Raw genomic sequence first — 57671 nt, forward strand, 5'->3', positions numbered from 1 at the left:
CTCCGCCCCCATCTCCTTCACCGTCCTGCCGCCCAACCGCGCCCCCACGCTCGGACCGGTGGCCTCGACGCAGACGACCCTCAATGAGGGCTCCACCGCGAGCCTCTCGGTGACGGCCACGGATCCCGATGGCGACACGCTCACCTATTCCTGGACCCAGAGCCCGTTCTCGCCCCTGGGGACGTTCGCCGAGGGGAGCAGCTCCACCGCCTCGTGGACCGCGCCGTTCATCTCCAGCAACACGACCTTCGTGCTGAAGGTGACGGTCTCGGACGGGAAGGGGGGCTCGGCGCAGGGCACGGTGTCGGTCACCGTGGTGAACGTCCCCGCCCTCAACCAGGCGCCCATCGTGGACGCGGCCATCAGCGTGGACACCCAGGGGCTCGTCGCGGGCAAGGTGCTCCCCGTCTACATCTCCGCGAGGGATCCGGATGGGGATCCGCTCACCTATTCCTGGACGACGGAGCCGGGCGGAGCGGGGACCTTCACCCGCCCGAACCAGGCCTCCGCCGAGTGGCGCTCGGGGGAGCTCGACAAGCCCGCCGCCTATACCCTGAAGGTCACCGTGTCCGATGGCTCCCGTTCGGAGACACGTTCGGTGAACGTGGAGGTGGGCGTTCCCTTGTATGCCCGGGATATCGAGCCCATCTGGAGCGCGAAGTGCTCGGACTGCCACAACGAGCATGGCTCCGAGGGGCTGAACCTGCAGGCGGGCAAGTCGCATGCCTCGCTGATGGCGGCGGGGGTGGGGCAGTGTGCCGCGGGCCCCCGGGTCACGCCCGGCCGCCCCGACGAGTCCCTGCTGGTGACGCGCATCAGCGGCGATGCGTGCGGCCGCCGGATGCCCATGGGCGATTCCGACTATTTCGATCTCAACCCGGGAGAGCTCACGCAGATCCGCTCGTGGATCCTCGCGGGCGCGCTCGACAATTAGTGGCAGCATCGCGTGTGCCTACACGGTTGTCTCCCATGAAACTCCAGACGCGCATCAGCGAGAGCTTCTCCGTCCCCGGCTTCGAGCCAGTTCCCGCGTGGGACGCGAAACGCGGCGACGAGCAGGTGCTGCACTTCGAGTCCTCCGGAACAGAAGAATCCGGCGCGCTTCCTCGAGGCCCAGATCCGGGCGGCCCCCGAGCGGCCCGCGCCCTACCTGGCGCTGCACGAGCACTACCTTCAGCTCCGCGACCCGGCCCGGGCCTTCCTATGGCTCGGGCTGGGCAAGCTCAGGGCCGAGGGGCGCGCCCACCTCGCCAAGGAGAAGCTGGAGGCGGCATGCAGCCTGAATCCGAAGCTCCCGGGGCTCGCCGCCGCGCTGCGCGAAGTCGACGCGGCGCTCTCTCCACGGACTCCAAAGCGCCGCGCCTGAACGTACGCCCAGCAGGCATGGTGTTGCGCCAGAGCGGCTCAGGGCGTACCGGCGGCGAGCAGCTCCGTGGTCTGCGCGCGGCTCCAGGTTGCCACGGTATCGACGAGCGTGCGGAGCCACTCACCGGCATCCTCGGTACAAACGCGGGCTCACACGACTCTCCGTAACACGTGGCCGACTCGGTGCCTGTTGCTCCATCTGGAGGCGGCGGGAATCGAACCCGTGAACAAGGCGATGGAAAACCCTAAGCAGGACGCGCTGTTACCCGCTATTGCCTTGATTCTCCTGGGGTTCGTCATCCCGACCCGTCCCACCCCGTTCCCTCGTGTTCCGCCCCTTTCCCCGCTGGCGGGGCACACTGGGGGCACATGCGGCCCCACAGGGTCAACCCGCTCACCGACGCAAGCGGCCCGAGTTCCCCAGTCTCGCCAGCCAAGAGGTCCAGGCCCCTGCCATACACCTGAGGGGAGCGCGGCCTGGGCAGCGTGCCTACGGTTCTGGCGCTGTCTGTTTCCCGGAATGTATGATTTTGGGCCATGTGGCCGCGGCGCTGGAGGGTCCCGTCCACACATGAAAGGGGCTGTCATGTCTGGATGGATGGGAATCGTGGCTCGGCGAAGCAGGGAACTGTGCGTGGTCCTCGGGTTGTTGGGTCCATGTGCCATGGCACAACAGGGGGTCTCGTCCGCCCAGTTGAAACCCGGCAGCGCCGAGCACTCCCAGGCAGACAGTGGCGCTCGCCCGGACGAGCGCCGCACCGCCGCCATCCACGAGAAGGCGTGCGAGGGCGGGAGTGTCTCGGCGTGCCATGAGCTTGGCCTGCTCCACATGAAGGGACAGGGGGTCGCTCGAGACATGCGCCGTGCTGCGGTGCTGTTCGAGAAGGCGTGCGAGGGCGGAAATGCTCCGGCTTGCAGCGCGCTCGGCGATCAACTCGCGGATGGCCTTGGCGTACCCAAGGACGAGCGCCGCGCCGTCGTCCTCTACGAGAAGGCTTGTGAGGGCGGGTTCGCCATGGCTTGCAACGGTCTCGGCGTGCACTACGAGAAGGGCATTGGCGTGCCCAAGGACGAGGGCCGCGCTGTCGTCCTCTACGAGAAGGCTTGTGAGGGCGGGTTCGCCATGGCTTGCAACAACCTCGGTCTGTCCTATCTGGTTGGCCGTGGTGTGCCCAAGGACGAGGGCCGCGCCGTCGTCCTCCACGAGAAGGCTTGTGAGGGCGGCTCCTCCACGGGTTGCAGCAACCTTGGCCTGCAATACGCGCATGGCACCGGCGTGCCCAAGGACGAGCGCCGCGCCACCGTCCTGCTCGAGAAGGCGTGCGGGGGCGGGCATGTCCCGTCTTGCAGCTACCTCGGCGTCTTCCTCTCGGAGGGCCTTGGCGTACCCAAGGACGAGCGCCGCGCCGCCGTCCTCCACGAGAAGGCGTGCAAGGACGGGTTTGTCCCGGCTTGCAACGATCTCGGCCGCCTCCTCGCGGATGGCCGCGGCATGCCCAAGGACGAGCGCCGCGCCATCGCACTCTATGAGAAGGCGTGCGAGGACGGGTCTGTCATGGCATGCCACAATTTCGGCAATCACCTCGCGGATGGCCGCGGCGTGCCTAAGGACAAGCGCCGCGCCTTCGCACTCTTTGAGAAGGCCTGTAAGGGCGGGGTCACCCCGTCGTGCAAGTACCTCAAAGAGTGGGAGCAGGGGGGAGCCCAGGACAAGCCGCGCGAGGCGGCCTCGCCCACGACCGTCTTCGATGTGGTGCTCACCTCCGCCACGCGGCAGGCCATGCGGGTTGCCGCCAAGAAGGAAGGCGCGGTGTCAGAGCGCGAGGACGACGCCTATTGGTACGACCTCTACTCGGCCAAGGGTCTGATCGATGGCGCCGAGAAGCTCCGGGTGGGCTACGTCTCCGCCACGGGTCGGTTGGCGGTCTTCGAGTACGAGTTCCCCTCCTCCCTGGACACCGAGCAGGTCGGTCGGATCTCCTCCATGGTCCAGGCGAAGTACGGAGCACCGACCTCCAAGCAAGGGGACATCGGCCTCGGGAAGGTGGTGCATACTTGGTCGCGGCAGGATGGAGTGATCATCACCGTCTCCCGTGGCTGGCCCTCCACCACGACCTTCCTGACCTTCTCGGTTCCCGCCGCGAAGCACGCCATGGATGCTGAGTTCGAAGCGAACAAGAAGGCAGAGGCCGAGAAGCAGAGCAAGAAGAGCTCCAAGGCGTTCTGAGGCTCGCTTCGGCGACATGAAGACCACGGGGCGCCAGACCTTCGCCTGACGCCCTGTTTCAACGCCCGGCCATGGACTCGGACCACGGACCGGGGGCCGGGAACTCAGGAGCCGCAGTCCGTCGAGCAGTATCCATACTCGTGGGCCAAGCAGTCCCTATCCCCACAGTAGTCGTAGTCCTCCGCACAGCGCTCGTTCCAGTTGCAGAACCCGTCACCGCACGGCTGGCAGTCGGCGTTGCAGATGCCGTCCTCCCCCGCGTCGCACACGCCGTCGCCGCAAATGGTGCAACGGTCGTCGATGGTGCCATTGCAGTCGTTGTCCAGACCATCGCCGCAGACCTCGACCTGTGTCCCCGTGGTGTCGGAGCAGGCGCCATGGCACTGGACGATGCCCTCGTGGCAGCCGTCTCCGTCCACGCCGTCGCAGCTCTGGCCCGTCCCGGCGACACAGGCGCTCCAGGAACTGATGGGGCACGCTACCATTGAGATGACGGAGCGCTACGCGCACCTGTCCCCTGAGGTACGGGCGAGCGCCGTGCAGCAGCTCGACCTTCCTGTGCCCCAGCTCCAAGCTGCTCCGGCCAGAAGCGCCGAAGGGGCACACTGAGGGCACATGCGGAAACGAGGGCAAAGAAAAAGCCCAGCAACCCCTCGGGATTGCTGAGCTTCTGAGTGTGGAGGCGGCGGGAATCGAAGACGCCGCCGATGGCTTCCGGCCAGGTCGCTCTTCCGTTACACCGACGAAGGGCTGGAGGAGGAGCGTCGATGCTCCTCTTCCCGGTCTCCCGGATAGAGCACTTGTCTGCCGTGGAGCACCGCGAAGGGCGTGAGCTTGTGCGGCTCGGCGCGGGTGCGGCTGGTGATGTGCCGCGCCTCCACGCCCCGCGCGTACAGCGCGTCCGCCACCAGCGAGCGGTGGCACCTCCAGCGCACCGCCTCGGCGCACATGAGCGCAAGGGGGCCGTCTGGCGTCAGTTCTCGTAGCTCCTCGAGTCCCCGTGCGAACTCGTCCGTCTGCATGTAGTCCGCGTAGCCTCGGAAGCTGGTGTTGCGCCACGCCGTGTTGGGCGAGTCCTTGCTCGTGCGCCTCAGCCCTCCGAGCCTCGGCAGGTGCACGTACCGGATGTCCGCCTTCGCGAGCGTCCGCGGCAGCGTGTCCTGGTTGAACTGCGGATTCGTCCGCGAGCGCGGCACCGTGCGGATGTCCACCAGCGTCTGGATTCCGTGCGCCTGGAGCAGCTCCACCAGCTCCTCCGCCGAGCGCGTCGAGTGGCCCACCGTGTAGATGCTCGCTCTGGCCCAGCCTGGGGCCTTTCGTTTCGGCCGCTCCGTGCTCATCGCGGGCATTCCCCTGGGGGGAAGCCTGGGCACGGGGATGAACGGTGGGAAGCAGGCACCCTCACCCTGACCCTCTCCCGGAGGGAGAGGGGGCGTTCCACCGTGGGCTCTCAGGGGGCTTGCTTCAACGCGGCTCGATGCGCACTCGCGCTCCCCGGCCTGTCTCCAATTCCTTCGCCGCGCTGCCGTCCCTCACCGAGACCTCCAGCAATCCCGCGCTCCCCACCAGGGAGAGGGGTTTCCCCGCTGGCACTGCCTGGTAGTGCGCGTGCGGCGCGTCCTCGATGATCGTGCTCCCCACGTGCACCCGGAAGCGCGCCGGCAACACCGCCCCCGGCAGGTTCGTGATGAGGTTGCCGTAGGTGTCCACGTGCACCACCTCGCCCACCGGGCATCCGTCCTCCTCCCCCGGCTTCGGGAATGAGATCGGCCGCTCCAGGTCCTTCAGCTCCCGGCCGAGCTTCTCCAGTGGGACGCCCGCCGCCAGGTGCCCCACCACCGGCGCGAACACATCCCGCCCGTGAAATGTCCTCGACTGCCTCGGGCCCCAGTACGCGGACTCCGTCAGCTCCACCGCCGCCGCCAGTCCCCCGAGCTGCTCCAGCGCCGGCACCAGCAGTCCGTTGTCCGGCCCCACCAGCACGTCTCCCCGCCGCGTCCTCGCCGCCACGGCGCGCCGTGTCGAGCCCACTCCTGGATCCACCACCGCCAGGTGCAGCGAGCCCTCGGGAAAGGCCTCCACCGCGCTCCACAGCAGGAAGGCTCCGCCCCTCACGTCCTGTGCGGGCACCTCGTGCGTCAGGTCCACGAGGCTCGCCCCCGGACATACCCGGAGTAGTGCCGCCTTCATCTGGCCCACGTAGGTGTCCTTCACGCCGAAGTCCGTCAACAGGCTGATGAGTGGAGGCATCGCTCCCGGAGGATAGCCGCACCGCCCCGGTTCCGGGATTCAGTGGGGGGGGCATTCACTTCACCAGCCTCGTCCGCATAGAACATGGGGTTGTCCCCCCGGTCTCCCATGCGCGTCGTCATCCTTGGCTGTGGAGTCTCTGGCCTGTCCTGCGGTGTCCGGCTTCTCGAAGCCGGGCACGCGGTGGAGATTTGGGCGCGCGAGCTGCCTCCCCACACCACGTCCGATATCGCGGCGGCCGTCTGGTACCCGTACCTCGCCTTCCCCCAGGAGCGTGTCACCGCCTGGGGCGCCCGCACCCTCGAGGAGCTGTGCGTCCTCGCCGCGCACCCCGAGACCGGTGTGCGGCGCGTCCTCGGCACGGAGCTGCTGCTCTGGCCCGCTCCCGATCCGTGGTGGGCCTCCAGCGTGCCCGGCTTCCGCCACGCCACCGCGTCCGAGCTGCTCCCGGGCTTCGTCGACGGTTTCGTCTTCGAGGCCCCCGTCATCGACATGCGGCGCTACCTCCCGTACCTCCTGGCGCGCTTCCGCCGGCTCGGGGGCTCCATCGTCCAGCGCGAGGTGCGCTCGCTCGACGAGGCCTGGGCGGTGGCTCCGCTGGTCGTCAATTGCACCGGCCTCGGGTCGCGCACCCTCCTGGGTGACGCGTCGCTCTACCCGATCCGCGGCGAGGTGCTCCGCGTGGCGCCGCTCCCCCTCGAGCGCTTCCTCCTCGACGAGCAGGACGAGGCGCGGGGCATGACGTACCTCATTCCCCGCATCGACGACTGCATCCTCGGCGGCACCTCCGTGAAGGGGAGCGCTTCCCTGGCGCCGGACCCCTCGCAGGCCGAGGCCATCCTCGCGCGCGCGGCGCGGCTGCTGCCCGCGGGCACCCGCCTCCACGTGTTGCAGCACCTCGTGGGGCTGCGGCCCGGACGGCCCGCCGTGCGCCTCGAGCTGGAGCAGGTGGAGGGACGTCACGTCCTCCACAACTACGGACATGGTGGTGCGGGCGTGACACTCTCCTGGGGCTGCGCCGAGGAGGTGGCCGCGCTCGCGGGCCAGTTGACCGATGGCGTGCCCCATGTCGGACCGGCCCACCATCCTTCGAGCATTGGGAGGACCCATGGAAAGTGAGCAGAGCCAGGATCGGATGCAGGCCGTGCTGCGGTTGCCCGCGGCCCGCCGCTATGCGTACTTCCTCCAGCGCGTGGCCGAGTCCGGCGAGGTCTGGGGGCTCGATGGCGAGGGCTGGGCGCTCGCGCTCGACGACTCCGGGCGGGACGTGCTGCCGCTCTGGCCCACGCCCGAGTTCGCCGCCATGTGCGCCACCCGGCTGTGGTCCGGCTTCCAGCCTCGCGCCATCAAGCTCCAGGAGCTGCTGGAGAACGTGCTGCCCCAGCTCGAGGAGGAGGGCATGCCCGTGGGCATCTTCTTCACGCCGGAAGGGCAGGGGCACCCGGTGTCGGCGCGTGAGCTCATCGACGCGCTGAGCACCCCGAGCGGCTCGCTGGCCTGAAACTTCGCGACCCGGGCTGTAACCGGACGGCGTGGAGCGGGACTCGCGCTCCGCCATCGGTGCAACGTTGCACCTCCAGATACCTGCGCGTACCTGCAACGCCTTGAGGCGCACCGGGCGGGGCCTCTAGCTTGCGCGCCATGCCTGGAGATTCCGACAAGACGGTGTTCGCGAAGGGAATGGCCCCCCAGAACAAGGAGGGCGGTTCGAAGGCCTGGCTCCCGTGGCTGGTGACGGCGGTGGTGGCGCTGCTGGCCGGTGTGGCGGGCTACCTCGGTTACGGCGCGTATTCGATGCAGAAGGAGCGCGCGGAGGCGGCGGAGAAGTCGGCCGCGGAGGCCCGTGCGCGGACGGTGAGCACCGAGCAGGCGCGCAAGGCGCTGGAGGCGCAGCTGTCGCAGCAGCTCGCGGCGAAGGACCAGAAGCTCACGGCGCTCGAGGACGAGCGCACGCGCCTGTCCACCGAGCGCGAGCAGCTCCAGCTGGCGGTGCAGGAGAAGGACGCCGAGCTCGCCCGCCTCAAGGCCACCTATGAGGACATCGAGCAGAAGCTGAAGGCGGAGATCGCCGATGGGGAGATCCGCCTGTCGCAGGGCGAGGGCCGCATCCAGGTGGACCTGGTGGACAAGATCCTCTTCGACTCGGGCGAGGCGAGCCTGTCGCCGCGCGGCGGCGAGGTGCTGGCGCGGCTGGGCACGGTGCTGTCCAAGGTGGAGAACCGCTCCATCCTCGTGTCGGGCCACACGGATGACGCGCCGCCCTCGCAGCGGCTGGCGGCCACCTACCCGACGAACTGGGAGCTGTCGGTGGCGCGCGCGGTGAACGTGGTGCGCTTCCTCGGCGAGAAGGCCAGTGTTCCCCCGGGCAAGCTGGTGGCCGCGGGCCATGCGGACACGAAGCCCGTGGCCAGCAACGCCAACGCCAAGGGCCGCGCCCGCAACCGCCGCATCGAGATCCTCCTCATCCCGGATCTCCCCGCGGGCAAGCAGGGCGAGACGAAGACGGCCGCGGACGCGCGCTAGTCCGCGTCAGGGCGTGCTCGGACGGTGGGGCGGCTGCTTGTGCCTGGACAGGCGGAAGGAGACGACCGCGAAGGCCGCCGCCGCCACCACGGTCATCGCCACCCAGTACCAGAGCGCCGGGCTGTGGGTGACATACTGATCCACCTTCTGGCTGTCCCCCGGGGGACCCATCTGCGCGAGCGCCATCATCGGGGTGAGCAGCAACACGACCCAGGCCGGAATCATCTGTGAAGTCTTCATCGCCCCGGAAAGCTGAGCATCTGTCTGGAGGCGAACAAGCCGTGCGCCCGGTGCCGCCTGCCCGGTGCCCGAGAGTGCCAGCGGAGGCTTCGGGCCTCGCTGATTGCCGGGCCTCGCGGGGATTCCGTCTCTGCTCGTGAAGCGGTGGCGGGCCCCCCCTGTCCGTCCACCCCGATCGCTGGTGTACAAAGGCGCCGCTCGCCTGCTCCGGGTGTCTGGGAGCGGTGCGTGCGAACCCCCCGAGGTAACCCATGCGGTCTGAAATCCCCCCGAAGACCTGGAGCGGTCTGTGCTCCCGGATGCTGATGGCCCTGGGCGTGTGGTGGCTCGTGGGCTGTGGTGGCGGTGAGATGCCGGCGGACGTGAGCACGCGTCCCCAGGGGCTCGGCAGCACCCACAAGGTGCTCATCCTGGCGGCGTCGGTGACGGGGGGCTCCAACAGCGTGGAGGCGGTGGCCGCGCGGAGCCTGGGCTACACGGTGGACGTCGTCTCCGATGCCGCGTGGGCCGCGAAGGGCTCGGCGGACTTCGCGGGCTATCGCGCCATCATCCTGGGGGATGCCACGTGTGCTGGCAGCCTCGGGTTGATCTCCGCGGCCTCGAAGACCCGCGGCATCTGGGGCCCCGTGGTGGACGGCAACGTCATCATCGTGGGCACGGATCCCGTGTACCACTTCAAGGATCAGGTCACGAAGAACGCCGTCCAGTTCGCCACCGCGCAGGAGGGCAGGACGGGCGCCTATATCAACCTGAGCTGCTACTACCACGACACGGATCCTCGGACGCCGGTGCCGGTGCTGGAGCCCTTTGGCTCCTTCACCGTGACGGGGGTGGGTTGCTACGACGACGCCCACATGGTGGCCTCGCACCCGGCCCTGTCGGGCCTGACGGACACGCTGCTGTCCCGCTGGGCCTGCTCGGTGCACGAGGCCTTCGATTCCTTCCCGGCCGCCAACTTCACCCCGCTCGTCATCGCGAGGGACCCGGTGTACGGCGCGCGTCTGCCGGGCTCGCTGGACTTCGCGGATGGCTCGCACGGGGTGCCCTACATCCTGGCCCGCGGTGCCGTCCCCGTGCGCTGCGGCGATGGCGTGGTGCAGTACCCCGAGGAGTGTGACACCGGCCTCGGCAACGGCATGCCGGGCACGGCCTGCTCGTCCGTGTGCCGCCTGCACTGGTGCGGAGATGGCACGTTGGATCCGGGCGAGCAGTGCGATACCGGCGCGGCCAACGGCACCGGTGCGTGCAGCGCGTCCTGCCGGTCCGTGGCCGTCAACCGTGCACCGGTGGCGAAGTGCAAGGACGTGACGCTCCAGGCCGGCCCCACCTGCAGCGCCACCGTACCCTCCGTGAATGACGGCTCGTACGACCCAGATGGGGATTCGCTGCAGTGCACCCAGGGGCTCGTCGGCTCCCTGGGGCTGGGCTCGTACCTCGTGGGGTTGACCTGTCTGGACCCCGCGGGCCTGCTGTCGAGCTGCGCGGGGACGGTGACCGTCGTCGACGCCACGCCGCCGGCCGTGTCGCTGGTGGGGTATGCCTCGGAGACGCTCGAGTGCCGCACGCCCTACGTCGAGCCGGGTGCGGTGGCCATCGACTCGTGCTCCGGGGTCCTGTCCTCCGCGGTGACCGTGTCCGGCTCCATCAACACCCGCATGCCGGGCACGTACACCCTCACGTACTCGGCGAAGGATGGGGCCGGCAACGTGGGCAGCGCGACGCGGACGGTCACGGTCGTTCCGGGTGCCTCCGGCTCGTGCGAGGACCGGGGCGGCGGTTGGATTCCGACGGGCAGCATGGCCCTGCCACGGCTGCTGCACACCGCCACGCTGCTGGACGATGGCCGGGTGCTGGTGGCCGGTGGCTTCAACACCACGGCGGAGGTCTACAACCCGGAGGCCCGATCCTGGTCCGTCACGGGAAGCACGCTGGGCTCGCACCGGGGCCATACGGCCACGAAGCTGCGGGATGGCCGGGTGCTCATCGCGGGCGGCGGCGTGTGCCCCATCACCAACGCCACCGCCGAGCTGTACGTGCCCGCCCTGGGCAGGTGGACGCCCGCGGGAATTCTCAACACCCAGCGCTACCACCACGCCGCCGTCCTGCTGCCTGGCGGCAAGGTGCTCGTGGCCGGTGGCCGCGCGGGTGAGTACGACAGCGCCACGCTGGCCTCGGCCGAGCTGTATGACCCGGCCACCAACACCTGGTCCTCTACTGGAAGCCTGAACACGGCTCGGGCCTTCCACACCCTGACGCTGCTGCCCGGCGGCAAGGTGCTGGTGACGGGGGGCAGCGATGCCTCCGATGGACTCATCGCCTCCGCGGAGCTGTATGACCCGGCCACCGGGAAGTGGACGAGCGTGGGGACGATGGCCACGGGCCGCGCCTCGCACACCGCCACCCTGTTGCCGGGCGGCAAGGTGCTGGTCGCGGGCGGCTCGGGCACCGGCGTGGCGCCGAGCGCGTCCGCCGAGCTGTATGACCCCGCCACCGGCAACTGGTCAGCCACGGGCGGCATGGGCTCGCCGCGCCGGTTCCATACCGCCAACGTGCTTCCGGATGGCCGCGTGCTCATCGCCGGTGGCTACCACCCGGCCACGGGCATCCTGACCTCGTCCGAGCTGTATGACCCGGCCATGGGCAGGTGGAGCGTGACGGCCGCCATGAGCGTGGACCGCTACCAGCACACCGCGACCCTGCTCGGCAACGGCACGGTGCTCGTCGTGGGCGGCGTGAGCAACCACGACCAGTCGTCGGCGGAGTACTACGACCTGACGGCGCTCTGAGCTCGGAGGGGAGGCTCCGGCCGCGATGGGGAGCAACTGGTCCGATGGTCGGACCCGTTGGTACGCCGCGCGGCCGGTCAGAACAGGGAGCAGATCGCCTCGATGATGACGTAGAGCACGCCATCGCCCGCGACCTCTCCCACCGTTCCCAGCAAGGTCCCTGACTCTTCCGGACGGGACCCGGCGAGGACCTGGGACCCGCCTGGTGCGGAGAGCTGTCCCTGATGGGCGCTCCGCAGGGCCGTCAGCTCGTTCGCATCCAGCCACATGCCCGGACAGCGGGTGCAGATGTCCACCGTCTGTCCGTGGACCTCGAGCGGCACCATCCGGGAGGTACAGTCCGGACAGCGCAGCGAGGGCATCGGGCACACGTAGCAATGCTCCTGCTCGTCCGCCAGCAGGTGGACTCCCTGGGCACAGCGCCCCTCTCCGGCGGCCTCGGTGAGGCGCTTCGCCAGCCGGGCGAGGAGCGGCGCCAGGAAGTCACCTGCCTCCCGCGTCACATGGTGCCCCTTGCACCCCTGGCAGAACCCCAATGTCCCGTGCCGCGTCCGCATCCGGCGCAGGGTCGTATCTCGGCAACGCGGGCACCAGGCGTCTGGAGTCGGAGTGCTCACCCTCCCGAGTCTCGCACGGAAGGTGCGTGGGGTGCAGGAGCCAGGGGTGAAGGGGTCCGGGTTGTGGCCGGCCGCGTCCGCTGTTGTACTGAGCGCCCTCCATGAAGAAGCCCATTCCTTCCCCCGGAAACTCCCAGGGCCTGAGCCGCCGGACGTTCCTCGGTGGCGCCGCCGCCGCCAGCACGCTGGCCGCCCTGGATGTCCATGCACAGCCCTCTCCCGGCAACGCCGCGCCCGCGCCCGCTTCCGCGCCGCGCGCCGGCTCCTTCGAGCTCGAGGAGGCCACCGTCTCCGAGCTCCAGGCCGCCATGCAGTCGGGCCGGTACACCGCGCAGGGCCTCGCCGAGCGCTACCTCGCCCGCATCCAATCGCTGGACCGCGAGGGAGAGCTCCCGCTCAAGTCCGTCATCGAGCTGAATCCGGATGCGCTCGCCATCGCCACCGCGCTCGATGAGGAGCGCAAGGCGAAGGGGCCTCGCGGTCCGCTGCACGGCATTCCGGTCCTCATCAAGGACAACATCGGGACCGCCGACAAGATGCAGACCACCGCCGGCTCCCTCGCGCTCGTGGGCGCCGTCCCTTCCCGCGATGCCTTCGTGGTGGAGCGGCTGCGCGCCGCGGGTGCCGTCATCCTCGGCAAGACGAACCTCAGCGAGTGGGCCAACTTCCGCTCCACGCACTCCTCCAGCGGGTGGAGCGGGCGCGGCGGCCAGTGCCGCAATCCCTACGCCCTCGACCGCACGCCCTCGGGCTCCAGCTCGGGCTCCGGCGCCGCCACCGCCGCCAACTTCTGCGCCGTGTCCGTCGGCACCGAGACCGATGGCTCCATCGTCTCTCCGTCCGCGGCGAGCTCGCTCGTCGGGCTCAAGCCCACGCTCGGGCTCGTGAGCCGCTCGGGCATCATTCCGCTCTCGCACAGCCAGGACACCGCCGGCCCCATGGCCCGCTCCGTGGCGGATGCCGCCGCGCTTCTGGGCGTCCTCGCCGGTATCGACCCCACTGATGCGGTCACGGCTTCGAGCAAGGGCCACGCGCACGCGGACTACACGCGCTTCCTCGACCCCCATGGGCTGAAGGGGGCTCGCATCGGTGTGCCGCGCGAGCGTTTCTTCGGTTATCACCCCGCCACCGATGCGCTCGTCGCGCAGGCCCTCGAGCTCATGAAGGCCCAGGGTGCCGTCATCGTCGACGAGGCCCATATCCCCACCGCCTCGAAGACGGATGAGCCGGAGATGGAGGTGCTGCTCTACGAGTTCAAGGCCGACATCGAGGCCTACCTCGCCGGGCTCGGGGAGAGGACCCGGCTCAAGACGCTCGCGGACCTCATCCGCTTCAACGAGGAGCACCGCGACACCGAGCTCCCCTGGTTCGGCCAGGAGCTGTTCCTCCAGGCCCAGGAGAAGGGGCCCCTCACCGACAAGAAGTACCTCAAGGCCCTCGCCGCCTGCCGGAAGTTGTCGCGTGAGCAGGGCATCGATGCCGTCATGGCCAAGCACAAGCTCGATGCGCTCGTCGCTCCCACCCAGGCTCCTCCCGGGCTCATCGACCTGGTGAATGGCGACCACTGGCTCGGCAGCAGCTCCTCGCCCGCCGCTGTCGCGGGTTACCCGAGCATCACCGTCCCCGCTGGGTATGTGGCCGGACTGCCCGTGGGCCTGTCGTTCATCGGCCGCGCCTGGAGCGAGCCCGTGCTCCTGCGGCTCGCGTTCGCCTACGAGCAGGCCTCCAAGCATCGCCGCCCGCCGGCGTTCGCTCCGACGGCGGATCTGCGCCAGGTGGTCAAGGTGTAGGCGCTCGGGAGCACGGGCTCAACCTGGGGCCCTGATACCCTCACCCCGTCCCTCTCCCGAGGGGAGAGGGGTGGATGCGTGGGTGGGGGTGGATGCGTGGGTGACGGCCCTCACCCCCGCTTCACGGCGCCGTGGGTTGCGCCATGGCTCCCAGGGGCGGTGTCTTCGGCTCGTACCGCTTCAGCACCGCGTCCAGCTGCGCCAGCTCGTTCGCTCGCAGGATGGGTGTCCGCGCGTAGATCGCCCGCGCCGCCGCCGCCAGCTTCTGCACCCGCTCCAGCTGCTGCCCCGTGTTCCACAACGCCCGCGCCAGCGCGGATTGCACCAACGCCTGGTACTCCGGACGCCCCTTGTGGTTCCCGACGATCACCAGCGCCCGCTCCAGCAGCGGAATGGCCTCGCCCGTCCTGCCCAGCTTGCGCAGCGCCTCGCCCGTGCCCGCCAGCAGCAGCGCCCCCACCGGTGAATCCAGCTCCGTCGTCTTCTCGAAGAGCACCCGCACCTGCTCGAACAGCGCGAGTGCCTTCGCCGCCTGCCCCATCTCCAACAGGCTGTTGGCCACGTCCATCCGGATGAGCAACGTGTTGAAGTGATCGGCTCCCAGGAACCGCTCGCGCAGCTCCAACACCTGCTGGTGCAGCTTCAGGGCCTTGTCATGCTGGCCCCTCACCGTGTGCAGCGCCGCCAGTCCGTTCAACGCCTGCGTGTAGATGTGCTCCTGCTGCTGCGGATCCTTCTTCGTCAGCTCCAGCACCTGCTGGAATGTCTGCCGCGCCTGCCCCAGCCGCTCCAGCGCCATCTGCGCCTCGGCCACCCGCACCAGCGATTGCAGTGCGTCCGCGCTCTCCGGGCCCGTGAGCGTCCCGTACAGGCGCGCCGCTTCCTGGTAGTGCTCCAGCGCCTCGGCGTCCCGGCCCTGCTCGCTGTCCAGCTCGCCCGCCGACAGGTGGTAGTGCGCCCACTCCTCCGAGTTCGGCCGGAAGGCCCGCTTCACGATCTCCCGCACCCGGTCGAGGATGCGGCGCGCGTCCGCCAGCCGCCCCTGCATCACGTACGTGCTCGACAGGTTCATCATCGGCTGCACGAGGAACGGATGCAGCGGGCCCAGGTTCTGCTCTCCCACGGACACGAGCGACTCCAGGGCCCGCAGCGACTCGTCCATGCGGTCCAGGTTGCCCAGCGCCGCCAGCGAGTTGGTGGCGTAGCGCAGCGTCGTCGAGTGCGCCGGGCCCAGCGTCTGCTCCGCCAGCGCGAAGGCCTTGTCGAAGGACTCGTACGCCTCCGCGAAGTTGCCCTGCGCGTAGAAGGCCATGCCCCGGTTGTTGTGGTAGATGGCCCGCAGCTCCCCGTTCTCCCCCAGCCGGTCCAGCGAGGCCAGCGCGAAGGCCTGCCAGTGCTTCGCCTCTTCCTCCGGGCCCCGCTGGGCGTAGTAGCCCATCAGCCGCACCGCCGCCGCGGCGACGATGGTGTCGTGCCGGGAGGCGTGCGCCAGCCACAGCGCCTCGGTGAGCAGCGGGGGCACACCCTGGTTCTCCGCGGCGAGGATCTGCACCCACGCCTGCGTGAAGAGCGCCTCGGCGTGCACGGGCGAGTACCCCAGCGTGGGCGCCTTCTTCGCCACCTCCGTGGCCAGCTCCAGCGACTCCGGGAGCTTGCCGGCCGTGTTGAGCGCCTTGACGCGGGCCAGTTGCGCGCGGACCGTCTCCACCGCGCGGCGCGTATTCGCGTCCTCGGGCGGCTTCACCTCGGACATGAGCGCCTCCACGTCCGCGCAGCCCCACAGCCGCCGCAGCGAGCTGGTGGCGAAGATGGCCTTCTCCACCACCGTCTCGTCGGCGTCGGCGAAGACCTCGCTGAGCGCGGCCAGCTCCTGCCGCCGTCCCTCCAGGCACGCCATGCGCAAGGACATGACGTCCTCGGACTGCTCGCCCCGGATGCGGGTGGCCGCGCACGTGTCGTGGTGCATCTCCTGCCACTCGCGCGTGTACGCGTCGAGCGCCTCGCGCACGCGCACCCACGTGTCGCGCGCATAGTCCCGGCCCGTGGCGAAGAAGGCCTTCTCGATGGCCGCCTTGCGCGGCGCGTCCCAGATGCCCACCAGCTTCGCCGCGCCTCCCGTGCACAGCTGCGCCTGGCGCTGCTGCCAGGTCGTCCACGCCAGCACCGCCGAGCCCGTCACCAGCAGCCCCAACGCCGTGATGGCCAGCGCGCGGCGGCGCACCCGCGCCGGGTCCCTCTCCAGCACGGCCAGCAGCGCGTCCAGCGACGGGTAGCGCGCCTCCGGTGCCGTGTTCAACGCGCGCAGCAGGGCGCGGTTCACCCACGGCGGCACCTTGGAGTAGGGCGGCGGCGCGTGGATGCGCCCGGCCAGCACGTTCTCCCGGCGCTCGCCCGGGGACGTGCCCTCGAAGGGGCGCACGCCGTAGAGCGCCTCCCACAGCGACACGGCGAAGGAGAATTGATCACTCCGCGCGTCCGCCGTGGCGCCCCGGAACTGCTCCGGCGCCATGTAGGCCGGCGTGCCCAGCACCGCGCCCCGCTGCGTCAGGTTCAGCTCCAGCAGGCTGTGCGCCTTCACCGGGCTGGTGTCCGGAGCGGCGTCGGCGGCCTGCTCCGGAGGGGCGTTGTGCGGACGCGCCAGGCCGAAGTCCGTCACCCGGACGCGGCCGTCCTTGCCCACCAGCACGTTGGTGGGCTTGAAGTCCCGGTGCACCAGCCCCGCGGCGTGCGCGGCGGCCAGTCCCCGGCCCGCGGACAGGTAGGCCGTGAGCAGCTCCCGCCACGTCCTCGGCTTCTCCCGCTCCCACTGCAGCAGCGTCTGGCCGTCCACCAGCTCCATGGCCATGAAGACCTGGGACTCGTGCTGGTGCACGTCGTAGATGGCCACCACGTTGGGGTGTGACAGCCGGGCCATGGCCTGCGCCTCGCGCAACAGCCGCGCCCGTCCCGAGGACACCTCGGGGCCGCCGTCCACCTCTCCCGGCGGCAGCAGCTTCAGCGCCACCTTCCGGTCCAGCACCGAGTCGTAGGCGGCGTACACCATGCCCATGCCGCCTTCACCCAGCGGATCCAACACCACGTACCGGTCCAGGGGCGTGCCCCGGCCGAGCGTGGGGGCCTCGCCCGGGGCCCCACCAGGTGTCCCGTCAGGTACCCCAAGGGGTCGGGTACCCGCGGAAGACCCTGGTGCGTCCCTCGTGCCGATGTTCACCGTGCGCCGGTCGTCCATCACGACCGTGCGCCGGGGCTCCTCGGGCACGAGCGTGCGGCGCTCGTCGTTCACGAGCGTGCGGCGCTCTTTGTCATCGAAGGACGTCATGCGGCCTCGCTACCACGCAGCTCCCACGCAGAATGTCACGCCCGCGCGAGCCGCTCCAGCGACTCGCCCGTGACGCGGAACACCGTCCAGTCGTTCATCGGCACCGCGCCGAAGGACTTGTAGAACTCGATGGACGGGGTGTTCCAGTCCAGCACGGACCACTCGAAGCGCCCACAGCCCCGCTCCACCGCGAGCTTCGCCAGGTGCGACAACAGGCGCTTGCCGTGCCCCCGGCCGCGCTGCTCGGGCAGGACGAAGAGGTCTTCCAGGTAGAGGCCCGGCTTGGAGAGGAAGGTGGAGTAGTTGTGGAAGAAGAGGGCGAAGCCCACCACCTGCCCGCCATCCTCGGCCAGGACCACCTCGGCATAGGGCCGCTCGCCGAAGAGGTGCTGGTGCAGGTCCTCCTCGCGCAGGACGACCTCGTGGGAGAGCTTCTCGTACTCGGCCAGGGCCCGGATCAGCCGGGCGATGGAGGGGACATCCGCGGGGGTCGCTGAACGAATCATGGGGGGAATGCTAGCGCTCCAGGCACGCCGGGGGGGACCGCTTCGTAGTAGCGTCCGGCTCCGCATCCGCACACCGGGTACGGGAGGGGCAGCACCATGCGCAGGTTCGAGTTCGTGGAAGGCACCAGCGCGAAGTTCTGGATGGCCGAGGTCCAGGGCAACACCTTCATCGTGGTGTATGGCCGGCTGGGCACCGACGGGCAGCGCAAGGAGAAGGAGTTCGACGACGAGGCGGGCGCCCGGCGCGAGTACGAGCGCAAGGTGGCCGAGAAGCTGCGCGAGGGCTACCACGAGGTGTCCTCCGAGTCCGCGCCCGCGCCCAAGGGCGCCAAGGGCGCCGCCGCCGCCGCTCCGAAGCTCTCGCTGCCGCCCCGGGTGCGCGGGGGCAAGCCGTCCGCCGAGCAGGTGAAGGAGGCCGCCGAGGCGCTCACGGCGCTCGACACGCGGGTGGGAGGACGCAGCTGGAAGGTGTCGCTCCAGGCCCGCCGGGCGCGGCGCGCGCTCCGGGCCCTGGGAGGCGTGGATCCGGCCAGCCATGCCGCCCTCGGCGCGGTGTTCACGTCGTTGATGGGCAAGGTGGTGGCGCCCAGGGGCGAGCCGCGGCTGCCGCTGTGGGTGGCCCTGGAGCTGCTGGCCGAGCTGGATGCCGCGGCCTTCGTCCGGGCGCTGGAGCAGTGGAAGAAGGCTGCCTCGGGGACACCGGCCCAGGCGGCCATCGGCGTGCTGTCCCGTCAGGCCGAGGTGCTCGGCGAGCCCGAGCTGGCGCTGCGCCTGGGCTCGCTGCTGGAGGCGAGGCCCCGTGCCTCGGGCGAGGGCTGGGAGACGCGCTGGAGCGAGCTGCGCCCGCACGTGGAGGGGCACCTGGCCTCGGGTGGCAGCTCCCTGCCGGCCCTGCTGCGCGCGCTGGAGGCGGGGGGCGATGCACGGCTCGCCGAGCGCCTGTCGCGGCTGGGCGGGTAGGCGGTGGTGGTACCCTGGTGGGACCATGAACATGTCCCGCTGGTGTTGGTTGCCCGTGCTCGCGCTGTGCGCGGCCGGGTGTGCTTCGAGCAGGAGTGGTGCCCGGGCGTCCTCGGGCTCGGCCACGGAGCGGCGCGCGAATGAGCTGGAGGCGCGCAACGCGGAGCTCCGGGCCGAGCTGGAGCGCAAGAGGGCCGAGCTCCAGCAGTCCTACCAGGTGATGGCGCAGGCGGAGAGTGCCGCCGGCCTCAACAACCTGGCCTGTGCCGGGGTGGCTCCGGCCAGTGCGCAGGTGCCGGGGCTGCCCCAATCGGGTGCCGTCCACGCCCGCTTCCAGCTGCGTGGCCAGCCCTACAGCATGACGGCCACCTTCTCCGCGCCTCGCAAGGCGGGGGAGTGGCGCGTGTCCCAGGGCACCTGCAGGGTGGTGGGGCCATGAGGGCGCTGTCGCTGGGCCTCCTGGTGGTGTGGGCCGCCCTGGGCGCCGGTTGTGGCACGAGTGCCGCCGCGCGGCTGCGCTCGGCGGAGCAGGACAACCGGCTCCTCACCGAGGAGCAGCAGCAACTGGACAAGGCCCTCCAGTCCGTCTCGCGCTACACCGAGGGGCTGCGCTCGCCCGGCAAGGCGGGGCGCTCCTTCTCCATGTACTACTCGCCCGCGGCCCTGGAGCAGATGGCCGCGCAGCTGCTGCCCATGCGGATGCCCGCCCGCACCTTCGACCAGCGGCTCCTGGGCGAGGTCGTCATCGAGCGCATCTCCGACGTGCGCTTCGGCCCGCTCAACACGCTCACCTGCCGGGCCGAGCTGCGCGGCGACAACATCCGCTACAACGGCAGCGTCCCCAAGGCCTACCAGGCCGAGGTCCGCAAGTTCCAATCGGGCGTGGCCGCCGGTGTGGTGGCGGACCTCGTGGTGGAGCTGTCCATGGGCAGCGACAACGCGCTGATGGCCCGGGCCCATGCCTCGCGCACGAAGCTCAAGGCCCACTCCAGCAGCCAGTCGGAGGGCATGCTGCGCAATGCCCTGAACGAGCGGGTGCTGCGCCTGCCCTTCACCTTCGACCTCACCCTCCCGAGCGGCGGCGCGCCGCGCGGGATGGTGCTCACCGCCAACCACCTGGTGGTGACGTACGCGCCGTAGCGCGGGTGCTCAGTTCCCGCCCGCGGCCGTGCCCTGGGCGGGAGCCGGAGCGGGCGCCGGAGCCGCCGCGTCCGCGACGCTCGCCGGCTGCTTGTCCATCTCCTCCACCGGGTAGCCCGCGGCCGCCTCGAGGTAGCGCGGCGGCTTCACCTTGCGGCGCTCCTTCGCGCTCAGCCCCTCGGGAGACACCAGCGTGGGCTCGCCCCCGTTGGCCGCGGACTGCACGATGTGCCCGTCACAGAAGAACCACTCGGTGCGGCCATCGGCGTGCTTGCGCGCGTAGTACAGGTCGGTGCTGCCCACCTCGGGGTTCTTCGCGCACCACTCCTGGCGAGCCGCCTGCTCCCGCCGCGGCGCCTCCTCCTTCCACTTGCGCTGCACCTCCTCCAGGGCGAGCAACTGGCCGCCCTCGGCCAGCCGCGCCCGCGACTGCTCCAGCAGCTCCGTGCCGCGCTTCGTCATGTCCGGGAAGGCCCCGCTCTTCGCGAAGCCGCACTTCTGCACCGCCTGGAGGTTGTTCTGGTGCACCTTCATCACCTTCTCCAGCGAGCCCGCCGCTTCCTTCAGCAGCTCCACCGAGCGCGCGTAGTCCACCGACTGCGGGTTCTTCACCTGCTCCGTCTCGGACAGGAAGCGCGTCATCAGGCCGTTCACCGCGCTCAGCTCGTCCGTCAGCCAGCGGGGCTCCGCGTCACAGATGTTCGCCTTGGCGCCCGTGTAGTCGCGGTAGTCCGCACGCGCCACTCCGAGGCTGTACTTCTGGACCGGCGCTACGTTCCTCCCCGCACACGCGCCCAGCGCCAGGCTCATTCCTCCGACGATCCACAGCTTCCGGCTCACGAAATTCATGGCTCGCGACTCTAACGGACAGAGCTGTCCCGGTCGATCTCCTTGGAAGTCCAATAAATACCGGAAGCCGCTCCGTTCTCGGGAGTGTTGGCTGCCTGCCTGGAGTCCAATCAGGAGGGCATGTCCGGGTCCTCCGCTAGCATCCGCGCCCCCCCACGGCCGGCATCCCGCCGGTCTCCATCCCCACGGGAGAAGACTGAATGAATCGCCTCATCGTGCGGCTCGCCGCCCTGAGCCTGCTGTCGGCCTGCGCCCATACGGCCGCCCCCACCGAGACGCCCGCGCCCGCCGCGGCCACCGCGCCCGCCGCGGCCCCGGCGCCCACGCCCGAGGCTCGCGCGCTGGCGATGCAGGCGGACGCGCTGCTCCAGAGTGGCAAGAGCACCGAGTCGCTCCCACTCTACCGGCAGGCCTGGGAGCAGGGCGTGCGCACCGAGTACACGAGCTACAACGCGGCCTGTGCCGCGGCCCTCGCGGGCCAGAAGGACGAGGCCTTCACGTGGCTCGAGCGCGCCGTGGACGCCGGCTTCGCCGAGCCCGGGCCCCTGAAGCAGGACGAGGACCTGGCCTCGCTGCGCGAGGAGCCCGCCTTCGCCCGCATCGCCGAGAAGGCCGCCGCCAACGAGGCGAAGCTCATGCAGGCCCAGAATCCGCAGCTGCGCGACGAGCTGCTGCGCATGATGGAGGAGGACCAGGCCGCCCGGCGCGCGGCGGGCGCGGCGCGGTTCAAGGACACGGCGGCCAACGAGCGGATGAAGGCCATCGACATCAAGAACACCGCGCGGATGAAGGAGATCGTCGCGCAGGTGGGCTGGCCCACGAAGTCGTTGGTGAGTGAGCGGGGCGCGAAGGCGGCATGGCTGCTCGTGCAGCACGCGGACCTGGACGTGGCCTTCCAGCGGCAGTGCCTGCCGTTGCTGGAGAAGTCGGTGGCGGCGGGCGAGGGCGATGCGAAGGCCCTGGCCTACCTGACGGACCGGGTGCTGGTGGCCGAGGGCAAGCCGCAGCGCTACGGCACCCAGTTCCACGAGGTGGAGGGCAAGCTGGTGCCCCGCCCCATCGAGGACGAGGCGAACGTGGACGCGCGCCGCGCGGCCGTGGGCCTGGGCACCATGGCCGAGTACACCGAGCAGATGCGGCGCATGACCTCGGGCGGCAGGTAGCCCGGCCTCACCGGCCGAGGTCCGCCTCGCTCGAGAACCCCAGCTCCCGCACGGTGCAGGGCGCTCCCGGTGTCTCCACGAGGATGTCGGCTTCGGCCGGGAAGAGGTTGCGGCCGTGCAGGTAGCTGCACTCGATGAGCGCGTTCATGTCCCGGGTTCTGTGGTAGGTGAAGACGCGCGCGGGCATGCTGAATTCGCCGTTCGCGCCCGAGGCGCTCGCGACCGCTACATTGGGCTTGGGATCCCACGAGCGCACCGTCACCTGCCAGTGGTCCCCCGCGTCGCAGCAGTCGGCGAGCTTCACGTCGATGTGCCGGGTGCCCGGGCAGGTGACGGCGAAGCGCCTCACCTGGCTGGGGAAGTCCAGCATGCAGCTCAGGAAGAGCTGGTTGCCCACCAGCGCGGCCTTCGGCATGCTCCGTTTCGCCTGCCGCTCGGAGGAGGTGTGGACGTTGCCCTCGGGCCTGGCGCGGACCTCCCGGCCCTGGGGATCTTCCTCGGACGGGTCTTGCGCATACACCAGCGGCGCGAGACCGAAAAGGGCACCACACACCACGAGGGCGGACCGCTTCCAGTGCTGCTTCGGCATACGGAACATGATTCCTCTCCCGGACAAGGACAGCACTTCCGCTGGAGGATGCGCACGCCCCGGCCGAGGGCGTATCGCTCCCGAGGGTGTGTACGATTCAGGGGTACTCAGTCCTCATCGCCGAGGTCCATCCACCCGGTGACCGGACGGAAGCTCCGCGTCGCGAGGTCCACCGTGACGACGTAGGCGCCCCGAGCGCCCACGCGCCGGTTGGGCCCGTAGCTCAAGGGAGGCACGAGCCCCGTCTCGAAGGCATACAGCCCCTCCAGGTGGCCGAGCAGCTTCTTCCTGCTCACCTGTCTGCCGGAGCGGCGCAGTCCCTCGGTGAGCAGCGTGGCGGCGGTGTACGCGGAGACCTGGGCCATCCGGTAGCCCTCCGCGGTGGGCGTGCTCGCGCGCAGCCGGGCGAAGGCCTCGCGGGCGCGGGGCTGCTCGTCCGAGGGCAGGGTGGGGTAGGCGAGGAAGATGCGCCCCTGGAAGAGCGCGGGCGCTCGCACCGCCGCCCGGGAGGAGAGGTTTCCGGGCAGCAGCACGTAGGGCGCCCAGCCGAGGGTCCGCGCCTTCTCCAGCAGCGCGGCCAGCTCCGCGTCATTGCCGAGGAACAGCACCACCCGCGTTCCCTTCCGCTTCAGCTCCTCGGCCACCGCGGGATTGAATGCACCCCGGGCGTAGCGCCGCGGCTCCACCTGTTTCCAGCCTCGTGCCTGGAGCCGGGCCCGTGCCGCGCGCGCGGCCGTGGCGAGGCCCTCGTCGTCGGGGTGGAGGATGGCGGCCCGCGTGCCTTCCCGGTGCAGCTCCCTCGCGGCGTACTCGGCGAGGACGCGGGCCTGCTCTCCCGCGTCCGACAGGAGGAAGAAGACGTGACGCCCCGGTGCGCCGTCCTTCCGGGCGGACAGGGTGAAGGGCCCGATGAGGGGCAGCGCTTCCCGCTCCGCCAGCGCGGCCAGCTCCCGCTCCGCTCCCGGCAGGAAGCCGGACAGCAGCGCGAAGACGGGCTCCTGGCCGAGCATCCGTTGGGCGCTGCTCAGGCCCGTCTCCTGATCGCTGTCGTACCCGGCGACGACCAGCTCGAGCGCGCGGCCGTGGATGCCTCCCGAGGCGTTGAGCCCGGCGCAGTACGCCTCCAGCACGCCGCGCATGGCCTGTCCCAGCTCCGCGAGCCGCCCCCGCGTGGGCAGCACGACGCCCAGCCGCAGCGCCGAGTCCGTCACCCCGGGCGCGCGCTCGTGCTCCAGCCGCTTCAGCCACGCGAGCAGGCTGCTCATGTCCTCCCGGGACATCGAGTAGCGCGGCATCACCACGTCCAGCCGGTTGCCGCCCGGGTCGAAACCCTCGGAGACGGCGCGGGCCACGCTCCTGTCGTCGAGCACCGGGTGCTTCCTGCCGCCCGGGTGGACGTGGCCGTAGGGCTTGGTGAGCTCCGTCCAGGTGATGTCCGGGGGAAGGACGCCGCCCTCGGGACTGCCGGTGCCGTCCTCGCCGTGGCAGTTGACGCACGGCACCGCCGAGCCCGGCAGGCGGACGCCCGCGCCGAGCGTCGCGGAGATGCTCCCGCCCGAGGGGCTCTCGCCCTCGAAGTAGATTCTCCTGCCCGCCTGCTCCTGGGGCGTCAGCGCGCAGAGCAGCAGGGTGAGGGCCAGGCCCGTCATCGTTCCTCGGCGAGCTGCCGCACGCGCTCGGCGACGGCCGGGGAGGGCTCATCCGGGCGGATCTTCATCCAGTGCTTGCGCTTCTCGTTGCCGGCGATGAGCAGGGTGGAATGTCCCTCGACGTTCTCCACGTACTGGCCGAGCCGGGCGATCACCTGGTTCACGTCCTCCTTCTTCCCGGTGAGGAACGTCCAGCCCGGGTGGGCCGCCTGGTGCTTGCGGGCGAACTCCGCGAGCCGCTGCGGTGTGTCGTGCTCGGGGTCCACGCTGATGGAGATGAAGGACACGTCGCGCCCGAAGCGCTCGCCGAGCTGCTCGCGGATGTGATTGAGCCGGGCGGCGATCATCGGGCAGGCGGTGGTGCAGCGCGTGAAGAGGAAGGAGATGACGACGACGCGATCCTTCAGGACGTCGCTGTAGAACCGGACCTGCTTCCCCTCCTGCGTGACGAGCGCGGTGTCGGTGAACCAGGTGCGGGCCCGGCGGGCCGCGGCCAGTTCATCCACCTTCGCGAGGATCTGCTCCTCGCTGGGGAAGCCATTGAGCCTCACCCACGTGCCGGTGCGTGCGTCACCGATGAGCACCATGGGCGTGTGGTTGGCATACGACGGGGTGTAGGCCCCCAGGCCCTGGAGCACCTGTTTGACGTTCTCCGGGCTGCCGGTGAGCCAGGTCCACCCGGCCTTCGCCCGGAGGCGGGTCGCGTAGTCCTTCAAGCGCGCGGGCGTGTCGCGGGTGGGGTCCACGCTGAGGGAGACCAGTTGGACCTCCTTGCCCAGCCGCTCGCCCAGCCTGCCCTGCACCCGGCTGAAGATGGCCGACAGCACGGGGCACACCGTGGTGCAGGTGGTGAAGACGAAGTTCATGACCACGAGCCTGTCTCCGATGACCTCGCCACCGAGCCGGACCGGTGTGCCGTCCTGGTCGACGAGCCCGGCCTCCACGAGGCGGACGTCGGAGGCGGGGGGCTTCGCCGCGGACGCCTCGGTGGCGGTGCCTTGCTCGTGGTGGGGACAGGGCTCGGCTCCCAGCACGGGGGCTGGTACTCCCAACAGCAGGATCACGACGAGACTCGCGGTCTTCGCTCTCATGCGCTCGAGTGACATGGGATTCCTTCCTCAGGGTTCGTTCTTCGCCGTGCCCGCGACCCAGAGCGTCCGGTAGGGCAGCCCGCCGTAACCCACCTTCCGCGAGGGCACCGAGACATAGAGGTAGTACGCGCCAGCGCTCGCCAGCGTGGGCCGGGCCTCGTAGACGCCGTCCTCCACCTCCCGCGCGGCCACCTCGGCACGCAGCCGCCCGGGCGCGGCATAGGTGAGCACCGTCACGTCTCCCAACCCGGCCACGGGCGCGTGGGTGTCCGGCTCGCGCAGCTTGAAGCGCAGCCGTGGCTCCTCACCCGCCGTCAGCCGCGCCGGGAAGTCCAGGTACTCGAGCTCGAGCGCACTGCGCGCCTGCTTCTGGGCGGGGTTCTCCTTCGCCTCGACCGAGAAGCAGTGCAGCACGCGCGGCGAGTCCAACAGGAAGGCGACGTCGTACCGGCCCGCCACCGGAACGCGGACGCGCGTGGAGTACACCCCGGGCTCGACTTCCTTCAAGCTCCTGTCCACCACGCTCACCGCCCGGGCGTTGTGCCCGTAGTTGCCGAAGCTCCCCATGGGGGCGTTCATGCCCTCCATGTAGAAGTACGTGGTGTTCTCCGCCGGGTTGACCACGAAGACCGCCGCCTCGGTGGCGGCCTGCGAGATGGAGTCGGCGAGGCTGAGCTCTCCGGCGAGCCGGGGCGCCGAGGCTCCCGCGCCGAAGCCCTGCATCGTCGGCTTCGCGCCGCCGCCCAGGGTGGAGAGGTTGATCATCTCCACGCGCTCGGAGTCGAGCAGGCGCACGTAGGCGAACGCCCGGGTGAAGCCCACCTGGTAGGGCTGGCCTCCCACGCTCAGCGTGTGCGCGAGCCGGTGGCTGGCGGCGTCGATGACGGACACCGTGTGCTCGGAGGGATTGACCACCAGGCCCCAGCGTCCGTCCTGGGTGAAGCGCATGGGCCCCAGGCCCGGTCTAGCCGTCAGGCGGGCGCGCTCCTCCAGCCGCTCGCCGTCGATGGCCACGAGGGTGCCCTCCCTGCCATCCGCCACGTAGAGCGCGCCAGCGAGGGGCGAGAAGGCCACGGAGATGGGGAGCGGGCCCGTGCGCAGGTCCTTCACCTTCTCGAGCTTCGCGATGTCGATGACGGACACCGTGCCCTCCTCGCGGTTGCTGACGAAGGCGAAGCGGTCATCCGGGGTGAAGGCGAGCTCGTGGTGGCCGCGTCCGGTGGGAATCCGGGCCACGGGCTCCAGGGACTCGGTGTCGATGACCGTGACGCCGCTGCCGGCCTTCGCTCCGGGGCCATCCCCCACCCAGAGGTAGCGCCCGTCCGGCTGGAGGGCGACGCGCGTGGGCTCCTCGCCGGCCTCCACCCGGGCCGACACCCGGAACACCTCCGTGTCCACCACCGCCACCTTCCCCGCCCGGGGCATCGACACGAAGAGCTTCCGCCCGTCGCGGCTCTTCACCCAGTCCGCGCCGGGCCGGTCGAGCACCACCGTGGCATAGAGGCTCGTCTTGCCCGTCATCCCCACCAGCGGATCGATGACCGAGATGCTCGCATCCTGGTTCATCACCAGCAGGTAGTAGCTGTTGAGGTCGATGAGCGGGCGGATGCCGACCAGCCCCTCGAGGTAGAGCGCGACACGCTCCTTGCACTCGTGCTTCCGCTCCACCTTCCCCGAGAGCACCTGGCCCAGGTCCATCCACGCCGAGGGCGACAGGCCCCGCAGCGGCAGGCCGCTGGTGGCATCGGTCATGCGGAAGCGGACCTCGGCATGGTCCCCTTCCATCAGTGGCCGCTGCTCCGTGCCGGGGAGCCCTGGCTGGACGACGGAGAACTCCACCACGACGCCGCTCTTCTCGAGCCGTCCGGTGGCGCTCACCTGCTCGGGCGCCTGGGCCGCGGGGGCCGGTCTCCCGCGCTTCTTCGTGGAGAGGACGGCGTACCCGGCCAGGGCCAGGAAGGTGAGCAGGGCTCCCGCGGCGGCGGCGGCACGCCACGGGCGCTTCGGGTGGGACGGGGACGTGTGTGGAGTCATGGTGGCGGGTCTCCGGTCACTCACTGCACGCGCAGCAGGCCCCACTGGCCGCAGATGTTTCCGAGGCTCTCGTAGTCCCGGAACAGGTAGTCCCCCGGCACCGCGTTGGCGCCTCCGGCGCTCGGCAGGAAGAGCTCGAAGTGCGTGTAGGGCTGCACGCTCTCCTGGGCACCCAGGTACATGCCCACGGGGTTGACGCCGAGCGCCCGGGAGCCGACCTCCGTCATGCCGCACTTGCCCGGCAGGCCGAGGTTGGCCGAGCCCGGACAGATATAGGGGTCCCTCTGCCAGCCATGGCCGTGCAGCCGGAAGGTGGAGCCGCGGTAGGCGCCGTGCGGCTCCACCAGCCGCAGGCGGGCCTGCTGGCCGGGCGCCACCGTGAACACGGGCGTCACCGGATCTCCCCCCACGCGGGTGTTGCTGTAGGCGGTGGAGGCATCGGTCACGGCGCCGTAGCCCCCGGCCACGTTGCCGAGTGGCGCGTTGGGACGCAGGCCGAAGCGGAACCACAGCGGCTCGGTGCCGTAGTTGATGGCCATCTGCCCGGAGTCCTGCGGGTCCTCGGAGACGACTCCCTCGGCGGCGACGTTCTCCACGGCCGTGCCATCCGCGTAGCGGTGGCTCAACTGCTTCTGCCACACCACGGCGAAATCCCGGAACGCGACGCTGTCCGGCCGGCCATCGCGGTTGGCATCGGGGCCCACGCTCGCCGCGGCCCTCCGGCCCGCGTCCTCGGTCCACGCCGAGCCCGTGGGCTCGATGATGAGCGCGCCCACCAGCGACTTCTGCCCCTGTTTCACCTTGTCGGCGGGGATGAGGTTGGCGCCGCCGAACTCCAACGGCGTGGCCACGAGCGTGATGCTCCGGGTGTTGCCCGGCGTCCCGCTGATGTCACCCGCGTACCAGCGGTAGCGCATGAGGCCGCCCGGGGGCGTGAGCTGCTGCGGGTTGGTGCCGACGTTGGCCCCATCCGCCTTGGTGGGATCATAGGCCACGAGCTGGGGATGCAGCGCCACCCAGCTCGAGGGGCGGATGAGGTTGTTGTTGAAGGTGGTCACCCCCTGGGGATCGTTCCGGTTGCGGTTGACCACGCCGATGAGGCTGGTGAGGTTGCCCAGGTCCGGGTTGTCATCGAAGAAGGTGTTGCGGTTGATGTCCCCGGGCAGCCGGTTGCGCAGGGTCACCTCGATGCACTCGCCCGCCGCCGCGCGCAGGACGAGCGGCTCGATGGGGACGCCGGGCCGCAGCTTGCCGGTGGCATCCAGGTCCGCGGTGCGCACGTAGAGGATGGCCGTCGGGTCATGGAGCGGTCCCGACTCGCCATTGGACAGCGCCGTGCGCCGCGGGTTGTACACGAGCGTGCCGCCGCTGGGATTGAGCGGGGCTCCGGCGTGCTGGGTGGCCGAGGCGTCCGAGGGGACGAGGGAGACACCGGCCGGCAGGGGGAGCGCGGTGTTGGCCAGCACCGCGGTGATGTCATAGGCGCGCACCGGCGCGGCGCGGGGGCAGGAGCCACCACTGTCGGTGTTGAAGTCCGCGGGGTTGGCGATGCGCACCGGGGCCCGGGTGGTGGGCAGCGGGAAGAGGTCCGTGCGCGGGGTGTTGTACGAGCGCATCAGGCCCCAGGCGCCGCTCCACCAGCCGTCCTGGCTGCTGTTCATGCCGTATGCGTAGTCCACCCGGGAGCCGGCCTGGCCGAGCGCGGGCAGCAGCGGCACCGTGAAGGTGAACTGCTCGGAGATGCCCTGGGCCTGGGCGTTGCGCCAGCCGGAGTTGGGCGAGGAGCCGAAGCTGGAGCCCGCCTGCAGCCACTTCACCCCGTGGATGGTGGCGTTGAACTCCTCCTCGTGTCCGCCGACCTGGAACTTCACCCGCACCCGGTCCCCCAAATAGGTGCGGATGAGCGGGGTGAACGGATCTCCCGCGCCGATGTCCGCCGTCAGCGCGGGGTACGGGGTGCTGCCGAGCGCGGTGTTGAGCACGGGGATGGCGCGGTCCGTGCGCGTCTGCAGCGCGAAGGCGAGGTCTCCGGCCAGGCCCGTGGCCTGTGCGCCCGGCCTGCCATCCGGTCCCACCCTGCCCGGGTCGTAGACGCGCAGGCCCACGGGCTCGTTGCGGTAGTTGACGACGAGCATGCCCGGGTCATCCACGGAGATGGCCTGGGGACACGGCCGGGGCACACCGCCGGGGCACGTGGCCGCGTTGACGAACAGGTCCGGGAACACCGGGCTGGCCTGCAGCCGGTGGGGGGGGCCGATCGCGCTGCGGAACGTCGCCGCGGTGGGCGCGCTCCCCGGCCCGGGCCTCCCGTCCGGACCGGCGCCCACGTACACGCCGGCCTCGTAGGCGTGCTGGAAGTCCGAGGCCTGGAACCAGAACTCGCGGTAGCTGTCGTTGAGCCCGTCTCCGTCCAGGTCCCCGGTGAGGATGGCGGCCTGCCAGCTCGTGGGGCCTCCATCGCTCCGCGTCCCGAGCGGCACGCCCGTCTCGTTGTGCCTCCAGGTGGAGCCCGGCGGCTCGGTCATCACCGTGCCGTAGAGGCCCACCTGCTGGTGGGTGGACGGTCCCAGGTGATCATGCGTGAAGATGACGCCGAGTCCCCGGTGGATGCCCTCCGCGTTCACCACCGGATCGAAGAACCAGCGTTGGATGGTGGTGCGGGCCCCCAGCCATTCACCGCCCGGCCCGGCGCCGAAGAAGGGGTGGGGCAGCGGCGTGAGCGTGGTGCGGCCATCCGGCGCCGGCACGGGGGTGACGCCCGGGGTGGTGTTGTACGTGTTGATGGCCGCGATGCGCTCGCGCACCGCGCCAGGCGACAGGGTGCCGTCCTCGTAGTTCCAGCCGTTGGCCGCGCCATCCGCGGAGGGCAGGTCCCACTTGGGCAGGTGGATGTGCTGGCCGATGACGTCCGTGGGCGTGCGCACCTGGAAGTCATCCAGCTCGAAGTCCTTGGGGATGAGGTTGGTGTGGAGGTACTTGCCGCAGTCGAAGGTGTTGAAGCGGATGATGAAGGGCTCGGGCGGCCGCGTCTTGTTGAGGGTGGGCGTCACGTCCTCCCACAGGGTGAGGATGCGCTCCTGCGGGTAGTGGTAGCCCACCTTGTTGAAGACCACGTCCAGCTGGATGTTGGCGCCCTTGTAGACGCGGGGATTCCTCGCGCCGAACTGGACGGCGCCCGTGGTGCCCAGGCCGCCCACGCCGTCGAAGAAGCGCGGCGCCACACCGGCGAGCACGGGGTTGCCCGCGTCATCCCGGCACGGCTCGAAGAAGGGCGCGCTGGGCACGGGGGGCATCCCGTTGGTGCGGAAGCTGCCCGGCACCGAGGTGCCATCGCGGCGCAGCGTCGTGCTCGGGTGGCTCGGCCGCGAGTGGAAGAGCATGGCCGTCTGCTCCACGTCCGTGCCTTCCTCGGGGAAGTACACCGGCCGGGCCTTGCGCACCTCCTTGCTGAAGTCCAGCCGGCTCACGGTGGACTCGGCCTCACCTCCCGCCGCCACGCCCTCCAGGGCGTGCCTCGGCAGTCCGCCGGTGAAGCCGCCCGCACCGGCGACGAGCTCCGCCCGGCCGGTGAACAGGGGATTGGCGCCGGACTGGAGCGCCGTCGCCTCTGCCTCCGACAGCATGTCCAGGGGCGGCGTGGTGGGCCGCTGGCCCACGATGCTCTCGATGCCGGCGATCCAGAACGGGTAGCCCGGGTTGGTGGTGCGATCGATGACGCGGGCATTGCTGCCCACCGGCACGCGCGCCCCCGGGTTGAGCGGATGGAAGGTGGAGGCCGTGGTGATGTTCGAGCTGGGCACCACCTCGACCCGGCCGGGCATGGGCGCCATGGCCTTGCCGGGCAGTGGCACCACCGCGGGAATGGGCGTCCCGGCCACGAGCTCTCCGTCCGGCAGGGCCCGGGCCCCGGTGGCCGGCCTGCCGTCCTGGAGCGAGAAGGGGGCCGTGTGGAAGCCCGTGCCGCTCACCTCCAGCTTCGTTCCCGCCTCGAACGTGTCGTGGATGCGCCACATGGCCCACATGCCCTGGGCGAAGTGGGGATAGAAGTGACAGTGGAAGATGGCGTCGCCCGCGCTCTGGTTGCGATTGCCCGAGCCACCGAAGTTGATCTCATACGTGTAGCCCGAACCCGGCCCGATTCCCTGGGCGTCGATGTAGTTCGAGTTGTCGTCGTTGGGATTGAACAGCCATTGGTGGTTGTGCAGGTGGAAGACGTGCTGTTCCTTGCCGATGTGCAGGTTGCGGAACTTCACGAAGTCGCTGAGGTAGCTGTGGGTGACGTTGCTGGGATCGTCCGGGAAGAAGGCCCGGGTGGCCTTGGGCCCCGAGGCGCCCGCCGGCGGTGCCACCCCGGGGGGCAGCGTCTCCAGCCCGATGTTGGCCGGCACGTCCACCACCATCGCGGCGTCACCCACCGCGAACGCGCTCAGGAAGAAGTCCTCGTAGGCGCAGTCGAGGCAGTCGTGCATCGGCCCCACGGACAGGCGGTTGGCGATGATCTCCGAGCCGATGCCCCCCGAGCCGTAGTTGATCATGAAGCCGTCGCGGACGCCTTCCAGGGTGTAGCCGAGCACGGGGTCCTCGAAGTAGCCGGGGAAGGCGTTGGCCGTGGCGGTCTCGTCATGGAAGAGGGAGGTGAACTCGCGGAAGGCCTCCAGGCGGTTGGGCACGCTGGGGTTGCGCCGGCCCACGCTCTCCAGCGGGTAGGTGCTCGGCGGGAAGGAGCCATCCGCCAGGGGGCCCACGATGAGGGCGGTGGGGTCCGAGTGGACGAGCTCCCCGGCCGCCAGCATGTTGAGGATGGGCAGGCCGCTCTTGCCCTCGCCGAGCCACGGCTCCGTGCTGGGGTACACCGCCTCGTAGTTGATGAGCGGGTGGCCCGTGGGGCTCGTTCCGGTGGTGCTCAGCCGCAGCTCCTCCTCGCTCACCTGGCTGCGGTAGAAGCTCGCGCCGCGAGGCTCCACGTTGACGGCGGCGAACAGGCCATTGGCGCTGTTGCCCTGGCCGCCCTCGCTGCCGAACGGGGCGCCGTCGCTCGTGACGAGGAAGGTGCCCTCCTTCACGGCCAGCAGGTTGTAGACGGCGCCGCGGCCCGGGGCGGCCAGGCTGCTGGCGTTGCGCCCGGCGAAGGAGCCGTCATCGGCGAGGGTGCCGGCGAGCTGCAGGCCCGGCACGCTGAAGCCCACGGTCCGGCTGGCGGCCTGCTCGTTGAGGGGCAGGTTGAAACGCAGGCGGTTGAGGAGGGTGGGGGCTCCTCGCGGGTTGGCGGCGGGCGTGAGCAGGTTGGTGAGGCTCACCCGCAGGCAGTCGCCCTCGGCGGCGCGCAGCACCAGCGGCCTCGGCCGTTTGTCCGGGCGCAAGGCCACCCGGCCCGGCACCGGCGCGCCTCCCCGGGTCAGTGGCAGGCCAGAGTCCAGGTTGATGACGTCCCGGCTCAGCGCGTACACCATGCCATTGACGTTCTGGGCGCCCAGCCGGTTGAACATCAGCGGTTGATCCAGCACCACCACGTTGGCGGAGATCGTCCGTGCACAGGTGACCACGCTCGCCACGGTGGGCTGGGGTTGTTCCCGCGGGCCGACGACTCCCACTCCCAACGCCACGATGCACATACCCACCGCCGCTACCACGGTCCGTTGCATGGCCCCCCCACGCGGAATCCATTGTGGGGGAGTTGTGTAACCTTTGAGCGCAGGAGGAAATATCGCCTCCGGGTGCAGGCGAGCGTCGGGAAGACGATAGTGCCGGGCGATGTTGGAGAGGCTGCCGGGCGTGCGTCATCCGCCGGGGCGCCGCGGGGAGCCAGTGGACGTGGCGAGCTGGGCGCGCGGCGTCTCAAGGCGGGGCTGCTCGGGCAGCGCATAGTGGGTGCGCCAGAGGGTCAGGTAGGCGTGTGCCTCGGACTCCCAGCGCGCGTCGTCCCAGCCCAGCTCCTGCTGGCAGAGGGCGCGGAGGGCGGGCAGGTGCGCCGTGCCACCCCGGGGCAGCAGCAGGCCCAGCCGCACGCGCCGCAGCAGCAGGTCATCCAGGTGGACGACGTTCTCGTGGCGGGCCGCCCAGCGCAGCTCCGCCCAGAGCGTGGAGGTGCCGGGAACGGCGTCGAGCTCGCCGGGACGGGCCATGGCCACCAGCGCGGGCGCATCCGCTCCGTGGCGTCCCCGCAGGCGCAGGCGGGCCTCGGGGGAGAGGGGCGCGTCCTCCAGCGCGGGAGGCGTGCCGAGGAAGGGCCCGTGGGGCTCCAGCGCGGCCAGCTCGGGAAGCCGGTGGCGGAGGGCGCGCAGGGCATCGTGCGCGATGGCACGGCAGGTGGTGAGTTTGCCGCCGGTGACGGTGACGAGCCCCTCCTCCTCGAGGACGAGGTGCTCGCGGGACTCCTTGGACGGGTCGCTCGCGCCGGAGGAGATGACGGGCCGCACCCCGGCGTAGCTGGACACCACGTCCTCGAGGGTGAGCTTCAGCGCGGGGAAGCGGGACTCCACGGCCTCCATGAGGTAGGCCACCTCCTCGGAGGAGATGGAGGGCTCCTGGTCCAGCGAGGGGTGGTGGTCCAGGTCCGTGGTGCCGATGAGCGTGGAGTCCTCCCAGGGCATGACGCACACGAAGCGGTCTCCGCGCGGGTGACGGAAGCTGATGCCGTGGGCGAGGGGGAAGCGCTGGGAGGAGAAGACGAGGTGGCTGCCGCGCAGGGGGCGCAGCTTGGGAGCCGCGGACAGGTGGGCGCGCACCGAGTCGGCCCACACGCCCGTGGCGTTGACGACGGCGCGGGCGCGCACGGTGGCGGAGCGCTGACCGACGGTGTCCGTCAGTTCGACGCCCGCGACACGGCCGTCCTCGCGGAGCAGGCCGGTGACGCGCACGTGGTTGAGCGCCGAGCCTCCCGCCGCCACGGCCTCGCGGAGGATGCGCAGCACGAGCCGCGCGTCGTCGACCCAGGCCTCGTCATAGGGCACGCCGATGAGTCCCTCCTCCTGCACGAGCGAGGGCTCCAGCTGGCGCAGCCGGGCGGTGGCGTGGTTGCCGCGAGGCCATCGGCCGGTGAGCAGCTCGTACACGAAGATGCCGGCGCGCCCCTGCCAGTGCTTGCCGCCCTCGCGGGGGTGGCTGGCGAGCATGAAGTCGAGGGGCTTCACCAGGCCGTTGCCTTCGGCGAGGAGCCGCTGGCGCTCGCGGATGGACTGGCGGACCAGGGGCACATCCCCGGTGGCGAGGTAGCGCAGACCGCCGTGAACGAGCTTGCTGGAGCGGCTCGAGGTGCCCCAGGCGAAGTCACGCTGCTCGACGAGCAGGGCCTTCAGTCCGGCGCGGGTGGCCTCGCGCAGCACGGAGGCGCCGGTGATTCCACCGCCGATGATGATCAAATCCCAGGGCGCGGCCAGCGCTCCCCAGAGCGTCTCTCGTTGAGTGGATGCGGACATGGTGTTGCGACTCCCCCCGACTGCCAGTCTCAGACGAGCTTGCCCGGATTGAGCAGGCCCGATGGATCGAATGTTCCCAGCATCTGGCGGATGGCGGAGAGGCCGAGTGCGCCCTTCTCCGCTTCCAGCCAGGGCCGGTGGTCCGTGCCCACGCCGTGTTGGTGGCTGATGGTTCCGCCGTGGGCGGCCATGGCGCGGCTGGCGGCGGTCTTGAGCGCGAGCCAGCGTGCGTGGGTCTCCCCGGCATCCTTCCCCAACCGGAAGATGAACGTGGTGTAGAGGTTGGAGCCGGTCGCGTACACGTGGGACAGGTGGGTGAAGACGAGGACCCGTTCGCCCTGGTCCGCGAGGGCTCCGCGCAGGGCGTCCTCGACGGCGGTGAGCAGACGGGGCACGTTGCTCCAGGAGGTGGCCGTCTCCACGGTGTCCACGCCCCAGCCGCGCTCCCAGGCGGCGTTGCGCAGGTAGGGGGCGCGGAAGCGGCCCTTGAGCCACTTCTGTCCCAGCAGGGGCACGCGCACCCCGCCGTACCGGCCCGCGAGGCCCATGGCGGTGTGCTGCGCGGACTCCACGGTGCACCGGCTGCCGGACACGCCGAGCACCAGCATGCAGCCCTCCGCGCCCACGCCGAACAGGGAGAGGGAACCGGACAGCACCTTCACCATGCGCGGGTGGCCGGAGAGGGCGAGGTTGATGGCCGTCTCCTGGGGCGTGCTCAGCCGCAGCATGGAGAGGGGCGTGCCGCTCTGCACCAGCTCGCGCACGGCGGTGCGGGCGCGTTCCCAGTCGGGGAAGAAGAGGGCGTGGAAGTCCTCGCGCTCGGGCAACGGGGAGATGCGCACCGTGGCCTCGGTGAGGATGCCCATGCGCCCCTCGGAGCCGAGCACGAATTCCCGCAGGTCCGGCCCGGTGGCGCTGGCGGGGAAGGAGGGGAGCACCACGGTGCCGGCGGGGGACTCGAGCCGTCCTCCGACGAAGAGGTTCTCGATGCGCCCATAGCCGAGCGACTGCTGCCCGCGCGAGCGGGTGACGATCCATCCACCGAGCGTGGAGAGCTCGAAGGACTGGGGGAAGTGCCCGAGCGTGTAGCCACGGGCGCGCAGGGCCTCCTCGAGCCGGGGGCCGCTCACCCCGGCGCCGAAGGTGGCGAGCCGGTCCTCCTCGGAGAGCGAGTGGAGCCGCTGGAGGCGCTCGAGGGAGACGGTGAGGATGGGGGCGTCACCGGGCGCGACGTTGACGTGGCCGACGACGCTGGTGCCACCGCCGAAGGGGATGAGGCGGGCACCGGCGTCACGCGCGTAGGAGAACAGGGCACGGACTTCCCCGGCATCGCGAGGGAAGGCGACCCCATCGGGGAAGGCGGGGACGCGGCCGCCGCGCAGGACGATGAGGTCGGGGAAGCTCTGGCCGCGGGCGTGGCGCAGGCGGACTTCGGGCTCGGTGGAGACGAGCGGGTGGGGCGGAAGGCGGGAGGGAGGAACGGAGGCGAGCACCTCGGCGAGCGAGGCATCCCGGGGCGGAGTCCCGGGGCCGAGCCGTTCCGCGAGGACGGCGGCGGTGGCATCCGGCAGTGGGTAGCTGACGGCGGCGTCTCCCCAACCATTCCAGCGCCTCACGACGGCCTCCAGGCGGGTGCGCCCGGCCCTGGCGCTCCTCATGGACGAGGCAGTGTGCGGGGAGCCTCCTCCGCTGGCAAGGGGAGGGCACGCCGTCCCCTCTCACTGCTGGTCAGGGGGCCGATGTGGCGGCGGGGGAGGTGGGGCCGAGCCGCCGGTTCCCCAGTCGGGGGGAGGAACCTCGGGCAGGGGCCAGCCGAGGAAGAGGGGCCACCCCCGGTACATGTTCGGGTCGAACTTCGGCTCCGTGGAGGGGGGATGCGCCGCCGGTGTGCTCGCGGCCTGGTGTTCCCGTGGGGTGTCATGCGAGTGGCCCACCTTGGGGGGCGTCCGCAGCAGCACATAGGCCAGGACCGCACACAGGAGGCCCAGGGCCACGATGCTCCATGCGCGAGTCCTCTTGTCCATGCCGGCCCTCCGCTCCGTCAGAACTGCCCTCTCTGCAACACGTCGCTCTTGGAAACCGTGCCCAGCAGGCGCCGCTCATGGTCCACCACGGGCAGGCACTCGAGCGCCGTCTTGCCGAAGCTCCTGGCCACCTCGGCCAGGGAGAGCTCCGGGGTGATGACGGGCAGGCTCGAGTCCATGACGTCCGCGGCCACCGTGGCCTCCAGCAGGCTGTGGTCCGGCAGGTGCCCCTTGAGGTCATCCAGGACGATGGTGCCGAGCAGCCGGCCGTGCTCGTCCGTGACGTAGAGGTCCGTTCCGGGGGGCTGCTCCAGCAACAGCACCACCACCTCCTGGAAGGGCGCCGAGGGCGGGAGGCGTTGGTGTACGGGCTTGAGCAGGGCGCGGGTTCCCTCCTCTCTCAGCCAGTGGGGGACACTGGCGGGCATCCGCACGTTGCGGCGGTTGAGCACGGACGTGTAGAGCGACTCCGGCTCCAGCCTGCGGCTCACCGCCGCGGAGATCACCGCGCACAGCATCAAGGGCAGCATCAAGTCGTAGTCCGCCGTCATCTCGAAGATGAGGAGCACGGCGGACACGGACGCGTGCGTCGTGCCGGCGAGCACGGCCACCATGCCCAGCAGCGCGTAGGCTCCACTCGGAGCCCCGCCGGGCCACAGCATTCCCGCCACCTGCCCGAAGGCCCCGCCCAGCAGGGCGCCATAGAAGAGCGAGGGGGTGAAGAGACCGCCGGGCACCCCCGCGCCCGCGCACATGGACGTGGCCAGCAGCCTGGCCAGCGGGAGGAGGGCGAGCAGCAGCAGGGACATCCTCCCGAGCAGCGCCGCGTTCACCGCGTCATAGCCATTGCCGAGCAACTCGGGCAGCCAGATGGCGGCCAGTCCCACGAGGCTCATCGCCACCAGCGGCTGGAGCGCTTGGAACCGGCGGGGCACCTTGTCCAGCGTGTCCGACAGCAGGTTGATGACGCGCACGTAGAGGGCGGAGGCGGCGCCCACCAGCACGCCCAGCAGCAGCGCGAGGAGCAGCTCCCGGGGGTGCGTCAGCACGTAGTGGGGGATGACGTAGCTGGGGTGGTCCGCGACGAGGGCGCGCGAGACGAGCGTGGCCACCACGCAGGAGACGACGATGGGGCCGAACAGCTCGAGCGCGAAGCTGCCCAGCAGCACCTCCAGCCCGAAGAGCGCGCCGCCGATGGGGACGTTGTAGGCGGAGGCGATGCCCGCGGCGGCCCCGCACGCCACCAGCAGGCGGGCCTGTCCCGAGGGGAGCCGCAGCCGGCGGGCCAGGGCGGAACCGCTGGCCGCTCCCGTCTGCAGCAGCGCGCCCTCGCGGCCCAGGGGGGCTCCCAGGGCCACCGCGACGATGGAGATGAAGCCCCGGAAGAGCGCCCGCGGCAGGGGCAGCTCGCCGGCCTTCACCCAGATGGACTCGATGATGCCCGCCGTCCCGTGCCCCCGCAGCGGCCGCCCGACGAGCAGGGTCATCAGGGAGACGAGCCCTCCGCCGAGCACGGGCACCAGGAAGCGGCGCCAGGGCGGCGAGGCGACGACGCCCGCGAGGAAGCCTTCCACCTCGCTGCGCCAGAAGAGGTGCTGGGTGATGCGCAGCACCCGGAGGAGCACCACGGCTCCCACGCCCGAGATGAGGCCCACGGCGACGACGAGCACCCAGAAGCGTTTCTCCACGCCCGCCAGGCCGCGGAAGAAGCCGCCGAGCGGTGGCGCTGCGCGTCTCGAGGTCTCCGTCCCCGGAGGAAAAGCCGACCGCTCCGATTCCGACGAGAGACCCACGCCCGTGAAAGCTAGGAAGTGCGAGCGCCTCCCAGGAGCAGGGTTCCTCCCCGGCCGTGCACCCTGGGCCTCCGAGCAGTCAGGCCAGCGAGCGGCCCCGCCCGTCCAGCGTTCCCTCACTCCACCTTGCCGAGCAGGAAGGACAGGAGCAGCAGGCCGAGCACCACGGACGTCACCCCGACGAAGATGCGGTCCCGTTGCCTGCTGAAGAGCAGCAGCGAGAGGGCCACCCGGAGGACGGGGGTGGCCATCAGCACCAGCAACCCCACCATGACCAGGGCCTGGCCCCGGATGGCCTCCACGCCCGCGAGCACCCCATCGAGCGAATGGAGCGTGTGCTCCGGGGCCGTGAGGCGCTGGAGGGCCTGGGTCGAGGAGAAGTAGTCGGGGTGGTGGAAGAAGGTCAGCACCATGCCGGCCGAGACCAGCGAGAGGCTGAGCAGCACCCCGAGGCGCAGCAGCTGGCTGATGAGCACCTCGGGGCCCACGGCTTCGCGCGCCAGCCCGGGCTGGGTGGACTTCACCTCGACGGCGGACGGCTCGCTCACGGGCTCACCCCCTTGCGCAGCATCTGGATGGCCACCCACAACAGCACCAGCACGAAGAGCCCCCGGAGCCAGGTGCTCTTCACCTTCGACAGCAGGCGCGAGCCGGCGAAGGCCCCCAGCATGACGCCGACGCATACGGGGCCGGCGATGAAGGGATCGATATCGCCGCGCGCGAAGTAGACGCCCGCGCTCGCCGCGGCGGTGACGCCAATCATGAAGTTGCTGGTGGCGGTGGACACCTTGAGGGGCAGGCGCATGGCGAGGTCCATCGCCGGCACCTTCAGCGCCCCCGAGCCGATGCCGAGCAGCCCGCTCACCGTGCCCGCCGCGTACATGAGGCCCAGGCCCGTCAGCGGGCGGGTGACGCGGTAGGGCACTTCACGGCCCGCCTCCTCATCCCAGTAGCTGCCGTGGAGTCCCAGGCGGTCCGCGAGCGCGTCGGGAGCAACGGGCACCGCCGCGCGGGCCTCGCCGCCCAGCTTGCGCAACATGGCGAGCGCCGAGTACCCCATCACCGCGCCGAAGACGATGTACAGCCAGCGCCCACCGATGAAGCCCGCGAGGAGCGCGCCGGAGAGGGCGCCCGCCGTCGTGGCCAGCTCGAGGAACATGGCCACACGCAGGTTGGTGAGGCGCTCGCGGACGTAGGCCGCCGCCGCGCCGCTGGAGGTGGCGATGACGGACACGATGGAGGCACCCACCGCGTAACGGATGTCCACCCCGAGCATCAACGTGAGCACCGGGACGAGGATGAGTCCTCCTCCGAGCCCGAGCAGCGAGCCCAGCGCTCCCGCGCCCAGCGAGATGAGGAAGACCACGACGGTGAAGAGGAAGGGCGTCATTCAATGAGGGAATATCAGATGAGCCCCTCCCACCCGTGGTCATGCTGGCGGAACGCGTTCCGGATGCGTTCCACCAGGGACTCGGGCAGCGGACCCTTCTCCAGGGCGTGCACGTTGCGCTGGAGGTTCTCCATCCGCGTCGTCCCCACGATGCAGGTGGCCACGCCGGGCACGAAGGCGGCGAAGCGCAGCGCCAGTTCGCTCCAGTCCATCCCCCCGGTCTCCAGGCCCATGGCGCGCATCCGGTCCCAGTACGTCGCGACATCCGGAGCGGAAGGACGCTCGGCGTGACGCCACGGCGCATTGCCCAGGGGACGCTTGGCGATGACCCCGATTCCCCGCTCGTGGGCCAGGGGCAGGGCCCAGTCCAGCACCTTCTGGTCGAACACATTCACGGACGTCTGCACGGAGCCGAAGGCCCCCGAGTGCAGGGCCCAGCTCAGGGGCGCGCTCTCACCCGAGTACGCGGCCACGCGCACCTTGCCCTGCTGCACGGCCTGCCGGAGCGCGTCCACCACGCCGGGGCGCTCCAGCACCTCCACGGGGCACGAGTGGAAGTGAACGACATCCAGGAAGTCCGTGCGCAGCCGGCGCAGGGCCAGCTCAATCCCCTGGGTGATGCAGGGCCCGGTCCAGTCCTCCACGCCGGGCACGCCGTAGCCGCACTTGGTGGAGAGCACGAAGTCCTGCCGCCGCCCCTGCAGCGCGCGGCCGATGCGCTCCTCGGACTGCCCGTAGCTGGGCGCGGTGTCGAGCAGGTTGATGCCCGCGTCCAGCACGCCCTTCAAGAGGGCCTCGGCGCCGGACTCGGACAGCTCCGGGCTGCCCACCGGTCCTGCTCCAAATCCCAGCGCGGAGACCTGCAGACCGGTGTTGCCCAGAGGACGGCGAATCATCATGTGCTCCCGCTTCCACGCGCGGCCAGGTCGATGAAGCCGCGAATCCAGATGAGGTTGATGGCGTGGCAGGCTTCTAGCGGAGTCCGGGTGGTCGTCTCCAGCGCCGTGGTGTAGGGCACGCCCAGGCGCATGAAGTAATCGGTGACGCTGCCGTCGTGGTACTCGATGAGGCCGTCCGGGTCGGTGCGGTTGTGCTCGTCCACCTTCTCGTCGCGGATGACCTGGGCGTGCGCCGCGGCGGCCTTCATGAAGGGCCGGTAGGCGGCCTTGTCCCCGAAGGTATAGGCGTAGGTGGCGGGGTCCGGCAGGTAGTTGTCCTGGTGGATGTCCAGCGCCGCGGCGGGAGCCGGGTAGCGCGCGATGTCCGAGCGCACCGCGCGCGTCTCCTTGGGTCCGCCCTCGTAGAGGGCCCAGCGCAGGAAGGGCTCATCGCGGGTGAGCTCGCCCTTCCACTCGCCGGGCGCCGTCTCGTAGCGCAGGAAGTCGTTGTTGGGCCTCTCCCCGCCGCGGTTGTAGCGCGTGCCGTCCACGAAGCCCGAGGGGTTGATGCACGGGTACACGCGCAGCCCCACGCCGCGTTCCCGGGCGTAGGCGGAGATGTCCGCGAAGTAGTGGCAGAGCGTGAGCGGGCCGGCGGGCTCCTCACCGTGGAAGCCGGAGGTGATGACCAGCCAACGGTCGCCGGGTGTCGTGAGCCGGAAGAGTGGGTACTCGACACCACCCTCGACGACACGGGCGTACTCGTTCACCTCGGCGAATTGGGCGTAGCCGCGGATGCGGCGGGCGTACTCGTCGTAGTTCTGGGGCACGCCCCCAGGTTACTCACCTGGGGGCGCACTCCGCAGTGTCCGTGGGCTCGATTGTGCCCGGATGTGTGCATGGATGGATACCGGGCGGTAGGCGAGGGCTAGCGAGCGTTCATGCGCTCACGAACGTTCTCCGTCACCTGCTGGCGCTGCTCCGGGGTGAGGATGCGGTGGGCCTGGAGGGCGGCGTCCGCCACCTTGTGGGCGAAGGCGCGGAAGGCGTCCATGCGCGCGTCCACCAGGGCGTGCACGGCGTTGGCGTCCGGGTTGACCGACTCCCACTGCTCCACCATCTGCGCCCGGGCGCCCTTGTTCTCCTCGAAGAGGCGCTTGCCGTCCTCGAAGAGCGAGTCCTTCAGCCCGTGGAGGGCCTGCTTCTGCTGCTCGCTGGCCTTCAGCTCCTCGAGCCGGTCATCCATCCGCCAGGTGATCATCTGCTTCACGCGCTCGGGGTCGCGGGGGCCGCCGAAGTGTCCCCCGCGGAAGCCCGTGAGGAGGACGAAGGCGAGGACGGCGGAACCGGCGATCATCAGCTTGTTCTTCGTGGTCATGGCGTGTAACTCCCAGGGGCCCTGGGGGCCCCGCTTTCTGTTCGTGGGCGCCGTCAATCGGCGACGGTGGACAGAATGCGAGAGGCCCGTTGCGGGCGCTTTGCGCGGGCGTAAAGAAGTGTGAAGGCCGCCGCGGGAGGCTCCGGGGCCACGGAGAACCCGTCCCGGCACGCCTGCCCGGCCGCCCGGCCAGGGGGCTTCCGAGGGGCACCCCAGGTGCCAGGCCACCCGGGCCATGCCCGACCTGATGGCTCCTTCACGGCCCGTGTGAGCCATGCCACAAGGCGCCGGGGCCGATTTTCCGGCTCCGGACGCGGCGTCCGGCCGGAAACTGGCGAGCGCCGCCACCCTGAACAAATGTGGTGCTGTAGACCCTCTTCCTGACTACTTTCCCGCCATGTCCTTTACCCATCTGCACCTGCACTCCCTGTACTCGCTCCTCGATGGGGCGATCCGGATGAAGGACCTCATCAAGACGGTGAAGGAGAAGGGGATGACGAGCGTGGCCGTGACGGATCACGGCAACATGTTCGCCACCATCGACTTCTACAAGAAGGCCAAGGACGCCGGCATCAAGCCCATCATCGGGATGGAGACGTACGTGGCCGGGCCCAAGGGCCGCAAGGACCGTACGGAGAAGGTGGGTCACCACCTCATCCTCCTGGCCAAGAACAAGGAGGGGTACGACAACCTCAAGTACCTCTCGTCCATGGCCTACCGCGAGGGCTTCTACTACCACCCGCGCATCGACAAGGAGCTGCTGAAGGACCACAGCAAGGGTCTCTTCGCGCTCACCGCGTGCCTGGGTGGCGAAGTGACGGGCGCGGCCTTCCGCGGGGACATGGACCACGCCCGCAAGGCGGCGCTCGAGTACAAGAACATCTTCGAGCCCGAGCACTTCTTCCTCGAGGTGCAGTCCAACGGGATGCCCGAGCAGGAGAAGGCCAACGAGAACCTCAAGCAGCTCGGCCGGGACCTGGGCATCGGGCTGTGCGCCACCGCGGACGCGCACTACATCAAGCAGTCGGACGCGCGCGCCCACGAGCTCCTCATGTGCATCGCCAGCGGCAAGACGCTCGCGGACGGCAAGCGCATGAAGCACTCCACGGACAAGCTCTACGTCACCAGTCCCCAGGAGATGCTGGAGTACTTCAAGGACACCCCCGAGGCCGTCCACAACACCCAGCGCATCGTCGAGCAGATCAACCTGGAGCTGAAGCTGGGCAAGCCCATGCTGCCCACCTTCCAGGTGCCCGGGGACCACACCGCCGACAGCTTCATGGCGGAGCTGGCGCGCAAGAACCTCGAGGAGCGCTTCAAGGAGATCGACATCGCGCGCTACCGCACGGGCCAGCCGCCCGTGGACCGGGAGCCCTACAAGGCCCGTCTGGAGCTGGAGATCGGCGTCATCCAGAAGATGGGGTTCAGCGGCTACTTCCTCATCGTCCAGGACTTCATCAACTGGGCCAAGCAGCACGGGATTCCGGTGGGCCCGGGCCGTGGCTCGGGTGCCGGCTCGCTGGTGGCCTACTGCCTGCGCATCACCGACCTGGATCCGCTCCCGTACAACCTGCTCTTCGAGCGCTTCCTCAACCCCGAGCGCGTGTCGATGCCGGACTTCGATATCGACTTCTGCCAGGACCGGCGCGACGAGGTCATCAAGTACGTGGGCCGCAAGTACGGCGAGAACAACGTGGGGCAGATCATCACGTTCGGCTCGCTCAAGGCCAAGAGCGTGCTGCGCGACGTGTGCCGCGTGTTCGCGCTGCCCTTCAGCGAGGGGGACCGCATCGCCAAGCTGGTGCCCGAGGTGCTCGGCATCACGCTCAAGGACGCCATCGAGCAGGAGCCGCGCCTCAAGGAGATGATGGAGAAGCCCACCGCCATCGGGCAGGTGGAGGGCAAGGACGTCACCACCAAGGACGTGCTGGAGATCGCCCTCGCGCTGGAGGGCCTGCACCGTCAGCCGGGCATGCACGCGGCCGGCGTCGTCATCGCCGACAAGCCGCTGTGGGAGTTCGTCCCCACCTACCAGCCTCCGGGGGAAGACACCCTCATCACCCAGTTCGCCAAGGACGAGGTGGAAGCGGCGGGCCTGGTGAAGTTCGACTTCCTCGGCCTCAAGACGCTCACCGTCATCCAGAACGCGCTCAACCTCATCAACCGCAACCCGCCCAACGGCAAGCCCATCCTGCGCGAGGACATCCCGCTGGAGGGTGACGCCGAGGTCTGGAAGCTGATGGCCGAGGGCGACACGGCCGGCGTCTTCCAGATGGAGTCCAGCGGCTTCACCGAAATGGTGATGAAGCTCAAGCCGTCCTGCTTCGAGGACGTGGTCGCCGCCGGCGCGCTCTACCGCCCGGGTCCGCTCGACTCGGGCATGGTGGACGTCTTCATCAACCGCAAGCACGGCCGCGAGCCGGTGGTGTACCCGCACCCGAAGCTGGAGCCCGTCCTCAAGGACACCTACGGCGTCATCGTCTACCAGGAACAGGTGATGCAGATCTCCCAGGTGCTGGGAGGCTACACCCTGGGCCGCGCGGACCTGCTGCGCCGCGCCATGGGCAAGAAGAAGGCCGAGGTCATGCAGGCCGAGCGGGCCGGCTTCCTCGAGGGCTGCGCGAAGAACAACGTCGACCTGAAGGTGGCCGGCGAAATCTTCGACCTCATGGAGAAGTTCGCCGAGTACGGCTTCAACAAGAGCCACTCGGCGGCCTACGGCCTGGTCACCATCCACACGGCATGGCTCAAGGCGCACCACCGCGTGGAGTTCATGGCGGCCCTTCTCACGAGCGAGAAGGACAACACCGACAAGGTGGTGCTGCACATCGGCGAGGCGCGCCAGTCGGGCGTGCAGGTGCTGCCGCCGGACGTGAACCAGTCGGACATGGCCTTCGGCGCGGTGGAGGGAAAAATCAGGTTCGGCCTGGGCGCCATCAAGGGCGTGGGCGAGGGCGCCATCGAGTCCATCGTCGAGGCGCGCAAGGAAGGGCCCTTCAAGAGCCTGTTCGACTTCTGCGAGCGCGTGGACTCGCGCAAGGTGAACCGCAAGGTGCTCGAAGCGCTGGTGAAGGCGGGGGCCTTCGACTTCGAGAACCGCCCGCGGCGCCAGCTCTTCGAGAGCATCGAGCGCGCCATGAGCCGCGGCTCCAGCAGCCAGAAGGACAAGGCCGCGGGGCAGAGCTCGCTCTTCGGCATGTTGGGGGGTGGCTCCTCGGGGGGCGGCGGCGGGATGAAGGACGAGTACGTCCAGGCGGAGGAGTGGCCGGAGAAGGAGCGCCTGTCGCTGGAGAAGGAGGCCATCGGCTTCTACGTGTCGGGCCACCCGCTGCACCAGTACGACAAGGAGCTCAAGCGCTACGCCCGGCCCATCACCGCGGTGGCTCGTGCGCGCAAGGACGAGAAGCTCACCATCGCCGGCATCGTCGCGGCGCTGCGCGAGCGGCCCACCAAGACGGGCAAGCGCATGGCGTGGGTGACGCTGGAGGACCTGTCCGGCTCCATCGAGCTGGTGTGCTTCCCCGGCAAGGACGGCACGCGCAACGTCATGGGCAAGGACGGCAAGTGGACGAAGTCGGGGCCCAAGCCCGGCTTCGAGCACTGGGAGCCGCTGCTCAAGAGCGATGACCCCATCCTCGTGACGGGCACGGTCCAGATCAATCAGCGCGACGAGGACACGCCGGTGGCGGAGCTCATCGTCGAGGACATCCAGAGCCTCAAGGCCGTGCGCGAGAAGCGCACCAGGCGGCTGGAGTTCCGGCTGCCGGTGGATCTCGCCACGGACGAGCGGATGGAGAAGCTGGCGAAGCTCGTCAAGCAGTACGAGGGCGCCACGCCGGTGGCCGTGAGCCTGCTCTTCACCAACGAGGCCGAGGCGCTCATCGGCAACACGTCGCTCAAGGTGCAGGTGAGTGACGAGCTCATCCAGTCCGTGGAGCGGCTCTTCGGCATGAAGGTGGTCGAGTTCGGCTGAGCGCGGGCGTGGACGCTGCCCGCCCGTTCTGCTCAAGTGGGCCCTTCCTCGCGAGGGAGGGCCTGAATGACGGCGGCATACCAGTCTCTTCGCATCGAGCAGGCGGACGGCATCGCCGAGCTGGTGCTCACCGGTCCCGGCAAGGGCAACGCGCTCGGCCCGGACTTCTGGCGCGAGATGCCCGAGGCGCTCCGGGCTCTCGACGCGGATGACTCGGTCCGGGTCATCCTCCTGCGCGGCGACGGCGCGAACTTCACCTACGGCCTGGACCTGATGGCGATGACGGAGTCGCTCGGGCCGCTCATCCTCGGCGAGGGCAACCTCGCGCTCGAGCGCACGAAGCTGCTCCAGCTCATCGAGAAGATGCAGGCCGCCACCGAGGGGCTCGCCCGCTGCCGCAAGCCCGTGCTGGCGGCGCTGCATGGCTGGTGCATCGGCGGTGGCATGGATCTCATCGCCGCGTGTGACTTCCGCTACTGCTCGCGCGAGGCGAAGTTCTCCCTGCGCGAGGTGCGCGTGGGCATCACCGCGGACCTCGGCGCGCTGCAGCGGCTGCCTCGCATCATCGGCGAGGGCAACACGCGCGAGCTCGCCTATACCGGCGGGGACGTGGACGCGGACCGGGCCCTCCAGATGGGGCTGGTGAATCAGGTCTTCGCCACCCCCGAGGAGCTGCTGGCCGCGGCGCGCGCCACCGCGCGGAAGATCGCCGACAACCCGCCGCTGGTGGTCCAGGGCGCCAAGCAGGTGATGGAGTATTGCGCGGGCAAGTCCGTGGCGGACGGCCTGCGCTACGTGGCGGTGTGGAACTCCGCCTTCCTTCAGTCGCATGACCTCGCCGAGGCCTTCGCCGCGTTCGCCGAGCGCCGGCCTCCGCGCTTCCAGGGGAGATGAATCACATGTCGGACGTGTTCAAGTCGGGGCTGCTCCAGGGCAAGGTGGCGTTCATCACCGGCGGCAGCAGTGGCATCAACCTCGGCATCGCCGAGGCGTTCGTGAAGGCTGGCGCCAAGGTGGTCATCAACGGCCGCAACGTGGAGAAGCTGGAGGCCGCCGTGAAGGGGCTCCAGCAGCACGGCACCGCCATGGGCCTGCCCGCGGACGTGCGCAACTACGAGTCCATGGAGAAGGCCATGCAGGCGGCGCGTGACGCGTACGGGGAGCTGGACATCCTCGTGTGCGGCGCGGCCGGCAACTTCCCCGCGCCCGCCCTCGGGATGTCCTCCAACGGCTTCAAGTCGGTGCTGGAGATCGACGTGCTGGGCACCTTCAACGCCTGCCGCGCCGCCTTCGAGCACCTGCGCAAGCCGGGTGCTTGCGTCCTCAACATCTCCGCGCCCCAGGCCTACCTGCCCATGGCCATGCAGGCCCACGTCTGTGCCGCCAAGGCCGGTGTGGACATGATCACCCGCACCCTCGCCATCGAGTGGGGTGGGGCCGGCGTGCGCGTCAACTCCATCACCCCCGGCCCCATCGAGGACACCGAGGGTATGAATCGGCTCGCTCCCAGTGGCGAGACCCGCGAGAAGCTCACCCGTGCCCTGCCGTTGCAGCGTTTCGGGACAAAGCAAGACATCTCGCAACTCGCGCTTTTCCTGGCGTCCGATGCAGCCTCATACATCACCGGCTCCATCATGGTTTGCGATGGAGGCCAATCGCTGCTCGGCTCCGGCCTCATGCTCCAGGCGATGGGAATGTGAGAAGAGCCCGCTCGGCCAGAGGGGGCAGGCGGCTTCGTCCTCTGCCGCTGAGTTTTTACAGGTAGGGGCTGTCTGGTAGAATACAGACTGTATCCACCCGCCGTTGGGTGGATGCAGTCCCCCTTTACCTGGAGTTGTCCATGATGCATGGCCCCCCCGGCTTCGCGCGGCTGGTCGCGTGGAGTGTATTGTTGCTTGGTCTATCCGTGGGCTGTGGGCAGGGTTGTGGTGATCCTGGCACCAACCCCCCGGCCGCGCGCGAGATGCCGGACGCGGATCGCTCGTCGGTCGCGGTGAGCAGGTCGGCGGGAGTCCGGGCCAACGGTGAGGACGCCGTCGACATCCAGGTGACGGTGCGCAAGGCGGACGGTACGGCGCTGGCGGGCCGGACGGTGCGGGTGGCGGTCTCCGGCGAGGGCAATGCGGTGACGCAGCCCGCGGGCACCACCGATGACCAGGGCCAGGCGAGCGCGAAGCTGGTGTCCACGGTGGCGGGCGTGAAGACGGTGACGGTGTCGGTGGAGGCCGAGGGCGGCGCGGTGACGCTGTCGTCGCGGCCCACCGTCGAGTTCGTCCGTCTGCCGGCCGCGAAGCTGGCCTTCATCGTGGCGCCCTCCTCCGGGACGGCGGGCGCGGCGCTGGGCGCCTTCGAGGTCGTCATCCAGAACGCGGAGGGCGAGACGGTGAGTGACGCCACGGGCCCGGTGACGGTGGCCATTGGCTCCGGTCCGGCGGCGGCCACCCTGAAGGGGACGGCGACGGTGGCGGCGGTGAATGGCGTGGCGCGCTTCACGGACCTGGTGATCGAGAAGGCCGCGCGGGACTACACGCTGGTGGCGAGCTCCGGGAGCCTCACGGGCGCGACGAGCGCGAGCTTCGACGTGGCGTCCGCGTCGCCCGCTTCGCTGACGATGAGCCACCCGGGCGGGCCCGTGACGGCGGGTGTCGCGCAGAGCGTCGAGGTCGTCGTCCAGGATGCGTTCGGCAACGACGCGGCCGGCTACACCGGCACGGTGCGCTTCACCTCGGAGGATGGCGCGGCCACGGTGCCGGCGGACTACACGTTCACCGCGGCGGACGCGGGCCGTCATCCCTTCACGGGCATCCTCGTGACGCGCGCGGGTTCCCATCGGCTGACGGTGACGGACACGGTGACGGCGGCCTTCACCTCCTTCGTGGATCTCACCGTGGTGCCGGCGGCCGTGTCGGCGCTCGTCTTCACCGACACGCTGCCCGACCGCTCGGTGCGTGAGGGCTTCGGCGTGCAGGTGCTGCTGACGGACGCGTTCGGCAACCAGGTGCGGACGAGCACTCCCGACGTGACGCTCTCCGCCAACAAGCCGGGGCGGGTGACGGGCCTCGGTACCGTGACGCCGGTGGAGGGTGTGGCCACCTTCTCGGGCCTCTCCATCGCCGAGGAGGACACGGGCTACGTGCTGACGGCCTCGGCCCCGGGTGTGGGCTCCGTGCCGGGCACCGCCTTCGACATCATCGACGATGTGGCGCCCTCCAAGCCGGAGCTCGCCCAGACGGGCAACTCGCCCAGGACCCTCACCGTCGCCTGGGCGGCGGTGGGCGATGACGGGATGCTCGGCACGCCGGCCAGCTACGAGCTGCGCTACTCCACGTCCAACATCGTCACGGACCTGGATTTCGACAGGGCCACCGCGGTGGCCGTGGCGGCGCCCTCGCCGTCCGACACCACGCGCTCCGTGACCCTCTCCGGCCTCACCTCCAACACGGCCTATTACGTGGCCCTGAAGGTGACGGACAACAGCGGCAACACGGTGCGCTCGGACACGCTCCCGGTCTCCACGAAGAACCTGACCGCCGCCCAGCTCGCCTTCGTCGAGCAGCCGAGGAGCGGGAAGGCCGGCACGGTGCTGGCCCCCATCACGGTGGAGGTGCGTGACGCCGATGGCGTGCGCGTGGACACCGCGTCCGTGGCGGTGACGCTGACGGTGGTGGGCACCTCGGGCTTCGGTCCCTTCACCGTGACGTCGGACAAGGGCGTGGCCACCTTCACGGACGTGCGCATCGACGAGGCGCGCGAGGGCTACACCCTGAAGGCCACCTCGTCCGGGCTCACGGAGGATGACAGCACTCCCTTCAACATCACCCACTCCGAGGCCACGCGCCTGACGCTGGTGGGGCTGGCTCCGACGACGATCGCGGGCACCGACAACACCCTGACGGTGGCGGTGCAGGACGTCTTCAACAACTCCGTCGAGGACTACACCGGCACGGTGTCGTTCACCTCCAGCGACGCCGCCGCCGACAAGCCGTCGCCCTACACCTTCGTCGCCGCCGACAAGGGCCTGCGCCGCTTCGACCATGTGGTGCTGCGCACCGTGGGCGAGCAGAGCCTCACGGTGTCCGCCGCGGGCCTGCCGGACGCCACGCTGCGCACGGAGGTGGGCCATTCGGACGCCAGCACGCTGGTGCTGACGGGGCTGCCGGCCACGGTGAACGCGGGTGACTCGTCCACGCTCACGCTCGAGGTGCGGGACGGCTTCGGCAACCGGGCCACCGGCTACACCGGCACGGTGGTGCTGAGCGCCACCGACAGCAAGGCCACGCTGGCGTCGGAGTACACCTTCACCGCCACGGACAAGGGCCTCAAGACGTTCCCCGTGACGCTGGTGACCGCGGGCGCGCAGTCCGTGACGGTTCAGGACAAGGCCTCTCCGGCCATCAACGCGAAGGCCGACACCACGGTGAAGTGGCTCGCGGTGTCGCGCCTCGTGCTGGCGGCTCCGGCCTCCGTGGAGGCGGGCGGCCCGCTGGCCCTGACGGTCACCGCCGTGGATGTCCATGACAACGTGGTGAAGGACTACACCCGCGAGGTGACCTTCTCCGTGGATGCCGACCGGGCCTCCGGTCCGGCGTCCTACCTGTTCGCCCTCGCGGACGAGGGCAGCCGCCGGTTCGACTTCACGCTGGAGAAGGCCGTCTCCACGAAGATCACCGTGACGGACACGGCGGGCCTGAGCGCCTCGCACACCGTGTCGGTCTCCCACGCTCCGGCTTCCGAGCTCGTGCTGGTGGCGCCCTCCACACCGGTGGACGCGGGCGTGGCCTTCACCGTCGACGTGACCCTGAAGGACGCCTACGGCAACGTGGCCACCGGCTACACGGGGACCCTCGGCTTCACCTCGAGCGACCCGAAGCTGGTGCCTCCCGCCAGCGGCGCGCTCACCAGCGCGGATGCCGGCCACAAGGTCTTCTCCGTGACGCTGAAGACCGCGGGCGAGCAGTCCCTGACGGTGAAGGACCTCGCCCGGACCTTCCTGACGGCGACGGCTCCCTCCCTCGTGGTCAACCCCGGCCCGGCCCGCAAGCTCGTGTTCCGTGACCAGCCCACGGGCGGCAAGGTGCGCACGGCGCTGGCGGCGGTGACCGTGGCCGTCACGGACGCGTTCGACAACGTGCTCGACGTGGACGCTCCGGACATCACGGTGGGCCTGGTGGGCGGCAACCCGGCGGCCGTGCTCGGTGGCGGCTCGCTGAGCGTGAAGCCCGTGAAGGGCATCGCCACCTTCTCCGGCCTCACCGTGGACCAGCAGGGCACGGGCTTCCAGCTCGAGGCCATGGGCGGGCTGCTGGACGCTGCCCGGAGCAACACGTTCACCCTCGTGGATGACATCGCGCCGGGGGCCGTGGCCCTCAGCGTGACGGGCAAGACGAGCATCCAGGTGGAGCTGAAGTGGACGGCCGTGGGTGATGACGGCCTGGTGGGCACCGCCTCCAGTCATGAGCTGCTCTACGCGACCGTCCCCGTCGAGACCGCGCCCGCTGGCTCCGTCTCGTCGGTGTCCCTGGATGATCCGCAGCCTCCGGGGACCGAGGAGTCGGTGCTCGTCGCCGGGCTGACCCCCAGCACGACCTACTACTTCGTGCTGAAGGTGCACGATGACGCGGGCAACACGGCCGTCTCCAGCCTGAGCACGGCGACGAACGCGAACCCGTGCGAGGGCTTCACCTGCGCGCCGACGAGCTTCGCCTGCGCCCCGGATGGCGTCTCGCGAATCGAGACCTCGGAGACGTGCGTCGACGTGGACAACACCGCCACCTGCAAGGAGTCGCAGACGACCACCGTCTGCCCGGGTGCCAACGGCGTCTGCTTCAAGGATGTCTGCGACACGGCGGCCGCTCCGGGCGCCAACCAGCTGAGCATCTCCGAGGTGATGCACTCGCCCTCGTCCGGCGTCACCGAGTACATCGAGCTGACGAACAACACCGGCAACCTGCTCAACCTCAACGGGCTCTCGGTGCTCTACCGGAACAGCGCGAGCGTCACGTCCTCCACCACCGTGAGCTCCGGGAGCAGCAAGCCGCTCATCGTCGATCGCAAGGGCACCTTCGTGCTGGCGCAGAACAAGGACAGCGCCACCAACGGTGGGGTCTCCGCCGACTACCAGTACGGCACGGACCTGAACCTGGAGGGCTCGGGCCGGCTCGTGCTCAACCAGGGCGCCACCACGGTGGAGGACTTCCAGTACACGCCGTCCTTCCCGCAGACGCTGGGCAGGTCCATGAACCTCTCGGCGCTCGTGGTGGGCACCAAGGCCTCGGCGTACACCTGGTACTGGTGCGACTCGGAGGCGCCGCTCAAGGCGGGGGGTGACCTGGGCACGCCCAACGCCCGCAACTCCACCTGCGGCATGCCGGACGTCCCGACGCTGGATTGGTGCAACATCCAGTACCCGAAGACGTTCCCGGAGGGCACCGACTACCCGGCCACCGTGTCGCGGGGCTCCTCGTGGTCCATCTACAGCCAGTTCTACGGCGCGAGCATCACCGACCGGAACACGAAGGGGAACGACTTCTACCCGCACGTGGCCGCCGAGCTGGGCTACGGCACGGATCCCGCCAACCCGGCGGGCTGGACGTGGACGGCGGCGCTGCCCAACGGTGGCTACGCCAGTGCGTTCAGCAACAACGACGAGGTGCTGGGCTCGCTGAGGATCAACACCTTGGGCACGTACAAGTACGGCTTCCGCTACCGGCTCTGGAACACTGCCACGGGCAGCTACGGCCCCTACGTGTATTGTGACCAGTCTGGTGTGACCACGCCTCCGGCGGGCAACTACGGTACCGTGACGGTCTCGGCTCCCGTGCTGACGAGCTACGTGGTCATCAGCGAGTTCGCCTCGAAGAACCTGAAGTCGGATGGGACCGTCAACCATGACGACGAGTTCATCGAACTCCACAACCCGACCAACAGCCCCATCTCGCTCACGGGCTGGAAGATTGAGTACAAGTCCACCTCGTCGGCTTTCAGCGCACTGGCGGGTCTCACCCTCTCCGGAAGCATCCCGGCGCGGGGCTACTACCTGGTCGCGCAGAGGACGAGCTTCACCGGCTCGGTGACGCCCGATGCCACGTACACGGCGTTGACGTCTCACAATGGCGGCTCCCTGCGACTCGTCAATGGGAGTGGGACGGTGGTGGACCGGCTGGCCTGGGGCACCGCGACCACGGCGGGACTCGATCCCGAGGGTAGCCCTGCTCCGCTCATCGACAACGCCATCGCGGGCAGCAGTCTCGAGCGCAAGGCGTACACTACCTCCACCGCCGCCACCATGGCGGTGGGAGGCGTCGACGCCGACCGCGGCAACGGCACGGACTCGAACAACAACGCGAACGACTTCGTGGTGCGCACGGCGCGTCAGCCGCAAAACGCGTCGAGTGCCGCCGAGTACCCGTAGCGCTCCGCTCGTTCATCGGATGTGAAAAGAGGCCGCTCCGGGTGACCGGGGCGGCCTCTTGTTTTCGGCTCCAAGGAAGGGGCTCGGGGCGTTGACTGGTGCATACCCGGGCGGGAGGAGTCCCGGCGGCTCGACATCCCCGCCTGGGAGGAGCGTCCCGAGGCGGGGTTGGCTGTCGGGGGCAGCGGCTCAGGGGATGGGCGTCTGCTTCACCCGCCAGATCTCCTCGGCGTACTGCTTGATGGTGCGGTCCGAGGAGAAGATGCCGGCCTGGGCCACGTTGTGGATGGCCATGCGCGTCCACTTCTCCTGATCCTTGTAGGCGCGCGCCACGTCCTGCTGCCGGGCCGCGTACGCGCCGAAGTCCGCCAGCAGCAGGTAGCGGTCCTCGTCGAGCAGGCCGTCCACCAGCGGCTTGAAGAGGCTCTTGTCCTCCGGCGAGAAGAAGCCCGAGCCGATGAGATCCAGCGCCTCGCGCAGCTCCTGGTTGCGCTCGTACTCCTCGCGAGGCTTGTAGCCGGCGCGCTTGCGGGCGAGCACCTCGTCCACCGTGAGGCCGAAGAGGAAGAAGTTCTCGTCACCCACGGCCTGGCGGATTTCCACGTTCGCGCCATCCAGCGTGCCCAGCGTGAGCGCGCCGTTCATCATGAACTTCATGTTGCCCGTGCCGGAGGCCTCCATGCCCGCGGTGGAGATCTGCTCGGACACGTCCGTGGCCGGGATGATGCGCTCGGCGAGGCTCACCCGGTAGTTGGGCACGAACAGCACCTGCAGGCCCGTGGTGCCCGCGTCGCTGTTGACCACCTCGGCGATGCCGTTGATGAGGCGGATGATGAGCTTGGCCTCGTGGTAGCCCGGCGCCGCCTTGGCTCCGAACAGGAACACCCGCGGGGCGATGATGGTGCTCGGGTCCCTGCGCGCCTTCATCCACAGCGACACGATGTGCAGCGCGTTGAGCAGCTGGCGCTTGTACTCGTGCAGGCGCTTGATCTGCACGTCGAAGATGGCGTTCGGGTCCAGGTCCACCTGGCACGTGTCACACAGGTAGCGGGCCAGGTCCTGCTTGTTCTGCCGCTTCACCTCGGCGAAGGCCTCGCGGAACTCCGCGTCCTCGGCCAGCGGCGCCAGCTTCTGGAGCTGATCCAGGTCCGTGGCCCACTCCCCGCCGATGCGGCTCGTGATCAGCTTGGCCAGGCGCGGGTTGCTCCACGCGAGCCAGCGGCGGGGCGTCACGCCGTTGGTCTTGTTGTTGAAGCGCTCGGGGAACATCTCCGCGAAGTCCGGGAGCACGTCGCGCTTGAGCAGGTTGCTGTGCAGCTCGGCCACGCCGTTGACGCTGTGGCTGCCCACCACCGCCAGGTGCGCCATGCGGATCTTCTTCTCCGGGCCCTCCTCCACCAGGCTCATCCGCCGCATCCGGTCGTGGTCGAACGGGTAGCGGATCTGCACCTGGCGCAGGAAGCGGTGGTTGATCTCGTAGATGATCTCCAGGTGGCGCGGCAGCAGGCGCTCGAAGAGCGTGGCGGGCCACTTCTCCATGGCCTCGGCCAGGAGCGTGTGGTTGGTGTAGCCGAACGTGGCCTGGGTGATGGCGAAGGCCTCGTCCCAGGACAGGCGCTTCTCGTCCACGAAGACGCGCATCAGCTCGGCCACGGCGATGGCCGGGTGCGTGTCGTTGAGCTGGATGGCCGCCTTGTTGGGGAAGTCGCGGAAGTCCGTGTGGTTCTTCAGGTAGCGCCGGACGATGTCCGCGATGGAGCAGGCCACGAAGAAGTACTGCTGCTTGAGGCGCAGCTCCTTGCCGGCCTGGAAGGCGTCGTTGGGGTAGAGGACCTTGGAGATGACCTCCGAGTCGTTCTTCTCCACCACCGAGCGCTCGTAGTCACCGGCGTTGAAGAGCAGGAGATCGAACTCCTCGCTGGCGCGCGCCTGCCACAGGCGCAGGGTGTTGACGGTGTTGTTGCCGTAGCCGGCGATGGGCGTGTCGAAGGGCACGCCGATGACCGTCTTGCCGCCCACCCAGCGCGCCACGGGCCGGCCGTCCGCGCCCTGGTGGTGCTCCACGCGGCCGAAGAAGCGCACCGGCACCGCCTTCTCCGGGCGGACGATCTCCCACGGGTTGCCGAACTTCAGCCACTCGTCGGCGCGCTCCACCTGGTAGCCGTCGACGATGTCCTGGGTGAAGATGCCGAACTCGTAGCGGATGCCGTAGCCCATGCCGGGGTAGCCCAGCGTGGCCAGCGAGTCGAGGAAGCAGGCCGCCAGACGGCCCAGGCCGCCGTTGCCGAGGCCCGCGTCCGGCTCCATCTCCACGAGGGTGGACAGGTCCACGCCCATCTCGCGCATGGCCTGCTCGGCGGCCTCGTACATGCCGATGTTGATGAGGTTGTTGCCCAGCGCGCGCCCCAGCAGGTACTCGGCGCTGAGGTAATAGGAGCGCTTCACGTCCTGCTCGTAGTAGGTGCGGGCGGTGCGGACCCAGCGGTCCGCGAGCCGGTCGCGCACGGCGAGGGCCAGGGCCATGAAGCGGTCATGGGCGGTGGCCGTCTCGGGGTTCTTCCCGCGCGAGTAGCGGACGTGCTCGAGCACGCCCCGGCGCACGTTGCGCGGGTCCAGCCCGGTGCGGCTGGGCTCACGGCCCGTGTCCTGGGAGTCGGACGCGGAGGTGGGCGGCAGATCGACGGGAGCGAGGGTGGGCATATGCGTGGAACTCTTCGTTCGGAAATCAGGTGGCGTCATGCGCGGGCCGCTGAGCGGTGCGCGGGGCTTGCCAGGGTATCTGCCACCGGGCCGTCTCGCACCGAAAGAAAAAACGTGTGCTTCCAGGGCGGCCAGGCACTCCCCCGGCGCGGCCTGATCGCGAGTTGCGGGGCTTCTGAGCCCCGAGCGGGCCCGGCGGGGCGGCTCCGCCGATCACTCGCCGATCAGGCGAAGACTCTGGTAGGAAGCGGGAGCATCCAGGTCCTGCCCCCGGCCTGGGACCCGGAAGGTTCTTTCATGCCCAGTGACAAGAACGACCTCGCTCAGCGGATAGCCATCTGCAAGCCCGAGGACACCGTGCGTGGCTTCATCTTCAAGGCGGTGTATGGCCTGGTGGAGCAGCGTGTGGGCAGCGCCGGGACGGATCGCATGCTGCAGCAGCTGCGCATCAACAAGATGCCGGTGGACTTCTTCTCGTACCCGGCGGCGGACTTCCTGCGGATGCTGTACACGGCGGCGGACGTGCTGGAGCCGCAGTACCCCACCACCGAGGACGCCATCCGCGCGTGCGGGGCCTCCACGGTGACGGGCTTCTTCAAGTCCTACGTGGGCAACACGCTCATGAAGCTGGTGGGGGTGGGGGACCCCAAGCGCGTCTTCTCCTCGGTGGACACCATCTATTCCACGCTGGTGAGCTACGGGAAGCGCTCGTACGAGGACCTCGGGGAGAGCCGCCTGCGCCTGCACTACCGCGGGGACATGCAGCCCATCTACTTCCACGAGGGCGCCCTCACCGAGGCCCTGCACGTGCTGCGCGGCAACGGCAAGGCCACGGGGACGGCCGTGGCCCTGGACTACGGCCAGTACCTGCTGGAGTGGACCTGAGCGCGGCTCAGCGCTTCTGCCCGGCCCAGAAGATGTTGGTGTCCGTGGCGTCCGTGGTGAGCTCGAGCGTGCGCATGCGGCGCTCGGCGGGGCCCTCGCACAGCGACTGGAACTGCTCGCGGGTGCGGTGGATGACGTACCAGTCGCACACGTACTCCATGAGGGCGCGCCAGGGGTTGTGCTGGTTGAGGTTCGTCAGCAGCAGCACGCCACCCGGGGCGAGCAGGGACGCCATCATGTCCAGGAAGCGCGAGAGGACGTTGTCCTTGAGGTAGTCGAGGATGCCGGCGGCGACCACCACGTCCATGGGCCCGTCCGGGTGGCGCAGCTTGTCCAGCGAGTCCCGGTAGCGGATGAGCTGGTAGGTGGACACCTGGGTGAAGCGCAGGTGGGGCGCGGGGATGCCGCCGCGGGGGATGCGCGCCAGCTTCTCGAACTGCCGGCGGCAGTAGTCGAGCGGGGCGGGATCGAAGTCGCACAGGGTGAAGTCCCCGGTGCCGCCCATGGCGGTGTGCTCGCGCAGCGTGTGCTCCGGCCCGCAGGCGAAGGAGAGCACCCGCAGGGGGCGGCCCACCTCCTGCTCGCGCTTGCGCAGGTGGCCGATCAGCCAGGGCGGACGGGCGCGGTGCGCCTGGGCGGGCCCCACGTTGAGCGCGTAGTGCGACAGCAGCCTCGACATGGTGGAGACGCCCTGATCCTCGGTGCCGAAGAGCATCTCCACCGTGA

At 70.0% G+C, this 57671-nt stretch carries 40 protein-coding genes and 1 pseudogene (2 of these 41 cut by a window edge); 17 read left to right on the forward strand and 24 right to left on the reverse strand.

Annotation, left to right across the window (positions count from 1 at the left end; translation table 11 throughout):
* Window positions 1-934, forward strand: partial view of an Ig-like domain-containing protein gene (locus VFZ09_RS06835; protein ID WP_329726671.1) — the 3' portion only. Its footprint begins 338 nt before the window's first position; 934 of the gene's 1272 nt are visible here — the last part of the coding sequence; the start codon falls outside the window, past its left edge; the stop codon is at window positions 932-934.
* Between the two features lie 1095 nt (window positions 935-2029).
* Complete coding sequence (locus VFZ09_RS06840; RefSeq protein WP_329726672.1) at window positions 2030-3592, forward strand: hypothetical protein; 1563 nt, start codon at window positions 2030-2032, stop codon at window positions 3590-3592.
* A gap of 104 nt (window positions 3593-3696) precedes the next feature.
* Here VFZ09_RS06840 and VFZ09_RS06845 read toward each other — a convergent pair whose 3' ends face one another.
* Window positions 3697-4077, reverse strand: a complete 381-nt coding sequence (locus tag VFZ09_RS06845; protein WP_329726757.1) for a hypothetical protein — start codon at window positions 4075-4077, stop codon at window positions 3697-3699.
* Between VFZ09_RS06845 and VFZ09_RS06850 the strand changes: the two are divergent.
* Window positions 4043-4201 (forward strand): annotated as a pseudogene (locus VFZ09_RS06850) (site-specific integrase); the annotation flags it as partial. The gene VFZ09_RS06845 and the pseudogene VFZ09_RS06850 sit on opposite strands and share 35 nt — an antisense overlap.
* Before the next feature lie 125 nt (window positions 4202-4326).
* On the opposite strand, the gene VFZ09_RS06855 reads toward VFZ09_RS06850, so the two are convergent.
* Complete coding sequence (locus VFZ09_RS06855) at window positions 4327-4932, reverse strand: DUF488 domain-containing protein (protein ID WP_329726673.1); 606 nt, start codon at window positions 4930-4932, stop codon at window positions 4327-4329.
* 124 nt (window positions 4933-5056) lie between these two features.
* Window positions 5057-5842, reverse strand: coding sequence for an SAM-dependent chlorinase/fluorinase (locus VFZ09_RS06860; protein WP_329726674.1), 786 nt, complete (start codon window positions 5840-5842; stop codon window positions 5057-5059).
* A gap of 108 nt (window positions 5843-5950) precedes the next feature.
* Here VFZ09_RS06860 and VFZ09_RS06865 point away from each other — a divergent pair, with 108 nt between their 5' ends.
* The 3 genes from VFZ09_RS06865 to VFZ09_RS06875 all read left to right on the forward strand — a co-directional run bounded on the left by VFZ09_RS06865 (window position 5951) and on the right by VFZ09_RS06875 (window position 8365).
* A complete protein-coding gene (locus VFZ09_RS06865; protein WP_329726675.1) occupies window positions 5951-6961 on the forward strand; it encodes an FAD-dependent oxidoreductase in 1011 nt (336 codons plus the stop codon).
* Window positions 6951-7343 (forward strand): DUF2750 domain-containing protein, encoded by a 393-nt coding sequence (locus tag VFZ09_RS06870; RefSeq protein WP_329726676.1) that lies wholly within the window; start codon window positions 6951-6953, stop codon window positions 7341-7343. Before VFZ09_RS06865 ends, VFZ09_RS06870 begins: the two co-directional genes overlap by 11 nt.
* A 140-nt stretch (window positions 7344-7483) precedes the next feature.
* A complete protein-coding gene (locus VFZ09_RS06875; RefSeq protein WP_329726677.1) occupies window positions 7484-8365 on the forward strand; it encodes an OmpA family protein in 882 nt (293 codons plus the stop codon).
* Between the two features lie 6 nt (window positions 8366-8371).
* Here VFZ09_RS06875 and VFZ09_RS06880 read toward each other — a convergent pair whose 3' ends face one another.
* Window positions 8372-8605: a hypothetical protein gene (locus VFZ09_RS06880; protein WP_329726678.1), complete on the reverse strand. Its 234-nt coding sequence runs from the start codon at window positions 8603-8605 to the stop codon at window positions 8372-8374.
* A gap of 251 nt (window positions 8606-8856) precedes the next feature.
* Between VFZ09_RS06880 and VFZ09_RS06885 the strand changes: the two genes are divergently transcribed.
* Complete coding sequence (locus VFZ09_RS06885) at window positions 8857-11391, forward strand: kelch repeat-containing protein (protein ID WP_329726679.1); 2535 nt, start codon at window positions 8857-8859, stop codon at window positions 11389-11391.
* A gap of 77 nt (window positions 11392-11468) precedes the next feature.
* On the opposite strand, the gene VFZ09_RS06890 is transcribed toward VFZ09_RS06885, so the two are convergent.
* Entirely contained in the window at window positions 11469-11894 is a 426-nt protein-coding gene (locus VFZ09_RS06890) for a zf-TFIIB domain-containing protein (RefSeq protein WP_329726680.1), read from the reverse strand.
* Between the two features lie 215 nt (window positions 11895-12109).
* Here VFZ09_RS06890 and VFZ09_RS06895 point away from each other — a divergent pair, with 215 nt between their 5' ends.
* Window positions 12110-13798 carry an amidase gene (locus tag VFZ09_RS06895; protein WP_329726681.1) on the forward strand — a complete coding sequence of 563 codons (1689 nt, stop codon included), beginning with the start codon at window positions 12110-12112 and terminating at the stop codon, window positions 13796-13798.
* Between the two features lie 121 nt (window positions 13799-13919).
* On the opposite strand, the gene VFZ09_RS06900 is transcribed toward VFZ09_RS06895, so the two are convergent.
* Window positions 13920-17117, reverse strand: coding sequence for a serine/threonine-protein kinase (locus tag VFZ09_RS06900; protein WP_329726682.1), 3198 nt, complete (start codon window positions 17115-17117; stop codon window positions 13920-13922).
* A 35-nt stretch (window positions 17118-17152) separates the two neighbouring features.
* Window positions 17153-17623, reverse strand: a complete 471-nt coding sequence (locus VFZ09_RS06905; protein ID WP_329726683.1) for a GNAT family N-acetyltransferase — start codon at window positions 17621-17623, stop codon at window positions 17153-17155.
* Window positions 17624-17719: 96 nt separating this feature from the next.
* Between VFZ09_RS06905 and VFZ09_RS06910 the strand changes: the two genes are divergently transcribed.
* From VFZ09_RS06910 to VFZ09_RS06920, 3 genes are read left to right on the forward strand one after another with little or no spacing between them, the layout of a single operon-like run.
* Window positions 17720-18583, forward strand: coding sequence for a WGR domain-containing protein (locus tag VFZ09_RS06910; protein ID WP_329726684.1), 864 nt, complete (start codon window positions 17720-17722; stop codon window positions 18581-18583).
* Window positions 18584-18608: 25 nt separating this feature from the next.
* The gene (locus tag VFZ09_RS06915; protein WP_329726685.1) at window positions 18609-19022 is read left to right on the forward strand and encodes a hypothetical protein; all 414 of its coding nucleotides are present in this window, start codon (window positions 18609-18611) and stop codon (window positions 19020-19022) included.
* The gene (locus VFZ09_RS06920; protein ID WP_329726686.1) at window positions 19019-19723 is read left to right on the forward strand and encodes a hypothetical protein; all 705 of its coding nucleotides are present in this window, start codon (window positions 19019-19021) and stop codon (window positions 19721-19723) included. Before VFZ09_RS06915 ends, VFZ09_RS06920 begins: the two co-directional genes overlap by 4 nt.
* A 9-nt stretch (window positions 19724-19732) precedes the next feature.
* Here the strand turns inward: VFZ09_RS06920 and VFZ09_RS06925 are convergent, their stop codons facing one another.
* The gene (locus tag VFZ09_RS06925; protein ID WP_329726687.1) at window positions 19733-20572 is read right to left on the reverse strand and encodes a hypothetical protein; all 840 of its coding nucleotides are present in this window, start codon (window positions 20570-20572) and stop codon (window positions 19733-19735) included.
* Between the two features lie 200 nt (window positions 20573-20772).
* Here VFZ09_RS06925 and VFZ09_RS06930 point away from each other — a divergent pair, with 200 nt between their 5' ends.
* Window positions 20773-21735 (forward strand): DUF6624 domain-containing protein, encoded by a 963-nt coding sequence (locus VFZ09_RS06930; protein ID WP_329726688.1) that lies wholly within the window; start codon window positions 20773-20775, stop codon window positions 21733-21735.
* A 7-nt stretch (window positions 21736-21742) separates the two neighbouring features.
* Here VFZ09_RS06930 and VFZ09_RS06935 read toward each other — a convergent pair whose 3' ends face one another.
* The 14 genes from VFZ09_RS06935 to VFZ09_RS07000 all read right to left on the reverse strand — a co-directional run bounded on the left by VFZ09_RS06935 (window position 21743) and on the right by VFZ09_RS07000 (window position 41976).
* Window positions 21743-22333, reverse strand: coding sequence for a hypothetical protein (locus VFZ09_RS06935; protein WP_329726689.1), 591 nt, complete (start codon window positions 22331-22333; stop codon window positions 21743-21745).
* Between the two features lie 98 nt (window positions 22334-22431).
* Window positions 22432-23973, reverse strand: a complete 1542-nt coding sequence (locus tag VFZ09_RS06940; RefSeq protein ID WP_329726690.1) for an ABC transporter substrate-binding protein — start codon at window positions 23971-23973, stop codon at window positions 22432-22434.
* Window positions 23970-25079: an SCO family protein gene (locus tag VFZ09_RS06945; protein WP_329726691.1), complete on the reverse strand. Its 1110-nt coding sequence runs from the start codon at window positions 25077-25079 to the stop codon at window positions 23970-23972. Before VFZ09_RS06945 ends, VFZ09_RS06940 begins: the two co-directional genes overlap by 4 nt.
* Before the next feature lie 12 nt (window positions 25080-25091).
* Window positions 25092-27098: a cytochrome D1 domain-containing protein gene (locus VFZ09_RS06950; protein ID WP_329726692.1), complete on the reverse strand. Its 2007-nt coding sequence runs from the start codon at window positions 27096-27098 to the stop codon at window positions 25092-25094.
* A gap of 20 nt (window positions 27099-27118) precedes the next feature.
* Window positions 27119-32740, reverse strand: coding sequence for a hypothetical protein (locus VFZ09_RS06955; RefSeq protein WP_329726693.1), 5622 nt, complete (start codon window positions 32738-32740; stop codon window positions 27119-27121).
* Between the two features lie 135 nt (window positions 32741-32875).
* The gene (locus VFZ09_RS06960) at window positions 32876-34513 is read right to left on the reverse strand and encodes a glycerol-3-phosphate dehydrogenase/oxidase (RefSeq protein WP_329726694.1); all 1638 of its coding nucleotides are present in this window, start codon (window positions 34511-34513) and stop codon (window positions 32876-32878) included.
* A gap of 29 nt (window positions 34514-34542) precedes the next feature.
* A complete protein-coding gene (locus VFZ09_RS06965) occupies window positions 34543-36129 on the reverse strand; it encodes an FAD-binding oxidoreductase (RefSeq protein ID WP_329726695.1) in 1587 nt (528 codons plus the stop codon).
* Between the two features lie 102 nt (window positions 36130-36231).
* Window positions 36232-36537 carry a hypothetical protein gene (locus tag VFZ09_RS06970; RefSeq protein WP_329726696.1) on the reverse strand — a complete coding sequence of 102 codons (306 nt, stop codon included), beginning with the start codon at window positions 36535-36537 and terminating at the stop codon, window positions 36232-36234.
* Between the two features lie 17 nt (window positions 36538-36554).
* A complete protein-coding gene (locus tag VFZ09_RS06975; protein WP_329726697.1) occupies window positions 36555-38225 on the reverse strand; it encodes a chloride channel protein in 1671 nt (556 codons plus the stop codon).
* Between the two features lie 221 nt (window positions 38226-38446).
* On the reverse strand, window positions 38447-38878 hold the full coding sequence (locus tag VFZ09_RS06980) for a DUF1634 domain-containing protein (protein ID WP_329726698.1): 432 nt from the start codon (window positions 38876-38878) through the stop codon (window positions 38447-38449).
* Window positions 38875-39720, reverse strand: coding sequence for a sulfite exporter TauE/SafE family protein (locus VFZ09_RS06985; protein WP_329726699.1), 846 nt, complete (start codon window positions 39718-39720; stop codon window positions 38875-38877). Before VFZ09_RS06985 ends, VFZ09_RS06980 begins: the two co-directional genes overlap by 4 nt.
* Window positions 39721-39734: 14 nt before the next feature.
* Complete coding sequence (locus tag VFZ09_RS06990; RefSeq protein WP_329726700.1) at window positions 39735-40619, reverse strand: aldo/keto reductase; 885 nt, start codon at window positions 40617-40619, stop codon at window positions 39735-39737.
* Window positions 40616-41428, reverse strand: a complete 813-nt coding sequence (locus VFZ09_RS06995; RefSeq protein WP_329726701.1) for a hypothetical protein — start codon at window positions 41426-41428, stop codon at window positions 40616-40618. Before VFZ09_RS06995 ends, VFZ09_RS06990 begins: the two co-directional genes overlap by 4 nt.
* A 98-nt stretch (window positions 41429-41526) precedes the next feature.
* Window positions 41527-41976, reverse strand: a complete 450-nt coding sequence (locus tag VFZ09_RS07000) for a Spy/CpxP family protein refolding chaperone (protein ID WP_329726702.1) — start codon at window positions 41974-41976, stop codon at window positions 41527-41529.
* 397 nt (window positions 41977-42373) lie between these two features.
* Between VFZ09_RS07000 and dnaE the strand changes: the two genes are divergently transcribed.
* The 4 genes from dnaE to VFZ09_RS07020 all read left to right on the forward strand — a co-directional run bounded on the left by dnaE (window position 42374) and on the right by VFZ09_RS07020 (window position 53360).
* A complete protein-coding gene (gene dnaE / locus VFZ09_RS07005; protein WP_329726703.1) occupies window positions 42374-45949 on the forward strand; it encodes a DNA polymerase III subunit alpha in 3576 nt (1191 codons plus the stop codon).
* 66 nt (window positions 45950-46015) lie between these two features.
* A complete protein-coding gene (locus VFZ09_RS07010; RefSeq protein ID WP_329726704.1) occupies window positions 46016-46843 on the forward strand; it encodes a crotonase/enoyl-CoA hydratase family protein in 828 nt (275 codons plus the stop codon).
* A gap of 5 nt (window positions 46844-46848) precedes the next feature.
* Window positions 46849-47649 carry an SDR family oxidoreductase gene (locus tag VFZ09_RS07015; protein ID WP_329726705.1) on the forward strand — a complete coding sequence of 267 codons (801 nt, stop codon included), beginning with the start codon at window positions 46849-46851 and terminating at the stop codon, window positions 47647-47649.
* Window positions 47650-47789: 140 nt separating this feature from the next.
* Window positions 47790-53360: a lamin tail domain-containing protein gene (locus VFZ09_RS07020; RefSeq protein WP_329726706.1), complete on the forward strand. Its 5571-nt coding sequence runs from the start codon at window positions 47790-47792 to the stop codon at window positions 53358-53360.
* A 189-nt stretch (window positions 53361-53549) separates the two neighbouring features.
* Here VFZ09_RS07020 and VFZ09_RS07025 read toward each other — a convergent pair whose 3' ends face one another.
* Window positions 53550-56060, reverse strand: coding sequence for a glycogen/starch/alpha-glucan phosphorylase (locus tag VFZ09_RS07025; protein WP_329726707.1), 2511 nt, complete (start codon window positions 56058-56060; stop codon window positions 53550-53552).
* A gap of 297 nt (window positions 56061-56357) precedes the next feature.
* Between VFZ09_RS07025 and VFZ09_RS07030 the strand changes: the two genes are divergently transcribed.
* Window positions 56358-56945: a TIGR02265 family protein gene (locus tag VFZ09_RS07030; protein WP_329726708.1), complete on the forward strand. Its 588-nt coding sequence runs from the start codon at window positions 56358-56360 to the stop codon at window positions 56943-56945.
* A 7-nt stretch (window positions 56946-56952) separates the two neighbouring features.
* Here VFZ09_RS07030 and VFZ09_RS07035 read toward each other — a convergent pair whose 3' ends face one another.
* Window positions 56953-57671: the 3' portion of a class I SAM-dependent methyltransferase gene (locus VFZ09_RS07035; protein WP_329726709.1), read on the reverse strand. Its footprint extends 358 nt past the window's final position; the window shows 719 of its 1077 coding nt (coding positions 359-1077); its start codon lies off the right edge, out of view; it ends in the stop codon at window positions 56953-56955.

Source organism: Archangium sp. (genome assembly GCF_036277355.1).
GTDB lineage: Bacteria > Myxococcota > Myxococcia > Myxococcales > Myxococcaceae > Archangium.

Bases quoted from the DNA above. Each gene is read 5' to 3' on its own strand.
- VFZ09_RS06875 (WP_329726677.1), top strand. From the start codon at position 7,484: ATGCCTGGAGATTCCGACAAGACGGTGTTCGCGAAGGGAATGGCCCCC.
- VFZ09_RS06990 (WP_329726700.1), bottom strand. From the start codon at position 40,619: ATGATGATTCGCCGTCCTCTGGGCAACACCGGTCTGCAGGTCTCCGCG.
- VFZ09_RS07010 (WP_329726704.1), top strand. From the start codon at position 46,016: ATGACGGCGGCATACCAGTCTCTTCGCATCGAGCAGGCGGACGGCATC.
- VFZ09_RS06920 (WP_329726686.1), top strand. From the start codon at position 19,019: ATGAGGGCGCTGTCGCTGGGCCTCCTGGTGGTGTGGGCCGCCCTGGGC.
- VFZ09_RS06960 (WP_329726694.1), bottom strand. From the start codon at position 34,513: ATGTCCGCATCCACTCAACGAGAGACGCTCTGGGGAGCGCTGGCCGCG.
- VFZ09_RS06985 (WP_329726699.1), bottom strand. From the start codon at position 39,720: ATGACGCCCTTCCTCTTCACCGTCGTGGTCTTCCTCATCTCGCTGGGC.
- VFZ09_RS06955 (WP_329726693.1), bottom strand. From the start codon at position 32,740: ATGCAACGGACCGTGGTAGCGGCGGTGGGTATGTGCATCGTGGCGTTG.
- VFZ09_RS06950 (WP_329726692.1), bottom strand. From the start codon at position 27,098: ATGACTCCACACACGTCCCCGTCCCACCCGAAGCGCCCGTGGCGTGCC.
- VFZ09_RS06925 (WP_329726687.1), bottom strand. From the start codon at position 20,572: ATGAATTTCGTGAGCCGGAAGCTGTGGATCGTCGGAGGAATGAGCCTG.
- VFZ09_RS06910 (WP_329726684.1), top strand. From the start codon at position 17,720: ATGCGCAGGTTCGAGTTCGTGGAAGGCACCAGCGCGAAGTTCTGGATG.
- VFZ09_RS06940 (WP_329726690.1), bottom strand. From the start codon at position 23,973: ATGACGGGCCTGGCCCTCACCCTGCTGCTCTGCGCGCTGACGCCCCAG.
- VFZ09_RS06870 (WP_329726676.1), top strand. From the start codon at position 6,951: ATGGAAAGTGAGCAGAGCCAGGATCGGATGCAGGCCGTGCTGCGGTTG.
- VFZ09_RS06865 (WP_329726675.1), top strand. From the start codon at position 5,951: ATGCGCGTCGTCATCCTTGGCTGTGGAGTCTCTGGCCTGTCCTGCGGT.
- VFZ09_RS07025 (WP_329726707.1), bottom strand. From the start codon at position 56,060: ATGCCCACCCTCGCTCCCGTCGATCTGCCGCCCACCTCCGCGTCCGAC.
- VFZ09_RS06855 (WP_329726673.1), bottom strand. From the start codon at position 4,932: ATGAGCACGGAGCGGCCGAAACGAAAGGCCCCAGGCTGGGCCAGAGCG.
- VFZ09_RS06915 (WP_329726685.1), top strand. From the start codon at position 18,609: ATGAACATGTCCCGCTGGTGTTGGTTGCCCGTGCTCGCGCTGTGCGCG.
- VFZ09_RS06930 (WP_329726688.1), top strand. From the start codon at position 20,773: ATGAATCGCCTCATCGTGCGGCTCGCCGCCCTGAGCCTGCTGTCGGCC.
- VFZ09_RS06935 (WP_329726689.1), bottom strand. From the start codon at position 22,333: ATGTTCCGTATGCCGAAGCAGCACTGGAAGCGGTCCGCCCTCGTGGTG.
- VFZ09_RS06900 (WP_329726682.1), bottom strand. From the start codon at position 17,117: ATGACGTCCTTCGATGACAAAGAGCGCCGCACGCTCGTGAACGACGAG.
- VFZ09_RS06970 (WP_329726696.1), bottom strand. From the start codon at position 36,537: ATGGACAAGAGGACTCGCGCATGGAGCATCGTGGCCCTGGGCCTCCTG.
- VFZ09_RS07015 (WP_329726705.1), top strand. From the start codon at position 46,849: ATGTCGGACGTGTTCAAGTCGGGGCTGCTCCAGGGCAAGGTGGCGTTC.
- VFZ09_RS06885 (WP_329726679.1), top strand. From the start codon at position 8,857: ATGCGGTCTGAAATCCCCCCGAAGACCTGGAGCGGTCTGTGCTCCCGG.
- VFZ09_RS06880 (WP_329726678.1), bottom strand. From the start codon at position 8,605: ATGAAGACTTCACAGATGATTCCGGCCTGGGTCGTGTTGCTGCTCACC.
- VFZ09_RS06845 (WP_329726757.1), bottom strand. From the start codon at position 4,077: ATGGTAGCGTGCCCCATCAGTTCCTGGAGCGCCTGTGTCGCCGGGACG.
- VFZ09_RS07030 (WP_329726708.1), top strand. From the start codon at position 56,358: ATGCCCAGTGACAAGAACGACCTCGCTCAGCGGATAGCCATCTGCAAG.
- VFZ09_RS06945 (WP_329726691.1), bottom strand. From the start codon at position 25,079: ATGTCACTCGAGCGCATGAGAGCGAAGACCGCGAGTCTCGTCGTGATC.
- VFZ09_RS06895 (WP_329726681.1), top strand. From the start codon at position 12,110: ATGAAGAAGCCCATTCCTTCCCCCGGAAACTCCCAGGGCCTGAGCCGC.
- dnaE (WP_329726703.1), top strand. From the start codon at position 42,374: ATGTCCTTTACCCATCTGCACCTGCACTCCCTGTACTCGCTCCTCGAT.
- VFZ09_RS07020 (WP_329726706.1), top strand. From the start codon at position 47,790: ATGATGCATGGCCCCCCCGGCTTCGCGCGGCTGGTCGCGTGGAGTGTA.
- VFZ09_RS06840 (WP_329726672.1), top strand. From the start codon at position 2,030: ATGGCACAACAGGGGGTCTCGTCCGCCCAGTTGAAACCCGGCAGCGCC.
- VFZ09_RS06860 (WP_329726674.1), bottom strand. From the start codon at position 5,842: ATGCCTCCACTCATCAGCCTGTTGACGGACTTCGGCGTGAAGGACACC.
- VFZ09_RS06905 (WP_329726683.1), bottom strand. From the start codon at position 17,623: ATGATTCGTTCAGCGACCCCCGCGGATGTCCCCTCCATCGCCCGGCTG.
- VFZ09_RS07000 (WP_329726702.1), bottom strand. From the start codon at position 41,976: ATGACCACGAAGAACAAGCTGATGATCGCCGGTTCCGCCGTCCTCGCC.